Annotated in this window: 26 protein-coding genes and 1 pseudogene (2 of these 27 running past the window's edge); 20 read left to right on the top strand and 7 right to left on the bottom strand. The window is 50.1% G+C overall.

The genetic code is table 11. From position 1 onward, the window contains the following. The 9 genes from NYE36_RS12585 to NYE36_RS12545 form a co-directional block, all read left to right on the top strand. Window positions 1-334, top strand: the final stretch of a protein-coding gene (locus NYE36_RS12585) for a beta-ketoacyl synthase N-terminal-like domain-containing protein (protein ID WP_265451344.1). It extends 5963 nt beyond the left edge of the window; 334 of the gene's 6297 nt are visible here — the last part of the coding sequence; its start codon lies off the left edge, out of view; it ends in the stop codon at window positions 332-334. A 39-nt stretch (window positions 335-373) separates the two neighbouring features. Next, entirely contained in the window at window positions 374-6100 is a 5727-nt protein-coding gene (locus NYE36_RS12580; RefSeq protein WP_265451345.1) for a type I polyketide synthase, read from the top strand. Between the two features lie 51 nt (window positions 6101-6151). Then, window positions 6152-21766 carry an SDR family NAD(P)-dependent oxidoreductase gene (locus NYE36_RS12575; RefSeq protein ID WP_342496858.1) on the top strand — a complete coding sequence of 5205 codons (15615 nt, stop codon included), beginning with the start codon at window positions 6152-6154 and terminating at the stop codon, window positions 21764-21766. Window positions 21767-21770: 4 nt separating this feature from the next. Then, window positions 21771-29489 carry an SDR family NAD(P)-dependent oxidoreductase gene (locus tag NYE36_RS12570; RefSeq protein WP_265451354.1) on the top strand — a complete coding sequence of 2573 codons (7719 nt, stop codon included), beginning with the start codon at window positions 21771-21773 and terminating at the stop codon, window positions 29487-29489. Between the two features lie 22 nt (window positions 29490-29511). After that, window positions 29512-35664, top strand: coding sequence for a type I polyketide synthase (locus NYE36_RS12565; protein ID WP_265451355.1), 6153 nt, complete (start codon window positions 29512-29514; stop codon window positions 35662-35664). Then, window positions 35661-41876: a beta-ketoacyl synthase N-terminal-like domain-containing protein gene (locus NYE36_RS12560; protein ID WP_144664564.1), complete on the top strand. Its 6216-nt coding sequence runs from the start codon at window positions 35661-35663 to the stop codon at window positions 41874-41876. The genes NYE36_RS12565 and NYE36_RS12560 overlap by 4 nt, the downstream gene beginning before the upstream one ends. Window positions 41877-41957: 81 nt before the next feature. After that, window positions 41958-43112, top strand: coding sequence for a cytochrome P450 (locus tag NYE36_RS12555; protein ID WP_144664565.1), 1155 nt, complete (start codon window positions 41958-41960; stop codon window positions 43110-43112). A gap of 57 nt (window positions 43113-43169) precedes the next feature. Further along, on the top strand, window positions 43170-44417 hold the full coding sequence (locus tag NYE36_RS12550) for a hydroxymethylglutaryl-CoA synthase family protein (protein ID WP_007409381.1): 1248 nt from the start codon (window positions 43170-43172) through the stop codon (window positions 44415-44417). A 59-nt stretch (window positions 44418-44476) separates the two neighbouring features. After that, window positions 44477-45223: a polyketide synthase gene (locus tag NYE36_RS12545; RefSeq protein WP_144664566.1), complete on the top strand. Its 747-nt coding sequence runs from the start codon at window positions 44477-44479 to the stop codon at window positions 45221-45223. A gap of 36 nt (window positions 45224-45259) precedes the next feature. Here NYE36_RS12545 and proC read toward each other — a convergent pair whose 3' ends face one another. Continuing rightward, the gene (gene proC, locus NYE36_RS12540; protein ID WP_144464508.1) at window positions 45260-46099 is read right to left on the bottom strand and encodes a pyrroline-5-carboxylate reductase; all 840 of its coding nucleotides are present in this window, start codon (window positions 46097-46099) and stop codon (window positions 45260-45262) included. Between the two features lie 396 nt (window positions 46100-46495). Here proC and NYE36_RS12535 point away from each other — a divergent pair, with 396 nt between their 5' ends. The 5 genes from NYE36_RS12535 (at window position 46496) to NYE36_RS12515 (ending at window position 51049) form a co-directional block, all read left to right on the top strand. Next, window positions 46496-47455, top strand: coding sequence for an MBL fold metallo-hydrolase (locus tag NYE36_RS12535; protein WP_076851371.1), 960 nt, complete (start codon window positions 46496-46498; stop codon window positions 47453-47455). A gap of 5 nt (window positions 47456-47460) precedes the next feature. Further along, complete coding sequence (locus NYE36_RS12530; RefSeq protein WP_039063282.1) at window positions 47461-48237, top strand: SDR family oxidoreductase; 777 nt, start codon at window positions 47461-47463, stop codon at window positions 48235-48237. A gap of 16 nt (window positions 48238-48253) precedes the next feature. After that, window positions 48254-49600 (top strand): D-serine ammonia-lyase, encoded by a 1347-nt coding sequence (dsdA, locus tag NYE36_RS12525; protein ID WP_265451359.1) that lies wholly within the window; start codon window positions 48254-48256, stop codon window positions 49598-49600. A 75-nt stretch (window positions 49601-49675) separates the two neighbouring features. Next, window positions 49676-50635: a type I pantothenate kinase gene (gene coaA, locus NYE36_RS12520; protein ID WP_003153290.1), complete on the top strand. Its 960-nt coding sequence runs from the start codon at window positions 49676-49678 to the stop codon at window positions 50633-50635. 24 nt (window positions 50636-50659) lie between these two features. After that, the gene (locus NYE36_RS12515; protein WP_029973629.1) at window positions 50660-51049 is read left to right on the top strand and encodes a VOC family protein; all 390 of its coding nucleotides are present in this window, start codon (window positions 50660-50662) and stop codon (window positions 51047-51049) included. Window position 51050: 1 nt separating this feature from the next. Here NYE36_RS12515 and NYE36_RS12510 read toward each other — a convergent pair whose 3' ends face one another. From NYE36_RS12510 to NYE36_RS12490, 5 genes are all read right to left on the bottom strand, one after another. Continuing rightward, the gene (locus tag NYE36_RS12510; RefSeq protein WP_265451360.1) at window positions 51051-51221 is read right to left on the bottom strand and encodes a DUF4083 family protein; all 171 of its coding nucleotides are present in this window, start codon (window positions 51219-51221) and stop codon (window positions 51051-51053) included. 91 nt (window positions 51222-51312) lie between these two features. After that, entirely contained in the window at window positions 51313-52383 is a 1071-nt protein-coding gene (locus NYE36_RS12505; RefSeq protein WP_053573277.1) for an AI-2E family transporter, read from the bottom strand. Between the two features lie 73 nt (window positions 52384-52456). Then, window positions 52457-52663: a YqzH family protein gene (locus NYE36_RS12500; RefSeq protein WP_003153294.1), complete on the bottom strand. Its 207-nt coding sequence runs from the start codon at window positions 52661-52663 to the stop codon at window positions 52457-52459. A gap of 99 nt (window positions 52664-52762) precedes the next feature. Further along, window positions 52763-53107 (bottom strand): YolD-like family protein, encoded by a 345-nt coding sequence (locus NYE36_RS12495; protein ID WP_017418082.1) that lies wholly within the window; start codon window positions 53105-53107, stop codon window positions 52763-52765. A 15-nt stretch (window positions 53108-53122) separates the two neighbouring features. Beyond that, window positions 53123-54349: a DNA polymerase IV gene (locus NYE36_RS12490; RefSeq protein WP_015417758.1), complete on the bottom strand. Its 1227-nt coding sequence runs from the start codon at window positions 54347-54349 to the stop codon at window positions 53123-53125. Between the two features lie 215 nt (window positions 54350-54564). Here NYE36_RS12490 and NYE36_RS12485 point away from each other — a divergent pair, with 215 nt between their 5' ends. The 6 genes and pseudogenes from NYE36_RS12485 to NYE36_RS12460 all read left to right on the top strand — a co-directional run bounded on the left by NYE36_RS12485 (window position 54565) and on the right by NYE36_RS12460 (window position 57409). Then, window positions 54565-55035 (top strand): GNAT family N-acetyltransferase, encoded by a 471-nt coding sequence (locus NYE36_RS12485; protein WP_012117908.1) that lies wholly within the window; start codon window positions 54565-54567, stop codon window positions 55033-55035. 12 nt (window positions 55036-55047) lie between these two features. After that, on the top strand, window positions 55048-55392 hold the full coding sequence (locus NYE36_RS12480; protein ID WP_199022022.1) for an antibiotic biosynthesis monooxygenase: 345 nt from the start codon (window positions 55048-55050) through the stop codon (window positions 55390-55392). Next, window positions 55389-56354, top strand: a pseudogene (locus tag NYE36_RS12475) (GNAT family N-acetyltransferase); the annotation flags it as partial. The gene NYE36_RS12480 and the pseudogene NYE36_RS12475, both read left to right, overlap by 4 nt. Window positions 56355-56428: 74 nt before the next feature. Then, window positions 56429-56791, top strand: a complete 363-nt coding sequence (locus tag NYE36_RS12470; RefSeq protein WP_014305346.1) for an iron-sulfur cluster biosynthesis family protein — start codon at window positions 56429-56431, stop codon at window positions 56789-56791. After that, complete coding sequence (locus NYE36_RS12465) at window positions 56766-57005, top strand: DUF2552 family protein (RefSeq protein WP_020956032.1); 240 nt, start codon at window positions 56766-56768, stop codon at window positions 57003-57005. The genes NYE36_RS12470 and NYE36_RS12465 overlap by 26 nt, the downstream gene beginning before the upstream one ends. 179 nt (window positions 57006-57184) lie before the next feature. Next, entirely contained in the window at window positions 57185-57409 is a 225-nt protein-coding gene (locus NYE36_RS12460; RefSeq protein ID WP_265451388.1) for a YqkE family protein, read from the top strand. A 32-nt stretch (window positions 57410-57441) separates the two neighbouring features. On the opposite strand, the gene NYE36_RS12455 is transcribed toward NYE36_RS12460, so the two are convergent. After that, on the bottom strand, window positions 57442-57671 hold the final stretch of the coding sequence (locus tag NYE36_RS12455; protein WP_265451363.1) for an aldo/keto reductase. The gene runs 691 nt beyond the window's last position; 230 of the gene's 921 nt are visible here — the last part of the coding sequence; its start codon lies beyond the right edge, outside the window; the stop codon is at window positions 57442-57444.

Below are 57671 nucleotides of genomic sequence, written 5' to 3'. Positions count from 1 at the left end.
GCTCTCGCGCCGAATGCGTGTGCCTTTCCTTTCGGGCAAAGAGCCGATGACGCATTACGATCTGTCCGCCTCGCCGTTTTATTTTTCGCACGCTCTGCGTGAATGGACGAATTCACCGCGGATTGCCGCCGTCAGCAGTTTCGCTGACGGAGGGACAAATGCCCATGTCATAGTGGAAGCCTGGGAGCAAGAGGCGTATACCCCGGTCAGAAAGCCTTTGCCGAGACAGGAATTAAAACGCCGGCCTATTCGTCCGGGCAAAGCCGAAAGCCTGCATGAAAACACACATAAGTCCCGTCCGAATACGTTTTGGAAACAAATGAAGACTTACTGATTGCGCTGAAAATTGAACGTCGATATGGAGGAAGTTCATATGCAAGAGCAGCTTCTTATTAACAATCAGCATCCCGTTCTGAAACATCATAAAGCCTATGGAAAGGAACTGCTGCCGGGTCTGGCTTATATTGACCTGATCTATCAGACTTTCAGAGAAAACGGTTTTTTTCATGCCGGCCTTGAACTCAGGCACTTATCGATTTTTCACCCTTTAGCTCCTGAACAGGGAGAAACAATCCTGCTTTCCGTTGACTGTACAGAGAACGGCGAAGAGCAGTGGAAGGTAGAGGTGAAAGGGCAAAAACAAGGTGACGAAGCAGCAGAGACAAAGGTATATGCCGCGGCGCAAATGCATTCCGTCAAGCCCGCCGGCTTCCAAGAGAGCGTCCGGATGGATGCCGTAAAACAAACGGCGGCAGAAATACCGCTTGAGGACATTTACGCGGAATGCAGGGATCAAGAACTGGTTCATTCAGGAATGATGAAAGGCTGCGGAAGCGTCTACCAAACTGAAAAAGAGATTTATATTGATCTGTCGGTGCAAAAGGATCAGCTGGAACATGCAGAAGAGGCGATGTTTCATCCCGCATTGATAGATGCGAGCAGCATCGGCTCCAATGTATATCTTGCTCCTTTGACGAGGGAGGAGGGGCAATTATTTCTGCCGCTGTTTTATGAATCGTTTTATTGCACCGAATTGCTGCAGACAACATGTATCACCAAGATAAAAAAAGAATCCGTCACCCGTAAAAAAGATCTCGTTTACGTGACAATGGAGTTTTTCAATGAGGAAGGCAGAAAAGTCGGCGAACTGAAAAACTTCGCCAATAAACTGGTGAGGGACCCGGAACTGATCAATCAGAAACGGCAAAAGAAAGAACCTGACGGGCGGAATGCCGTCCCGGCTCAAAGAGCGGAACCGGCGCCTTCTGAGCCCCGCCGTACGGAGGCTTCCGCCGGCCTTACTGAACAGTGCATCCTTTATTTAAAAGAATTGCTTGCCGCCCGATTGAACAAACCTGTGAAAGAGATTGACCCGGATATCGGCTACTATGAAATGGGGCTGGATTCTCCGGGGCTGTTGGACATGGTAAAGGAAATTGAACAAAAAATCGGAACGCAGCTTCTGCCGACACTGTTATTTGAATACACGACCATCGCGGAATTGGCGGGATATTTGTGCGAACATTACGGAGCCGGTTTCGGCCATGCTCAAAGCGGGCATTCAAGTGCTGAGCCTTTGCCCCGGGAAAAAAAGAGGACAACCCAAATCCGCGTGAAAAAATCGGCGTCAGCCGGAACGCAGAATGGAGATATTGCGATCGTCGGGATGGCGGGACGGTACCCCGGCGCCAAAAATCTTCGTGAATTTTGGACAAATTTAAAAAATGGAGAAAACAGCGTAACGGAAGTGCCTCGTTCCCGCTGGGATACGAGGACATATGAGCATTTGCGATCGCCGTCCGGCAAGCCGATTTCCAAATGGGGCGGTTTTATAGACGATCCGGATTGTTTTGATGCGAAATTTTTTCGGATTTCTCCGCGGGAGGCAGAAGCTAAAGATCCGCAAGAACGATTGTTTTTAGAAACATGCTGGGAAACGATTGAGGATGCGGGCTACACCCCGGAAACAATCGTTCAGCCGAAAGGGCCGAATAAGAGAATGAACGTCGGTGTGTTTGCCGGGGTGATGCATATGGATTATTCTCTCGCCGGCGCTGAAGCTGCTGCTAAAGGGCTGGTCTTTCCTTATCCCTTGAACTATGCGCCGATCGCAAACCGGGTTTCATATTTTTGCAATTTTCACGGGCCGAGCATGGCGGTTGACACGGTGTGTTCGTCATCTTTGACGGCCGTTCATATGGCGGCGGAAAGTCTGAGACGCGGTGAATGTGAAGCAGCTCTTGCCGGAGGCGTCAATTTATCATTGCACCCGACAAAATATATCACATACGGCTTGATGGATATGCATTCGAGTGACGGGCTGTGCCGCACGTTCGGCGAAGGAGGCACAGGCTATGTCTCAGCTGACGGCATCGGAGCCGTGCTGCTGAAGCCGCTCCACAAAGCCGAAGAAGATAAGGATCATATTTATGCGGTGATAAAAGGCAGCGCCGTCAATCACGTGGGGACCGTCAGCGGGATTACCGTGCCGAGCCCCGTGGCGCAGGGGGATATGATAGCTGAATGTCTTGAAAAGACGGGGATCGATCCCCGGACGATTTCTTATGTGGAAGCGCACGGAACCGGAACTTCTTTAGGAGATCCGATTGAAATACAAGGTCTTGTTAAAGCTTACCGCACGTTTACGGAGGATCGGCAATTTTGTGCGATCGGTTCCGTTAAATCGAATATCGGACATGCGGAATCAGCTGCCGGGATCAGCGGGCTTCATAAAACGGTTTTGCAGCTGTTTCACAAAACGCTTGTCCCTTCTTTGCACTCAGAGACGATTAATCCGTATCTCCGTTTAGAGGACTCGCCATTTTACGTGCAGCAAAAAACCGAGTCATGGAAAAAGCCGGCGTATACAGAGAACGGCCGTAAACATTCCTGTCCGAGACGCGCAGGCATCAGTTCATTCGGGGCGACGGGTTCAAACGTTCATCTCATTTTAGAAGAGTACAGGCCTAAAAACCCCGGTATTACGGAGGATCAAGAGAGACCGTATATCGTGCCTCTGTCAGCGAAAAATCCGGAGCGGCTGAAGGAATACGCTGCCCGCCTGCTGATGTTTCTCAAAGATAAAGCGCTTGAAGGAAGCGGTCCGCTTCATGACAAAAGAGATACAATGCAAAATCAGCTGGAAAATGCGTTGCGAGGTGTTCTGGCCGAAGTTCTGCATGTTGCGGCCGGTTCGGTAGATGATGAACAGGATTGGAAGGAATTCGGCTTGGATGTCATGCAGCTGACACAGTTTTCTGAGCTGATGACGGATCAATACGGGCTGGCAATAGACATGACTGATCTCATACAGCATACTTCCGTCCGGACTTTAGCAGAATGTCTGACAAACGATGAGAAACATAAGAATATTCTTTCCGGTCTTTTCGGCCAGCCGGGCTTAGATAAGCAGCCTGGTGAATCTTTTTCCCTGCGGTCACTGGCGTATACGCTGCAAACGGGACGGCTGGCAATGGAAGAGCGGCTTGTTTTTTTAGTGAACGATCAAGCAGACCTGATCAAGAAATTAACTGAATTTACAGAACAAAAACGGCAGATTGACGGCTGCTTTCAAGGGCGGTCTGACAGCGGAACGGAAATCAGGGGTTTCCTGAATGATGATCAGGATACGGAGGAGCTGATCCGAAAATGGATGGACAGCGGCACTTACAAAAAACTTGCGGAGCTGTGGTCAAAAGGATTTGAGATAGACTGGACGCGGCTGTATCAGGAGGAGAAACCGCGCAGGATGAGTCTGCCGACGTATCCGTTTGCAAAGGAACGATATTGGATACCGGAGCCCGATCATCCCGTCACTTCAGTAAATACAGAAAGCAGGCTTCACCCGCTGCTTCACCGCAATACATCAGATTTGCTAGAACAAAAATTCAGTACGATACTGAACGGAGATGAATTCTTCTTAGCCGATCATATCGTCCGAAACAAGCGTGTTCTCCCCGGGGCGGCTTATCTTGAAATGGCGAGAGCCGCGGCTGAACTGGCTGCCGCGCCGTTAGCCGCTGAATACACGGCTAAAACCGGCATTTCGCTGCGGTATATCAGCTGGATACGCCAGGCCGTTCATAAAAAAGAGCCTCTGCGTATGACGACAGGGCTTTCTTTGGAGGATAACGGCAATGTTTCATTTCAAGTGTACAGCAGTGAAAATGATTCAGACATTTATTGTGAAGGCAGTGCTGTGATTGAGCCGCTGTCTGAGGCGCCGGTTTTGCATATTGAACAGCTGAAAGCGCGATGCCACAAAAAAGTGCTGTCAAAAGAAGACTGCTACGTGGCGTTTGCAAAGGCGGAAATTGTATACGGACCTTCACATCAAGGAATTGATCACATTTATTGCGGGGAAAAAGAAGCCTTGGCTAAATTGGTGCTCCCCGCTTCCGTTTCTGATGAGGCCGAACAGTTTATGCTCCATCCGAGCCTGATTGATTCCGCTTTTCAGGCGGCCATCGGCGTTATGAATGAAGATCAAGCGGGTTATCCGGAGCAGCCGTTAATGCCTTTTGAATTGCATGAACTGACCGTTTTTCATCCGTGCAGGCCAAACATGTGGGCTGCCGTGTTTGTGACGCATGAAACACCGGCCGTGCGAAGAATGGACATTGATATATGTGATGAACGCGGCAATGTGTGTGTAAGGATAAAAGGATTTTCTGCCCGGATGGCCGAAAGTGAACCGGCCGTTACCGATAATAAGCAATACGATCTCCCGGGTAACCTTACCGGAGCCGTCAAACTGATGCAGGTATGGGACGCGGAACCGATAGACAACCAAACCGGCTTCCCCATTTCTGAAGCAAAAGCTGTCATCATAGGCGGTACAGACGGGCAGGCGGACGCGGTTTTACGATTGTTTCCTAAAGCTGTGCGATTTGATATCGGCCAAAGTGCTTCCGTTGAAGTGATATCTGATCGGCTCCGCCGTCTCGGTGAGATTCAGCATATGATCTGGTTTGCCCCTCAGCCGGCTGATTCTGACAGCCATGATCAAAAAAGCGGGGTGCTGCAAATTTTCAGAGCGGCCAAAGCTCTTATCGGTCTCGGGTATGGAAAAGAGCAGCTCGGGATGACGGTGATTACGCACCAAGCACAGCCTATTACCCAATATGATGAGGTGCGTCCCGCTCATTCCAGTGTGCACGGTTTCGTCGGGTCTCTCGCTAAAGAACATCCGAGCTGGCACATCCGTCTCGCCGATCTTGAAGACGGGGGGGATTTCCCCGCAGAAGACATATTCAGCCTGCCCCGCGACCGTACGGGTAAAGCATGGGTGCGCAGACATCAGGAATGGTACCGGCCTCAATTGCTTCCGGTCCAAAGCGGGCCGTCTGAAAGTGTTCCTTACCGATATGGAGGCGTATATGTCATCATCGGCGGTGCGGGAGGCATCGGCGAGGTTTGGACAGATTATATGGTGACGACGTATAAAGCCCGAGTCGTCTGGATCGGGAGGCGGCCGCTGGACAGCCGGATACGCCAAAAAATAGACCGGTACCGGCCATCAGGCCCGGCTCCCGAATATATAGCGGCAGATGCTTCTGATCTTCCATCGCTTCAGCGCGCCTATGAACAGATTAAAAACACATACGGCACCATCAGCGGCGTCGTTCATTCAGCGATGGTATTTGCGAATGAAAGCGTAAAAGATATGGAAGAATCACAGTTTCACGCCGGTCTTGCGGCGAAAGTGGATATTTCCGTCAACATTGCCGAAGTATTTGCGAAAGAGTCTTTGGACTTTATTCTCTTTTTCTCTTCGGTTATTTCATATATTAAGAATCCGAATCAAAGTCATTATGCGGCGGGGTGCGCATTTAAAGACGCATTTGCCCATGAGCTTTCCGGACGGCTGTCATGCCGGGTCAAAGTGATGAACTGGGGTTATTGGGAGCGGGCTGACAATCACATTTCTGAAGAGTTTGACAGACTGAGTGCAATCGGTCTCGGGCTGATCAGCCGGGCGGAAGGGATGCAGGCGCTGGAAACTCTGCTGACGCAGCCGATCTCCCGCATGGGGCTGATGAAGCTGACCAAGCCGATTCCGATCGAGGGAATGAACCCTCATGAATTTGTGACTATCTGATTGCCTGTCAAATTGACGGAGCAAATTTAATTTTCTTAGGAGGATAAGGTTTTGGGTAAGGGAGACAAACAAAAAGACCGTACACAGTTATCCTTAAGAACAGAAATAAGCAATCAAATGAAAGAATTGAATCGGCTTTTGCTGCAAGTGCTGCGGATGACGCTGCGTTCAATGGGTCTGACCGGCGAAGCGCCGGCGGCTTCCTGTCTGCCTTTATATGAGCGCTGGCTGGAAGAAAGCATCCGTCTTTTAGACAGCGATTTTAAAAGCGGTAAAACGGCCGCGGTTTGGGAAGAGTGGCATAAGAAGAAAAACGAATGGCTGAAAGATCCGGATATGAAAGCGCAGGCTCTGCTGGCGGATACCGTCATTCAAGCTTTGCCTGACATTTTAACAGGCAAAATAAAAGCCACTGACGTGATGTTTCCCGATTCCTCAATGGAGCTTGTTGAAGGAATCTATAAGCATAATATTCTCGCTGATTATTACAACGATGTGCTGGCAAATGAAGCGTGTATGTATGTGGAAAATGTAATGAAAAACAATCCTGAGGCAAACATCCGTCTGCTGGAGATCGGAGCGGGCACCGGCGGAACGAGCAGCACACTGTTTAAAAAGCTCCGCCCCTATCAAAACCATATTCAGGAATACTGTTATACCGACTTGTCAAAAGCTTTTTTAATGCATGCCGAAAAGGAATACGGCGCGGACAATCCGTATTTGACGTATCAGCTGTTTAATGTGGAGCAGCCTGCGGCGGGCCAGGGATTACATCTGAGAACCTACGATATCGCTATTGCCGCAAACGTGCTGCATGCCACCAAAAATATCCGGAAAACCTTACGGACGGCAAAAGCCGTATTGAAAAAGGACGGTTTGCTGCTTGTTAATGAACTGGGCGGGCATACGCCGTTTACACATGTTACATTCGGCTTATTAGAGGGCTGGTGGCTGTACGAAGACGAGGCGCTGCGGATTCCGGGGTGCCCCGGTCTTTATCCGGAAACATGGAAATCCGTTTTAATGGCTGAAGGTTTTCATTCCATTCAATTTCCGGCTGAAAACGAACGTCTGCACACCCAGCAGATTATCACGGCGAAAAGCAACGGAGTCATCAGGCAGAGCAGGGAAGCTTACACCGCGCAAAAGCGCCAATCAAACGTACCGCAAACATCCTCTGATCGTCAGCTCCCCATCAAACAAGCGGGAGAGGGGCTTTCGGAAAAGACAGCGGCTTTTCTGATAAGGGCTGCGGCAAAAGTATTAAAAATGCCGGCAGAAGAGATAAATCCGCTGGCTCCTCTGGATGAATACGGCATTGACTCTATTCTGATCGTTCAGCTGACGAATGAGCTGCGGGATCTCGTCCCTGATATCAGCAGCACGCTGTTTTTTGAATACCGGACGATAGGAGAGCTTGCCGCATTCTTGGCTGAAACGAAGGAGCGCGAACTGCATGCGCAATTTTCTGAAGAAGTCCCTCATACTGAAGCGGCATCATCCGGCTCTTTGCTTGAAAAAAGCACAGAGTACCTGAAACAGATCGTCAGCGCCATCTTAAAGATGCCGATTGAGGACGTTCAAGCCCATACGCCCCTTGAAGAATACGGAATCGATTCCATCTTAATCGTACAGCTGACCAACCGCGTGCGGGAAGACGTCCCTGATATCAGCAGCACTTTGTTCTTCGAGTATCCGACAATCGGCGGATTAGCGGAATATCTCGTCAGCTCAAGACAGGAAGATATGGCTGGGATTTTCAAGACAAATAAAGAAGCCGAAAAGGCGACGCACACTTTACAGAAAAAGCAAAGCCGTAAAAAAAGCGCCGGATTGACGAAGCGCCAAGCGGCATCTTTTTCTGAAAAGGCGCCGCCTGCTTCCGAACCGCCGTCAAAACACTTTGAAGTGGCAATTGTCGGTCTTGCCGGACGGTATCCCGGAGCTGAAAATGTTAATGAGTTCTGGGAACGGTTAAAGACCGGTGAACACGGAATCACCGAAATTCCGAAAGACCGCTGGGATTGGCGGGACTACTATGATGAGACAAAAGGTAAGGAAGGCCGGATGTATACAAAGTGGGGCGGATTTTTAACAGATATTGATAAATTTGATCCGCTGTTTTTTAAAATCTCCCCGAAAGAAGCGGAGCGCATGGACCCGCAGGAGAGACTGTTTCTGGAAACCGCTTATGCGGCCCTGGAGGATGCCGGATATACCCCTGATTCACTATGCGCCGGTAAAAAGGTTGGTGTCTTTGCGGGTGTCATGAACGGCAACTATCCGACAGGGGCCCACTACCACTTTATCCCGAACCGCGTATCCTATGTGTTTGATTTTCACGGTCCGAGCATCGCGGTCGATACTGCATGCTCCTCATCCTTAACCGCCATTCATCTCGCCGCAGAAAGCATCAGAACAGGTGCATCTGAATGCGCGATTGCCGGCGGCGTAAACCTGATTACAGATCCGGTTCATTATATCGGACTTTCTTCTATGAGAATGCTGTCACCGTCAAACGCGTGCAAAGCGTTCGGTGATAAGGCTGACGGGTTTGTTGACGGAGAGGGCGTCGGCTGTATCGTGTTAAAGCCGTTGAAAAAGGCTGTTGAAGATCATGATCATATATACGGTGTCATTAAAGGAAGCGCTCTGAACGCCGGCGGCAAAACGAACGGGTTCACCGTTCCGAATCCGAATGCACAAGGAGAAGTGATCGCAGATGCGATGGAGCGGGCAGGGATTGACCCGAGAGCAATCAGCTATCTGGAAGCCCACGGCACCGGCACTTCCTTGGGAGATCCGATTGAAATCTCAGGGTTAACCAAGGCTTTCCGCCGCTATACGGATGCAAACCAATTTTGTTCCATCGGTTCTGTTAAATCCAATATCGGACACCTGGAAAGTGCGGCGGGCATTGCTGCGGTCACCAAAATTCTTCTTCAGATGAAACACGGATATCTGGTGCCGTCGCTGCATTCAAAGCAGCTGAACCCGGAAATTGATTTTGAAACTTCTCCTTTTATCGTGCAGCAGGAAACAGCGGAATGGAGACGGCCGGTCATAGAATCAGAAGGAGTAACACGGGAATATCCAAGAATCGCGGGTACATCTTCTTTCGGAGCGGGCGGTGCAAATGCCCACCTGCTGATAGAAGAGTATGAACCGGCTGAAATGACTTCAGCAGACTCCGGCCGTCCGGCGCTTTTTGTTTTATCGGCAAAAGATAGAGACCGCTTGCGCGAGCGGGCTCTGTTGCTGTCGGATGCCGCCGGAAACGGAACAATTACAGATGCGAATCTGCTTGACGCGGCATTTACCCATCAAGTCGGCAGGGTCCCGATGGAAGAACGGCTGGCGATAACAGCGGACTCTGTTTCTGAATTGGAACAGAAGCTGACTGCTTTTCTGAATAATTCCGGTTCTGTAAGCGGGGTGTTTACGGGCCGGAGTGATAGTGCTGTCACGGAGACGGGAGGCACAGTCAGTGAATGGATGGAAAAACGTCAATTTGACAGTCTTTTGAATGCCTGGGTTCACGGGGCGCCCGTCGATTGGGCATCTTTATATAAAGGCGCGCTGCCGCATCGTATCAGTCTGCCGTCTTATCCATTTGCAAAAGAAAGCTACTGGATGAAGCGGGAAGAACCAAAAACAGGAACAACTGAATATGTGCATCCTTTCCTGCATGAAAATACGTCAACCTTGGCGGAGCAAAGCTATCATACATCTTTTACAGGCCGGGAACACGTTTTCCAGGATGTGAGCGGGGAGCGGGTTTTGTCGGCAGCCGTTTATTTAGAAATGGCGCTTGCGGCTTTTCATCATGCGGCAGACAGCTCTGAAGAAAAAGAGATATGGATCCGAACGGCGGCATGGACTGACCCGATTACCGGCGGACATCACGGTGCGGGCATCAATCTCTCCCTTCTGTCTGAAGACGAGGAAGGCATCCATTATGAAATATACAGTGACGAAGAGAAGCTGCATCATTATGGAATCATCGGACAAGGGAACATACAGCCATCCCGCGTGCTTGATATTGCCTCCTTACAAAAAGACTGCCGCCCGCTGTCATTCGATTATGAAACACCAGGCACATCAGGTGTAACGATCAGTAAGGAGTTCCGCACCGTTGAAAAGCTTTATGCGGGAGAAAGTGCGGTTTGGGCGAAGCTTGCTCTCACAGATGAAAGCGGCTGTAATCCGGGATATCATCTGCCGCCGGAATTTCTGGACGCAGCTTTTCATGTCCTGGCAAAAACGGAGCCGTCAGTCCATATCGTGCCTGAAGCGGTTGAAGAACTGCGCGTCATGCGTCCGTGCTCATCCGGCATGTGGATGTATATGAATAAAAAGAATCAAACCGGCTGTGACATTCAATTTTGTGACGAAACCGGCACTGTCTGCGCAGAAATCAAAGGGATAAGAATGAGACAGCCGTCTCAGCAGGATCACGGGCAAGAGGAACAATCCGAGATGATGATATTTGAAGAAATGTGGACTCAGCAGCCTCTGAAGAAATCTATTCATGAAGAGCTGAAAACGGTCATCTGTTTTCTTACGGGAGAAGCTGCCAGAAAGCATGCTTATCAGTCTTTACAAACCCTTTATCCGGGAGCCGGCGTGTTTTTTATTTCACAGGGTGAGGAAACTCAAAAGCTTTCAAACACGCATTATCAAATTAAAATCACTGACGGACAAGCATATCAAGAAACGTTTCGGCATATTGAAACGGCTGCAGGCAAAGCGGATGCCGTTTTATATGGATGGCCGCTTGAAGATGAAAAGGCCGTGAAAGACTATTCCGTTCTGTATCATGTGATCCGCGCAGCTGCTTCTTTGCGTTCTAAACCGAGGCGGATCCTTCTTTCCGCTCAGTGCGGGAGCGATACCGATATCAGTTACGCCGAGTCATGGATCGGGCTGGAACGATCGCTGAAACTGATCTTGCCGGAGACGGATACGGCCGCGGTTTATTTTGGACAAAAAGGACCGTTTGAAAAGCTGATCCATAACGTATGTGAAGAACTTCACAGCGAGTCGTTCGGCAGTGTCATGTACAGTGGGGAAATCCGCCACGTCATGGAAATGAAGCAGACGGATATCGCCCCTGTTGAGAAGCGTGTGATAAAGAGCGGAAAAACGTACTTGATTACCGGCGGATGCGGGGGTTTAGGCTTGTTATTTGCCGGATATTTCGCTGAAAAAGGACCGGTTACGCTCATTTTGACGGGGAGATCAGCGGCAGCCGGCCCGGTGCTGAACAAGATAAAGAGATTGGAAGAATCAGGCGCCAAGGTGTTTTACGTGCAGGCGGATGCCGCAGATCAGGCCCAGATGGAGAAAGGTTTGCAAGAAGTGAAAGAGAAAGGATGCGGGCCGATTCACGGTGTCATTCACGCTGCAGGTCTTCAAGGCACTGAAAGCATTCTGGAGAAAGATCTGCAAACCTTTCAGCAAGTCTTATCGCCAAAAGCGGACGGCACCGCGGTGTTGGATCAGGTTCTGTCACGGGAGCCGCTTGACTTCTTCTGTTGTTTCTCTTCTTCTTCAGCGATTTTAGGAGACTTCGGTTCTTGTGACTACGCGATGGGGAACCGCTTCCAAATGGCTTTTGTCCGTCACCGGGATAAACTTGTGAGCCTCGGACTCAGAAGCGGCAAGTCACTTGCAATCAATTGGCCGCTTTGGAAAGAAGGGGGGATGCATGTCGGCACGGCGGAAAGCACCGATATGTATTTAAAATCAAGCGGACAGCGTTATTTATACACTGAGGAAGGACTCGAAGCTTTTGAAACATTGTTAGTCCAGCCGTCCAGCCAGTATCTCGTCCTGGCCGGTTTTCCGTCGAGGGCCAAACGCTTCCTGCAGATAGATCAAGGCGAACGGCCGATTTCGGGTTCTGTAAACAGGAACGTCCCGTTTTCAGGAAGGCGGAGTGAAATGAAAGGCTTTACACTGGAAGAATGCGTAAGCTGGGATGTGAAAGAACTGGCGGCGGGGCTTTTGAAAATAGACAAGAACAGACTGACGGACGCTGACAATCTGGCTGATTTCGGCTTTGATTCTATCAGTTTGGCGGAATTCGCCTCTTCTTTGTCCGCCCATTACGGAATTGAAGTGACACCGGCCCTGTTTTTCGGACATTCCACACTGGAGAAGGTCGTCCGCTATTTTCTGACGGAACACAAGTCCGTCATGGAGCATGTCTATGAAGAAAAGAAACCTGAATCCGCAGATCAATCTGTCTTTGAAAAGGCAGGAACGGAAAAGCGAAAGAAGCAGAGGGGAAGAAATAAGCTGAACGCCGGAACCGAGGGCAGTCAGGCAGCTGATTCCATTGCCATTATCGGCATGAGCGGCCGATTTCCTCAGGCGCGCACGGCGGACGAGCTGTGGGACATTCTGTTTCAGGAAAAGGATGTTGTCGCACCGGTCGCAAAAAAAGGCTTCACAAGTTCAAAATGGAAACTCGGCGCTGTACCGGGGGCGGACGAATTCGACCCTTTATTTTTTGAAATATCGCCGAGGGAAGCTGAAACGATGGATCCGAAACAGCGGCTGCTTCTTCAGGAAGCGTGGAGGGCCCTTGAGGACGCCGGCTACGGCGCCAGTCACATCAGGCAGCAGACGATCGGTATGTTTGTGGGGGCGGAAGAAGGAGATTATCACCTTTTAACACGGGACAAAGGCAATGTCACGTCTCATCATAACGGTATTTTGGCGGCACGGCTGGCTTATCACTTGAATTTATCAGGTCCTGTGATGGCGATAAATACAGCATGTTCTTCGGGGCTCGTTTCTGTCCATCAGGCGGTATTAAGCCTGCAGAATAAAGAGTGCACAACAGCTGTTGCGGCCGGGGTGAATATCATGAATACCCCGGACTTTTTTGAAACGATAGATAAAGCCGGAATGCTGTCGGAAAACGGGAAATGCTTCGCGTTTGATAAAAGGGCTGACGGCATGGTTCCGGGGGAAGCGGCCGCGGCGGTTGTTCTGAAGCCGCTGAGAGAGGCGGAAAAAGATGGTGATCCGATTTACGGGGTGATTCGGGCGAGCGGCATCAATTATGATGGGAAAACAAACGGAATTACCGCTCCGAGCGGCGTCGCGCAGACCCGGCTGCTTACTTCTGTTTATGACCGGGGCCGTATCAACCCTGAAGATATCGAATATATCGTCACACACGGCACAGGTACAAAACTCGGTGATCCGGTGGAAATTAACGCGCTTTATGACGCATTTTCTGCCTATACAAACGAAGAAGCTTTTTGCGCGCTCACATCAATTAAAACCAATATCGGCCACACGTTTGCCGCATCAGGCATTGTCAGTTTAATCGGTCTTTTACAGGCGTTCTCCCGTGAGATGATTCCCGCCAGTCTGCATTGCAGCGGGGAAAACCGCTATATCAACTGGGAGAAGAGTCCTTTTTATGTGAATAAAACGGGTAGACCGTGGCCTTCTCTGCCGGGTAAAAACCGAATGGGGGCAGTCAGCGCATTCGGGATGAGCGGAACAAACGCCCATGTCGTTATGGAAAGCTATAAGCGCAGCGCTTCACCTCATCGTGATGCCCCTGCATATTTACTTACTTTGTCTGCAAAAACAGAGGAGGCCCTTCAGGAAAAAATCGAAGATATGATCACTTGGGCGGAAAATGGCGGACTGAAAGAAAATGATCTGGCCCAGCTCAGCTATACGTTGTTAAAAGGACGGCATCACTTTAACCATCGCGCCGCCATCGTGGTGCAAGATGCTGATGACGCGGTGTATGTATGGAAGCAGGCAAAGCTTAATGAACATCATCCTTATGTGTTTTCGAGAAAAGTACCGCAGCATTTTGCAGGGCGTCAGCATATTCAGGAGCACATAATAGAAGTGCTCGGCAAGTGCAGCGCCTCATATTCTGACCATAGAAAATATCAGGAGCTGTTATGCGTGCTGGCAGATTTTTATTGTCAAGGTTATGAAATCGAAGGGGACTTGCTTTATGGCGGACCTTTGCCGCGAATCGGCAATCTGCCGGGCTACCCGTTTGCCAGGCAGACGTATTGGGCGTCCGATCGTCTTCAGGGAGAGCTTGAAAGCCGGAATTCAGACGAACGTGAAAAGCTTCACCCGCTGCTCCATGCGAATACATCGACCTTGACCGCCCAGCGCTTTACTTCTGTTTTTTCAGGGCATGAACCGTTTTTTACCGATCACATCGTCAATGGAAAACCGGTGCTTCCGGGCGCGGCTGCTTTAGAAATGGCCCGGGCCGCCGTTACGCTGGCTGCTGAAGACTTGCCCGGCGGGAAAACGGGTGTAAGGCTCAAACAGATCGTTTGGCTCCGTCCGGTGACGGCGCTTTCTGAAGGAGTGACGCTTCATGTAAAGCTTCAGCCGGGAGAAAACGGAGACATCGCTTTTGAAGCGTATGCCGAAGGAGAAGAGCCGCTTGTCTTTTTCCAGGGAAAGGCCGTGCTCGAAGAGACGGAGTGTGCTCCTGTTCTCGATGTGGAAGCGGTTCAGGCGCGCTGCAGCGGCCGTCACTTGTCAAAGGCTGAGTGCTATGAAGCGTTCGACAGCCTCGGCATCACCTACGGACCGTCGCATCAGGCGCTTGACGCCGTCTATGCCGGAAGCGGAGAAGTTCTCGCGAAGCTCACTCTTCCGCCGTCCGCCCGCGAGGAAAAGGATCCGTTCATCCTGCATCCGAGCATGCTGGACGCCGCCCTTCAGGCTTCTATCGGTCTCGTGCTCTCAGACGGTTCCGCGTCCGGACGGCCGTTTCTGCCGTTTGCCCTGCAGGATATGCAGGTGTTTTCTGCGTGCCGGGAGACGATGTGGGCGGTGCTTTCCTCAGCGGACGGCGCCTATCATATTGAGCTGTGTGATGAAAACGGCGCGGTATGTGTCCGATTGACGGGGCTCACCGCCCGTTTTCTGGAAGAGGAAACGGAGGAAAAACCGCTCTTGCTTCAGCCAAAGTGGCAGGAATCACCGCCGGATGAAGGCGGCGGACAAGAAGAGTCTTTCAGATACGTGACGCTGTATGGCGGAATGAACGCTGAGGACATAAGCGGCGCCGTATGTGCGGCTGACGGCGAAGGTCCGATTGAAGACCGTTATGACGCCTGCGCGGCGGAGCTGTCAGCGATCGTCACGCGTCTTATCAAAGAAAAACAGAAGAAAAAAACGCTGATCCAGCTTCTTGTCCCCGACAGGGGGGAAGACAATGTATTGGCGGGGCTGGCCGCTTTTCTGAAAACGGCTCACCTTGAACATCCGAAGCTGTACGGCCAAGTCATCCAAGCCGATCCGGACGAGTCAGCCTCGGCGCTTCTTGCCAAGCTGAAAGAAAACCGGGCGCATCCTGAACAAGCGGAAATCCGTTATGAAGCCGGCAAACGTCTCGTCAGAAACTGGCGTCACCTGCCTGCCCCTCAAAGCGGCGCCGTTCCGTGGAAAGACGAAGGGGTCTACCTCCTCACCGGGGGAGCGGGCGGCATCGGCCTGATTTTCGCTGAAGAAATAGCCTCCCGCGTCAAAAATGCCGTTCTCATATTAACGGGGAGGGCGGAAGCGCTTGATGAAGACCGCTCCGCCCGCTTACGGCGCTTGGAAGCGTCGGGTGCCCGTGTATTGTATCAACCGGTTGACGTGACAGACAGGGCGGCGGTCATCGCCCTCGTCCGCGGCATACAGGAGGAGCACGGAACACTCGACGGGATCATTCACGGCGCCGGCGTAATCGCTGACAATTACATTCTGAACCAGACAGAAAACGAACGGAAGACCGTCATGGCGCCGAAGGTGAAAGGGCTTATCAATCTTGATGAAGCAGCGAAAGATGTGCGGCTGGACTTTTTCATCCTGTTTTCTTCCTTGGCGGGAGGTATGGGAAATCCGGGGCAGGCCGGTTATGCGGCAGCCAACGCATTTATGGACGTTTATGCAGCCCGCCGGAACCGTCTCGTGCGGGACAACAGGCGGAGCGGGCAGACCCTGTCCGTCAACTGGCCGCTTTGGGAAGAAGGCGGTATGCGTGTGGACAAAGAGACCGAACAGCTGATGTACGAACAGACCGGAATGAAAGCCATGCGATCGGCCTCAGGCATCCAAGCGCTTTACGCCGCTTTTGCCTCCGGAGAACACCAGGTCATGGTGGCAGAAGGCGACGAAAAACGGATTCGCAGCCATATTTTCGATCTGGGCGAAGAACAAAGCGCCGCCGGAAAAGCTCCGGCAGTGGCAGATGCAAGAGATCTGAAAGATCAGGTTCAAGAGAAACTAAAGCGGCATGTATCAGATCTTTTAAAGGTAAGCATGAAAGATATCGAGGCTGACAGCGAACTGACGGAATACGGATTTGATTCGATCATTTTCACTGAATTTACAAATCTATTAAATCGGTCTTATCAGCTTGAGCTCAGCCCGACTATCTTCTTTGAATTTCCGACATTGCGCAAACTGAGCGGCCATTTGATATCTGAATGGAAAGAAGCATTCAGCGGCTTAGAAAGAGAGCGTTTAAAAACCGCTCCAAAAGCCGGAATAAGAAAAGCTGAAGCTCCGGCGGCCGTTCATGTCAAGCGGGAAACGCCCGTATCCGTAAAAGGAAAATCAGAAGAAAAAACCGAACCGATAGCCATTATCGGAATCAGCGGTATTTTTCCGCAAGCGAAAGACATAGATGAATTCTGGACACGTTTACAAAAAGGAGAGCATTGCATCACAGAAATTCCACGAGATCGCTGGGATTGGCGCGAATATTACGGCGATCCGGCAGCGGATGCAAATAAAACGTCAATTAAATGGGGCGGTTTCATAGATGGAATCGCCGGGTTTGACCCGCTGTTTTTCGGGATATCTCCGAAAGAAGCTGAAATGATGGATCCTCAGCAGCGTCTATTAATGATGTATGTGTGGAAAGCCATTGAAGACGCGGGGTACTCAGCAAAACGGATTGCCGGAACAAAAACCGGCATTTTCACCGGCACACTGGGAAGCGGATATCAAACTTTAATCAATAAGGCGGGTCTTCCTGTCGAGGGGTATACGATGACCGGAATCGTGCCGTCCGTCGGGCCGAACCGGATGAGTTATTTTCTTGATATCCACGGGCCGAGCGAGCCGGTAGAAACCGCTTGTTCAAGCTCTTTAGTCGCCATTCACCGCGCGGTAAAAGCCATTGAAACGGGAGATTGTGATATGGCGGTCGCAGGGGGCGTCAACACGATCGTCACGCCTGAAGGGCATATCGGTTTTCAAAAAGCAGGCATGCTCAGTGAAGACGGGCGCTGCAAAACATTTTCCGATCAGGCTGACGGTTATGTCAGAGGAGAGGGTGCCGGCATGATTGTCTTGAAAAAGCTTTCAGAGGCAGAGCATGACAGGGATCACATCTACGGCCTCATCCGCGGTACAGCGGAAAATCACGGCGGACGCTCAGCGTCACTTACCGCGCCGAATCCGCAGGCTCAGACGGATGTGCTGAAAAGCGCTTATCAAAAAGCCGGTATTCACCCTTCAACGATCACTTATATAGAAGCGCACGGAACCGGAACGGCACTCGGAGATCCGATTGAGATCAATGCATTGAAAAAAGCTTTCCAAACAGACGGGGCGCCGGGCGGATATTGCGGGATAGGCTCAGTGAAGACAAATATCGGACATTTGGAGCTCGCAGCAGGTATTGCGGGCGTTATCAAAGTATTGATGCAGCTGAAACATCGGACGCTCGCCAAAAGTCTGCATTGCGAGAACATCAATCCCCATATCAAATTGAAGGACAGCCCGTTTTACATTGTGACAGAAACAAAGGAGTGGGAAGCGCTGCGTGATGAAAACGGCCGGGTCCTGCCCCGCCGGGCGGGTGTAAGCTCATTCGGTTTCGGAGGTGTCAATGCGCATATCGTTATTGAAGAATACATGGGCAGAAGTGAGACGGAACAGCAGGAAGCCCGTGAGAAAGCGTCATCTCTTTTTGTTTTGTCGGCTAAAAATGAAGAGCGGCTGAAAGAAAGAGCGCGTCTCCTTCGCGACTTTATCAAAAACGGATCATCCCGCCATATCGATCTTGCAGATGCCGCATACACACTGCAGACCGGACGGGATGCGATGGAAGCGAGGCTGGGAATCATTGCAGGCTCCGCAGAGGAACTGACTGAAAAACTGAACGCGTTTCTGATGGGAAAAAACAGCGAAGATATCATCAGCGGCCGTAAAAAACGCGAGAATAACACGATCTCCATGTTCTCAGACGATAAAGACGCTGCTGACCTCGTCAGCGCCTGGCTTGAGAAAAAGAAATACAGGAAAGTGCTGCGGCTCTGGGCAAACGGATTTGACACGGATTGGGAGCAGCTGTATACGGACAGTAAGCCGCGCCGCATCAGCCTGCCCTCCTATCCGTTCAGAGCCGACCGCTATTGGGTGCCGAAACGGGAGCAGCTGCCGCTTTCGAATCAAAAAACAGTATTATTGCAGAAAACATGGGAGCCTTGCGAGGCAGTGTCTTCATCCGAGCCGTTCAACAACAAAATAGCGCTCATCGTCTCTGAAGATACAAAAGACCTTGCCGCCGAGGTGAAAAAACAGCTGAATGATGCTGACATTGTGCAGGAAAATCAGCTCATCTCTTTCTTACAGGGTCCGAACGCGGCCATCTATTCCGGGTTTATTGACTTCACCGGCTGCGGCTCCCGACAAAAGCGGCAGGACATCAGCTGGGTGGCATCGCTGCAGCAGCTGATTGAATACGGCCGCGGACAAGAAAACATGAAAATGCTTTATCTTACAAAAGGGCTTGAAGCCTTCAAAAATAAGGCTGCCGTTATGCATGGTATTGAAAAAGCGGGGCTTTATCGCATGCTGCGGCATGAATACAGCCATATTCTCACCTGTCACGCCGATATTGATCCTGAAGGGCCGCTGGAGCAGACAGCCGCTTTTATTAAACAAGAAATTGAATCAGACTTAACGGAGTCTGCTGTTTGCTATAGGGACGGCAAGCGCTTCAGCTATGTTCTTCGGCAGACTGATCAGATTGAACCAGAAGCCGTGCAAACAGACCGGACTGCGTTTCCAAAAGACGCCGTCCTGGTGATAACCGGAGGAACGCGCGGACTCGGCGCTTTATGCGCCAAGCATTTCGTTTCCGCATACGGTGTGAAGAAACTGCTTCTGACAGGCAGAAAGGAGCTGCCGCCGAAAACCGAGTGGGATCTTGAGCAAACAGACCCTGTCGTTTCGGAAAAAATACAGCTTATCCGGCAGCTGGAATCACAAGGCGTAAAAGTGTGCGTCTCAGCAGTTGATCTGACGGATAAGCAGGCCGTCGGACGGCTTATAAAAGAGGTAACCTCAACGCTCGGACCTGTCGGAGGCATTCTGCATTGCGCGGGAATTGCGGACCGTGAAAACCCTGCTTTTCTCCGCAAATCCAAAGACAGTATTGCGCGGGTGCTCGCCCCGAAAGCAGACGGCCTTCACAGTCTGTATGAGAGTGTAAAGGATGGTGCGCCGGCATTTTTCGTCCTGTTTTCATCTGTCTCGGCAGCCGTCCCGATTCTTGCGACGGGTCAGAGCGATTATGCGATGGCTAATTCTTACATGGACTATTTTGCAGAAAACAATGAGAGCGGCATCATTAGCATACAATGGCCGGCATGGGATGAGACGGGCATGAGCAGGGATATAAAAAGCGGGATTTATGAGCAAACGGGATTGCTGCGGCACTCTGACGCTGAAGGTCTCAAGATGCTTGATTACATTTTAAGAGAAAGACCCGGAGCTGTCGTGCTGCCGGCACAAGTGAAACATGATTGGGACGCCAAAGCGCTGGAAAATGCCAAGCCAGCCGCCCATAAAGGAATGAAAGCAGCTTCCAAACCTCCTGAAACAAAAAAACGGGAACATAACCGGATTGATATTCAATTTTGGCTGAGGTCGCTTTTGGCAAAAGAGCTGAGTATCGATGAAACGCATATGGATATCGATGTGCCTTTTCAGGAATACGGAATGGATTCTATCTTTCTGGCGCAAGTGCTGACAAAGATCGATCAAAAACTGCCGTCCGTTTCAATTGATCCGACTGTCCTTCTGGAACACCCTACCATAGAACAGCTCGCGGATTATTTAGCCGCACATTGTCCGGAAGCTTTTTCGGCAGATGCAGCGGTTCCCGCGGAGAAGGTCCCTTTGCAGAAGACGCTGAAACGGAGCAAAAAAACGGCAGATAACCCCGGGAAACGGGGAAAGGTTGCGATCATCGGCATGGCCTGCCATTTTCCGAAAGCGGGGGATATAAGAGAATTTTGGAAGAATCTCCGCAGCGGAACGGATGCCGTCACTGAAGTTCCGCCGGACAGATGGAACGCCGGGGAACACTATCAGCCGGGTGAATATCAAGAAGGAAAAAGCATCAGTAAATGGGGCGGTTTTATTCACGATATTGATCAATTTGATCCGGAGTATTTCAATATTTCAGAAACGCTGGCACCGATGATAGACCCGCTGCAAAGGCAGTGGCTCGAAGTGAGCGCGGAAGCTTTGGCCGATGCCGGTTATCAAAAAGAGGATCTCTGGGGCCGCCGTATCGGCGTTTTTGCCGGTGCAAGGGCAGGTGCGTTTCATCAGAAATTTCAATATTTGCAAAAAGACGCGATTATTGGCGCGGGGCAAAATTTTATTACCGCACACATGGCGCACATTTATAACTTTACAGGGCCCAACCTGGTCGTGGATACGGCCTGTTCCAGTTCGCTTACGGCAATTCATTTGGCCGTGCAGGCTATTCAAAATGGAGAAGCGGAAGCGGCCTTTGCGGGCGGGGTTGACATTTTGCTTGATGAAAAACCTTTTCTCACAATGAGCGCGGCGAGAATCTTATCGCCAAATGGCCGTTCAAAATCTTTCGATGCCGGTGCGGACGGAACAGGAATCGGAGAGGGCTGCGGTGTGCTGATGCTGAAGCCGCTCGAAAAAGCGATAGAAGACGAAGATAAAATATACGGCGTTATTGACGGCTCTGCGATTAATAACGACGGCAGCACAATGGGCGTGACGACGCCGAATCCCCGGGCGCAGCAGGACTTGATTGAGCAGGCGGTTCAATCAGCGGAAATCGATCCGGACACCATGACATACGTAGAGACGCACGGAACCGGTACATTGATCGGCGACCCGATTGAATTAAAGGGATTAACCAATGTCTTGTCTGCTTATTCCGATGAAAAACAATTTTGCGGTGTAGGAAGCGTCAAAAGCAATATCGGCCACTTGCTGAGTGCGGCGGGCGCGGCGGGAATCATCAAAGTTTTGCTGGCGATTGCCAATGAAGAACTGCCGCCGACTTTGCATTGCCATAAACCGAACCCCCGCTTCCAATTTAAAGATTCTCCGCTTTATCCTGTGCTTGAGCTGAAGCGGTGGAACGGAAAAAAAGAGATACTCAGGGCCGGGGTCAGCGCGTTCGGTTTGGGCGGGAATAACGCCCATATCATTGTCAGCAACGAAGGAATTCCGAAAGAGCGAAAAGCGGCCATGGAACCGAAAGGCGGCCAGACAGTATACCGAAAACAACGGTATTGGCCTGAAAAAGCACAGTTGTCCGAAGCGGAAGAAAATGAGGCGGGCACAGAAGCAATGTTTGAAATAAGCGAGGTGTGATAGATTGGCAGTTGCCACCGATCAAGTCAAAACGTTCCTGCAGAAAATCAGCCATACGAATTATATCGTCCGGGATCATCGCGTTCATCAAATCCGCGTCCTCCCGGGCGTGACTTTAATAGATATGCTGTATCGGCTCGCCGCCGGGTATCTCGGTGAACGGCCTATAGAATTAAGACAGATTATTTTTAAGCAGCCTGTTGTAACATCTGAAGAGTTTGATAAACACCTGTATGTGACCTTTACGTCGGCGTGTGACAGCTGGAAAGTTGAGATTACTAGCGAAAAAGCAAAAAACGGCACACCGCTTGGCGGAAACCGGGATGAGAATATGGAATGCCAGCTTTATTTGCAAGAAGACACGCCGCGGGCAAAAGAACTGAATATTGAAGCGTTCATGAAAAACGCAAGCCGAAAATGGGACATGCATGACATTTATGGAATTGCAAGAAGAAGCCATATTGAGCATGGCGAGTTTATGAAAAATGAAGGGGCCGTTTATCAGCTTCAGGATAAAGAAGAATTAATGGAGCTTACTCTGAGTGATTTGGCTGAAGGATTCCGGGAGAAATTTAAGGCGCATCCGGCTTTTTTGGATGCGTCCACCCTTGCCGGCTCTTCCTTTGCATTGTCGGCCCAAAAGCAGAATGACACACCTTATATTCCTTTTATGATCAATCGTTTTTGCATGTATCAGCCGTTTCCGAAAACGATTTACACTTATTCTGCGAAAAACAGCCGCACTGAAAGCGGCGTATCAGATAGCGAACCTGATGTTTATTCGGCCGACTTCACGATTTACGACAGGGCAGGGAACGTATTGGCCGAATGTGAGAAACTGACAGTAAAAAGGGTCAGACAAGAGAATATGATTACCCATCTGATAGACAAAGAGAAGCCGCCTCAGCAGAACAGAAGCGGCCGTGGTGAGTCGGAAAATTCTGTGGCCGCAGAAGACGTGTCTGAACAGCAAACGCCGGAACAAAACATGGTGACTTACATAAAGTCGGAAATCGCCAGGCTGGTCAATCGTCCGGCACAGGATATTGATGTGAGGAAAGGCTTTTATGATATGGGGCTTGACTCGGCGCATTTGCTGAAGCTTGTAAAGATATTAGAGCAGACTTTTCAGCAGCAGTTTTATCCGACACTGCTTTTTGAATATTCATCTGTCCGCCGCCTTGCGGATTACCTTATCAATGAAGCGGGCTGTGTGCTGAAAGGTTCGGCAAAAGAACGGCATACATCAGACGCTGACATTGCTGATGAAGTTCTGTTTTTTGAACCCGCCTGGAAAGATCATCCGCTGGGAACGGCGGTGCAGAACGGGCAAAAACACACCCGTCATCTCATTATCGCTGCCGATGCAGAACCCCGTCTCACAGGTGAACTCGTCATACATTGCCCGGAAGCGGAAGTGATAGAACTGAAAAGGGAGCATGAGGCTGCAGATGAGCAGTTTGGAGCAGATGCCGAGCGCATATTTCGTATGCTCAAACGGGAACTGACAGACCATCCGAAAGAACATACATTGATTCAGCTTGTATGCGCCGTTGAGAATGGAGCGGCATTGTCTTCCGCTCTCGGGGCTATGCTGAAAACGGCACATCTGGAAAATCCGGCTCTTCGCATTCAGGTCATCACCTTCTATGAAAAGAATGAGAAATTGCCAAGTGAGACGGCCGCAATCATTAGAACAGAAGCAGACTGCTCTCATGCAGGATGTACAGACATTCGGTATAAAGACAATATGCGGCAGATCAGATTGTTCGAACGTATTGAGAAACTGGACGGGCAGACACAGTCTCCTTGGAAACAAAACGGCGTATATGTCATTACAGGAGGCCTCGGCGGTCTTGGATTTCTGCTTGCCCGTCACCTTGCAGAAAAAGAAAAAGTGAAGCTCGCACTCATCGGCCGTTCGCCGGAACAGTCTGAGAAGATCAGCAGACTGAAAGCATTGGGCGCAGAAGTTCTTTACGTTCAAGCGGACATCGGCAGCAAAGCCGAAACAGAGCGGGCATTTGCTCAGATTACAGAAACCTTCGGCCGGCTGACGGGCATTTTTCATTGCGCCGGTGTTTTAAAAGATCAATTTATCATCCAAAAAGACAGTTCTGACTTGAAGGGGGTGTTCCTGCCGAAAATCAGCGGCCTGATTCATGCGGACGAAGCTTCACGGAATGAACCGCTTGAGTTTTTCGCCGTATTTTCCTCATTCTCGGCGTTGGCCGGAAATGCGGGCCAAATAGATTATGCCGCAGCGAACGCTTTTATGGATGAATATATGAAATATCGCGATTGCAGAGCGGAAAAAGGCGAACGGACCGGGGCTTCTATGACGATCAACTGGCCGCTTTGGGAAGATGGTGGCATGCAGGTTGACAGCTTGATGAAAGAGATCATGAATGATGCAACTGGCACCAGCCCGCTTCCGGCCGGGGAAGGGATGGCTGCACTTGAATATATGCTGCGTCTCGGCAAGCTGCAATCCGTTATTTTATACGGGAAGGAGCCCGCTGTAACTGAGAGCATGGCCCGATTGGTTCCGATGGCAGACAAGAACCGCTCTTCATTATCCCATGCAGCTGTAAAGAGAAGGAGCCGAAAACAAGAGAGACATACAGAAGAGCGCGATATTGCGGTAATCGGATTGGCGGGAAAATACCCGCAGGCGGGAAGCATTGATGAATTTTACCAAAATCTGCGCTCGGGGAAAGACTGCATCACAACAATGCCGAAAGACAGATGGAAAGGTTATCCTTTCTCATATGAAGCAGATCAGTTCTACCGTTACGGAGGATTTTTAGATCGCATAGACAGCTTTGATCCGCTGTTTTTCAATCTGACTCCTCGCCAGGCTGAAATGATGGACCCGCAGGCGCGGCTGTTTTTAGAGACGGCTTGGGAAGCTTGTGAAGATGCCGGTTTTTATCAGGACAGAACGGCGCGCGGGCCATCTTCGCAAAAGAGAAAACGCGTCGGGGTATTCGCAGGTGTGTTTTGGAGCCATTATGAGCTGTTCGGGGCTGAAATCACACAGCGGGGCACACCGCTGTCTATGGGCGTGACGCCTGCCTCTGTTCCGAATATCGTGTCTCACTGCCTGAACTTTACGGGACCGTCAATGGCTGTGGATACGATGTGCTCTTCTTCGCTCACATCCATACATTTGGCATGTGAAAGCATTAAAAGGGGGGAGTGCGAATTCGCCCTTGCCGGCGGTGTGAATGCGGTCACACACCCGCATAAATATGCGTTTTTGGCGAATGCCGGATTTCTGTCTTCAGAAGGCGTCTGCAAAAGCTTCGCCGACGGCGGTGACGGTTATGTGCCGGGAGAAGGCGTCGGCGCGGTGTTACTGACAACCGTTCAAGAAGCGGAAAGAATGGGCTGTCCGATATATGGCGTCATAAAAGGCTCCGCTTTAAACCATGTCGGAAAAACATCCGGTTTGACCGTGCCTGATCCGGCATCACAGGCGGAAGTCATTACAGATTCTTTTCGGGGTGCCGGCATTGATCCGGAGACACTGAGCTATATTGAAGCCCACGGAACAGGCACGTCTCTGGGTGATCCGATTGAAATTGAAGGGCTGAGCCGCGCTTTCCGCAAATGGACAAACAAGAAGCGGTTTTGCGCCATCGGCTCTGCCAAATCAAATATCGGCCATTTAGAAGGAGCAGCCGGAATCGCCGGATTAACAAAGGTGCTTTTGCAGCTGAAGCATGCAGAAATCTTTCCGTCATTGCACGCGGACACGCTGAATCCCCATATTCCGTTTCCGGACACGCCGTTTTATGTGGCGGACCGGCTGGAAGAATGGCAACGGCCGTCACATTCTGACCAGCCGAGAAGAGCGGGTTTAAGTTCTTTTGGCGCCAGCGGGAGCAATGCCCATTTTGTCATAGAAGAATATCTGCCGCCGCAGGCTGAAAAGAAATCGGTAAATATACGGGAAGACGAGCCGGTTCTGTTTCTGCTTTCGGCAAAAAATGAAGAACGCCTATTAGAATATGTCAAACGGTATGACCGCTTTTTACGGGAAAAAGAAGTCAACCTTAAAGACCTGGCCTACACGCTTCAAGCTGGCAGAGAAGCGATGCCTGAACGGCTGGCATTTATCGTTACATCCGTTTGCGGCCTGCAAGCGAAGCTGAAGGATGTGCTTGAACGGAAAACAGAAATTGAAGGATGTTTCCGCGGACGTGCTCAAGATGATATTTCATCAAGTGGAATGGCCGAGCTGCTGAAAAACAAGCAATATTCCAGATTGCTCACTGAGTGGGCAAAAGGAGCCGCCGTTGACTGGAGCCTGTTATACGAAGGAGAGAAGCCGAAACGGGTCAGCCTTCCTGTATATCCGTTCGCGAAGGAGCGGTATTGGGTGCCTGTGCCTGCGGATATCCGGAAACAGACAGACGAACCGGCGGAAAACCAAAAGATCATTCTTCAAAAAGACTGGAAGCAGCAAGATCCGGCGGAATCTGAAGCATTATCAGGAACAGTAATGATACTTGCAACTGATAAGACGAGCCGATTGGCCGATGCTCTTTTTAAAGGAAACGGCCATATTGAAACGATCTGCTTCATCCATCAGGCAAAAGACGGCGCCGATTATTATGCCGCCGCATCGGGGCGAAACCTTTACGGCAGAGTGCGGGAGTCTCTTCAAAACAAACAGATACTCGGGGTCGTCGACATAACCGCATATGACGCGGAATATGAACGGCAGGAAGAGATAGAACACGGAAAGCTTGCCTTTTTACAGCAGGCTCTGGAATCACTCCGTCATAGCGGCGCTGTGTTCAGCCAAGTGACACACCGCCTCCAGCCTTTCAAGGAAAGTAAACCTCTGATGCAAGGGGCGAAAACGGCGGGGCTGTACCGGATGCTGGGCGCTGAGTATGCCAACATTCATTCTTTTACGATAGATAGCGATTGTGCGATTGAGCATACAGAAGAATTAAGCAGACAGATTGAGACTGAATTTTTACAGCCGCGGGCCAAAAGCGGCAGTGAATGCTGCTACAGGCTGAATCGCCGTTATGTGCCGTTTCTGAAGCAGGGTATGAATGTTTCGGCGGCGCCTGAGCTTTCCTATTCGTCTGATGATGTGCTGTTAATAACGGGCGGATCGCGCGGAATCGGCGCAATTGCGGCGGAGCATGCCGTTTCACGCGGCTGCAGGAAACTGGTCATCATGGGGCGGGAGCCGCTTCCTGATTCCTCAGAGTGGGCAGACATGAAAAAGGACGGCATTCTCCCGGAAAAAGCCGAGCGGATGCAGAGGTTAGCCGAGCGGGGCGCGGAGATCCGTTATTACAGCGTTTCTCTTACGGATCAAAAGGGGCTCCGGAACATGACGGACGGCATCCGCGGCACGATGGGGCCGATTACCGGCGTTTTTCATTGCGCGGGTGCAATGGGAGAACACCCCGCTTTTTATAACAAAACCGAAACTGAAATCGAAAGCGTTTGCACGCCGAAAGTAACAGGGCTTCGCGGTCTCTTTGAAGCCGTTCAGAATGAGCCGCTGTCGTTTTTTATTTTGTTCTCATCCGTTTCGAGCCTGATCCCTTCGCTTGCTGCGGGGCAAAGTGACTACGCGATGGCTAATTCATTTATGGACTCTTTTGCAAATCATCAAGCAGGTAAAGGAAACGTGTTTGTTAAAGCCGTTCAATGGCCCGTCTGGAAAGAAACCGGCATGGCTGAAGGCCTGCCGGAAACACCTGCTTATCAAAAATCAGGACTTTCCAGGCTGTCTGCCGAAGACGGACTGAAGTTTTTAGATTACATCATTTTAAACGGACAAAGCTGCGGAATTCCTTGTGTTCCCGAAGACAGTGAGGCTGATTTTGGTGATCTTCTGAAGGTGAAGAAAGCTGAAGCTCCCATGAAAAAAAGCACTGCCGGTGACCAAAAGGTGAAGGATATGATTCGTCAATGGGTGCGCACCGTTTTCAGCGAAGAACTGAAAATGACGGATGAGCAGATAAAAGATGATATGCCGTTTGATGAATACGGGATTGACTCAATACTCTTTGCGGAATTGGTTCAATCATTGCAAAAACGGATCAGCATAAAGTTAACACCGTCCTTAATGCTTCAATATCAAACGATTACAGAAATGGTTGACTATTTCGCAGCGCATCATGAAGCCGATTTTGTGACAAAAGAAAATGGTTTCGTTCAAGACAGGGACGTAGAGCCTGATTTAGCCGCCGCCGCTGAAGAGAGAACATCCATGAAGCCGAAAGCGGATACCGAAGACGATATTGCCGTCGTCGGCATGTCCTGCCGTTTTCCGGGGGCGGGCGGAACGGATGCTTTTTGGGAGCTGCTGATGAAAGGAAACACCGCCATCCGGCCTGTCCCCGCAACGCGCTGGCATGCAACAGCACATGCAAAGGATTATGCGGGGTGGATTGATGATATCGACATGTTTGATGCGGGCTTTTTCGGCATCTCTGAAAAAGACGCGGCAATTATGGACCCGCAGGCGCGGATCATATTAGAAGAAGCGGTTCATTCTGTTTATGATGCCGGGTACGGCCAAAAGGATTTGTCGGGCCGGAAAGTCGGCGTGTACATCGGCGGCAGGGCGCAGCCTTCAGCCGGTATGGAACATATCCTGCAGGCGCCTAACCCGATTTTGGGGGCGGGGCAAAACTATTTGGCGGCCAACATTTCACGATTTTTGAATGTCACAGGGCCGAGCCTTGTCGTGGATACAGCATGTTCCTCAGGGCTGATCGGGCTGTCCTTTGCAAAAGACGCCCTTTTGGCCGGAAGGATTGACGCGGCCTTAGTCGGTTCGGTGAGTTTGCTCTTATCTCCGTCCGCGCACCGGTTATTCGGAGCACGCCATATTTTAAATGAGAACGGCGTGTTTCATATATTCGACCGTGAATCAGCGGGAGAAGTGCTCGGAGAAGGAGCGGGGGCGGTTTTTATCAAACGATTGAGCGATGCGGTGCGGGACGGAGACCGTATTTACGGCGTCATAAAAGCCGTCTCGGTAAACAATGACGGCCGGACGCTCGGTCCCGGTTCACCGAATATAAGAGCGCAGAGAGACGCCATTCAAACTGCGCTTGACATGGCGGAAAAGTCGCCCGAAGACATTGGATATATAGAAGTGAACGGAGGCGGTTCCCCAATCGTTGATTCGGTGGAAATCAAGGCGCTCTCAGATGTCTATCAGCTGAACCGGAAAACGCTTCTGCCCTGCCGGATCGGATCGGTGAAACCGAATGTGGGGCATTTGCTTCTGTCTTCAGGTCTTGCGGGCTTCATCCGATGTGTGCTGAGCGTCTATCATAAGCGGATTCCGCCTTTCTTATCAGCGCGTGAGCCATTTGAACATTATGACTTTGAAGCGTCGCGTATTCATTTTAATCGTGAACCCGTTGATTGGCATTCAGAGAAGAAACCCCGCGTCGCAGCTCAGAGTTCATTTCCTGACGGCGGGACAAATGCTCATATCCTCGTTGAAGAATACAGAGGTGAAAGGCAGCGGGAACATCACCGGGCGCCTCAGCCGCCGGAATTCAGAAAAAAACACTACCCGCTTTTGGGCGGCTGGAACAGCACGGAGAATGAAGCGGAAAAAACAAGTAATGAAAAAACAGACATTGCGGATCTTTTAAAGAAATATGAGAAAAAAGCAGAGACAAGCACTGCACCTGCAGACTCGTTTTGGCAGGTGACAACGTGACGTTTTTAAAAGGGGACGAACCATGAAAAAAACAGTGAATCTGCGCCTGACGGCAGAACATCCCATTATGAAACACCATCTTGTTCACGGAGAATCTGTCATGCCCGGTCTGGCCTATATTGATATGCTGTATCAGCTGGCAAAGCAAAGCCTTGATCTTTCATTCCGTTCCATCTGTCTGAAACGGGTGACCATTTATCATCCTTTATCAGTGAAACGGTCAGAGCGGCTTGATGTGAGTGTCATATTCAGTAAAGAAAAGGAGTTCTGGACTGCCTCGATTTGCGGGGCGGATTCCGGGACGGTTTTCTTATCAGCGGAGGTGCATGAAGGGGTTTTCTCATCAGATAAGCGCCTTGACGCGGAAGAGAAAAAACAAGTTGCGCTTCCATCAGTCTCCTTGCATACGGTTTACGAAGACGCGAGAAGCCGCGGACTGTCGCATGACGGGCTGATGAAGCCGGAGGGAGAGATCTATGCAAATGAAGAGGAATGTTTCCTTGATATTCGGCAGTCTGATTCATGCCAGGAAAATCTCCCCGGCGCTCTCTTTCATCCCGCGCTGATGGACGGTGCCGCCATGGCCTCCGGCGTATTGCAGACAGCTGCAGGCGCCGGTTTGTTTTTACCGATTTATTATGATTCGTTTATTGCCGCTGAAACCGTTACGGAGCGCTGTTACGCGGTGATTTCGAAAAAATCCGGCACGCCTTCTGAAATGGTGAAAATGGATATTGACTTTTACAACCCCAGCGGTGCGCATATTGCTTCACTGCTCGGCCTGACAGCCAAAAAGGTGCGGACAGACCGGCAGCTGATACCAGGCGTTCAGCAGATGGAGGAAACCTTATACCGCATTTTTTCAACATACGTAGGCCGTCCTGTCACAAGAAATGATGCGCACACCGTATTTTTTGAATTAGGCCTTGAATCGTCACAGCTTCTGGCCATTATTAAAGACATCGAAGGGGCGTTTGATCTGCGGCTGAATCCGACTCTTTTATTTGAGTGCAGCAGCATATCCGAACTGCTTGAAGACATAAAAACAAAAGGAACAGAAGAATCTTCCGGCCTTGTCGCGGATGCAGCACCGGTCTCTGAAACGCAATCAGTCAGTCAGACATTTACTTTCTATGAACATGAAGCATTCCTTCAGGATCATCTGGTTTTCGGCAAACCGGCACTGATGGGTGTAGTGTATCCGTGTCTGGTGCTTGAAGCGTCCGGAGCGTCTCATTCCGGCACGTATCCCGCCGAGCTGAAAGATATCCGCTTTACGGGCGGGCCCGTCACGCTGGAGCCGGGAGAGGCCGCACAGATTGACATTTCATTTGCGGCAGAAAAGAATGCCGAACGCTTTACCGCAAGCTGCACTGTCTCCGGTAAAGAAAGCCGGAAGACGTGTGCCGAAGGAGAAATAAGCAGATATACAGAGGCACCCGTAAAAAAATCGTATGACGTTGAACAAATGAAGGCGCACGCACAAAAGGTAGCGCCGGATGTTATTTCCCGTCTGTACGATTCGGTTGCCGACTTCACGATAGGCCCGATGCTGAAAACGGTAACGGCGGGATACAAAATGAGTGAGAGCTCCTTTTTATTGCAGCTGGACTTATCAGGAAAAAAAGAAAAAGGCGATCTGCGTCACTTTGCATTTGACCCGCTTATATTGAATTCTTGTTATATGTCGCTCGGTGAAGAAGAATTGCAGCTGAAAAAGCGGATTCACGTCCCGCTCATGATTGAGAGGCTGACGCTTTACGGACCAGTCATGTCTGATACCGCCTATGTGGTGAATACAATCAAACATAAAAAAGACGGGTTTCTCTCATTTGATGCCGCAGTCCTCAGTCATACCGGGGAACAGCTGGCGGAATTGAAAAACGCGTCTGTGAAAGAAGTGCTTCAGCCAAATCGGCTTGAAAATGCGTCTTTTGCCCCGTCCGGGAATCAAAGCCGTCAGAAAACGAAAGGAAAACCGCTGGATATTGCCATTGTCGGGATTTCCGGCAAGTATCCGCAGGCCGATGATATCAATGCGTTTTGGGAAAATCTCAAACAAGGAAAGGATTGTATTACCGAAATTCCGAAAGACCGCTGGAAATGGGAACATTACTTTTCCGAGGACCGGACGGCGCCGGGAGCGATTTACAGCAAATGGGGCGGATTCATTGACGGGATCGCCGATTTTGATCCTGAGTTCTTTAAGATTTCCCCCCGTGAAGCGGAACACCTTGATCCTCAGGAACGGCTGTTTTTAATGCATGCGTGGATGGCCATGGAGGATGCGGGATATACGAGGACATCACCCGAACTTGGCCGTCAGGTAGGTGTGTATGCCGGTGTCATGTATCAGGAATACCCGCTATTCGCGGCTGAAGCGGGAGTGAAAGGACGGCATATCGGGCTCCCCGGCGGGATTTCATCCATTGCTAACCGTGTCTCCTATTTTTGTGATTTTCAAGGGCCGAGCATTTCGGTCGATACGATGTGTTCGGGTTCGCTGACTTCATTGTACATGGCGTGCCGGGATCTGCGGGATCATCGGATTCGCGCGGCGCTTGCCGGCGGAGTGAATCTCACCGTTCATCCTAACAAGTACTTCATGCTGAGCCAGGGGCAGTTCATCTCATCTAAAGGACACTGCGGGAGTTTCGGCGCCGGGGGTGACGGCTATATTCCGGCAGAAGGGGTCGGGGTGCTGCTTCTTAAACGTTTAGAAGACGCCGTACAAGACGGAGATCGGATTTACGGCGTCATTAAGGGAGCTGCCATTAATCACGGCGGAAGAGCGAGCGGTTACACCGTACCGAACCCCAAGGCGCAAAGCGAAGTCATTTCTCAAGCTTTACAGGAGGCGGGGGTATCTCCGGGCCAGATCAGCTATGTGGAAGCGCACGGAACAGGGACGAAATTAGGCGATCCGATTGAAATCCGGGCTTTAACCGATGCATTCGGTGATGTTTCTGAAACATGTCTCATCGGGTCTGTCAAATCAAATATCGGACATGGGGAATCTGCAGCAGGCATCGCCGCTGTCACAAAAGTGCTGCTGCAGATGAAGCACAAACAAATCGCCCCATCTTTGCATGCGGATGTTTTAAATCCGAATATCCAATTTGATGAAGGGCCGTTTTCCGTCTGCCGGGAATTAACAGATTGGAAACGGATTGCCGCAGACGGAGCAGAACAGCCGCTCAGGGCGGGGATCAGCAGCTTTGGTGCGGGCGGTTCTAACGCGCATATCATTATTGAAGAATATGAGGCTCCTGTCAAACAAGCAATCAGCAGCCAAGAGCCGGCTGTCATTCTGCTGTCTGCGAAAAATGGGGAGCGTCTGACAGAATACGCGGAGCGCCTTCTTGCTTTTCTTCAAAAGAAGCATACGGATAAGCCGGACTTATTTGATGTCGCATACACTTTACAAGCGGGGCGGGAAGCGATGGATGACCGGCTGGCTTTCATTGCGGACTCTCTTAAGGAGCTGGAGGACAAGCTCAGATCGTACTTGGAAAATGAAAACGCACCGCATCTTTACAGGGGGCGGGCGAAGCGAAATCATGAGACAGTGGCTGTGTTTGAATCTGATGAAGATTTGCAGGAAGCCATGGTCAAATGGCTGAAAAAGAGAAAGTACGGTCATTTGCTGAACATGTGGGTGCAGGGAGTCGATGTGGACTGGAACTTGTTATATTCGGGACAAAAACCCCGGAGAATCAGCCTTCCCGCCTATCCGTTTGCAAAGGTCAGATGCTGGATTCAAGATGAAGCCGAGGCGGTTTCAAAACGGAATGACGGCAAAACGGTGATCCATCCGCTGCTTCATGAAAACACATCCGATCTGTGGGAGCTGAAATTCACATCCGTTTTTACCGGACGGGAATTCTTTTTCACTGACCACACAGTCAATGGGGAGAAGGTGCTCCCGGGAGCCGCCGTGATCGAAATGGCCAGGGCGGCCGTTGAGCGTGCCGCATACGCTGTGCCGGACGGACGTAAAGGAATGTATTTGAAAGATCTCATATGGATGAGGCCTGTCGTTCATAAGGGGACGGATGTAGAAGTCCATATCAGCCTTATCCTTAAGGGAAATGAAGACATTGAATTTACGATTTACAGCCTATCGGAAGAACCCGGGGGAGAACGGATTATATACAGTAAAGGCACCGCGGTATCAGGAGAGATAGCAGCGGTTCCGTCAGTTCACTTAGAGGGCTGGCTGTCCGGCTGCAGCCAATCGGTTATGACGTCTGATGAGGTTTATCAGGCTTTCCGGCATGCGGGTATGATATACGGGCCGAGCCATCAAGGAATTGATCAGCTGATGATCGGAGAGAGGGGAGCTGCAGCCCGGCTGTCGCTGCCGGAATCGGCAGACAGTACCGCCGATCAGTTTGTCATCCATCCGAGTCTTTTAGATGCCGCGTTTCAGGCGTCACTGGGTGCCGGTTCAGATACTGCCGGAGACACTCCGATGCTGCCGTTTTCCCTGCGGCAGGCAGAAATATTTCAGCCGACTCAGAAAACGATGTGGGCGCTTGTCCGCAAACAGAGCGATCGGTCAGATAACGGAGCGCTGACGCTGGATATTGATTTATGTGATGAAAACGGCGCTGTTTGTATGAGGTTAACAGGATTCTCCTGCCGGGCTGTCCGGCAGACAAACCAAACCGAAAGCAAACGGCAGGAAGTTCAGACGGCGATGCTTGCCCCTGTTTGGGACAAAACTTTCTTTTCCCTGGAAGAAAATCGAGCGGTTGATCAGGAACAATTGCTGATCATCGGAAAGCCGGGAAATACCATAAAGGCTGCGACAAAAATGTGGCCCCGCGCCCATCTGGCGGAGACGCCGGATCATTCAAGCGAGCAAACATTCCGTGAATTGACAGCCGGATATCAGGATATCCGCCATTTCTTATGGATTGCGCCGGATCGTTTCGCACCCGCATCCGTCAGTCAGGAAATGCTTGATGAGCAGGAGAATGGGGTGATTCAATGTTTCCGTTTCATCAAAGCGCTGCTGTCACTCGGGTATGGAAACCGAAACATCAGCTTTACGGCGGTGACCCGGCAGACACAGTCCGTGTATCCGGGTGATCTGCCGCAGCCTGAGCATGCAGGCGTACACGGTTTGATCGGTTCATTGGCAAAAGAATATCCGAACTGGGACATCAGGCTGATTGATGCAGAAGAAGGCAGTGATTCGTCTGAGATGAAAAACATCTGGCGCCTTCCTCCAGATCCGGACGGAAATGCTGCCGCGTACCGTAACGGAGCTTGGCACAAGCAAAAAACAGTCCGGGTGCTGACAAGTTCCGCTCCGCGTATGTCGTACAGAGAAGGCGGCGTTTATGCTGTCATCGGCGGAGCGGGCGGCATCGGAGAAGCATGGAGCAAATACATGATCACCCGTTACAAGGCACGGATGATATGGATCGGCAGGCGGCCGAAGGATCAGGAGATTCAGAGCAAAATAGACAGGCTGGCGCTATCAGGCCCCGCGCCGCATTATATACAGGCTGATGCTCAAGATGCCGCAGCGCTTAAAGCGGCCGTCCGTTCCGTAAGAGAGCAATACGGCAATATAACGGGAGTCATCCATTCCGCGATAACGCTTGCCGACAAAAGTATGGCGAATATGGATGAAGCTTCTTTCAGAAACGCTTATTCAGCTAAGGTGAATACGAGCGTCCGAATGATCGAAGCTTTTAAGGAAGAACCGCTTGATTTTGTGCTGTTTTTCTCATCCGTTAATTCTTTCACAAAAAATGCCGGGCAAAGCAACTATGCGGCAGGGTGTACATTTCAAGACGCCTTTGCCCGCCATATCGCTTCCTTGCTTGATTGTGAAGTGAAAGTCATGAATTGGGGATATTGGGGCAGTCTGGGTGTTGTATCAGACCCGTCTTACAGAAAACGGATGGAGGCGTCAGGGATCGGTTCTATTGAACCCGATGAAGCAATGGAGGCGCTGGAAGTCTTACTATCAGAACCGTTCAGCCAAGCGGCATTCATCAAAGCTGCTCCGCACGGCTTAGCCGCGCTGACGGATCAAGATGCAATATCGGTTGTATCCGGCCCGAAGCCTTCATTTATGGAAAGCGTCAAGCGGCAAAATCCGGATCGGAATGAACGGCTTGAGACTTTAAAACGAGAAATGGAGTTGCGCATATGAACAGCCTTCTTTGCAAACTGCTCTTTTACCAATTACAGTCAATCGGTTTTTTCAGCGAGCCTGTCACTACACCTGCAGCATCCATGCGGAGCGCCGGCGTGATCGGCACATACGGCAGATGGCTGGAAGAAAGCCTGAATCTATTAAAAGAAAACGGATATATCGCGTATGACGGATACACGGTCACTCTTCTCACGGATCAGCGCCCGGACGGCCGCACAGTCTGGAATGAGTGGAATGCCCATAAACGCCTGCTTCCCAATGGGGAGCTTGCGCAAGCTGAATTGGCCGAGGCGACGATAAAAGCGATGCCTTCCATTTTAAAAGGAGAACGTCCGGCTACGGATATCGTATTTCCCGATTCATCAATGCGGCTCGTTGAAGGTGTTTATAAGCATAATCCTGTCGCGGATTATTTTAATGAAGTGTTAGCAGATTCCGCGGCCGCTTACCTGAAAGCCTATCTTACAGAACACCCCGATGCCCGTATCAGGCTGATAGAAGTAGGGGCCGGGACGGGCGGAACGAGCGCCATGCTGTTTACAAAACTGAAACCATTTGCAAAACAGATTGCGGAATATTGTTATACGGACGTTTCTAAAGCTTTTTTAATGCATGCCGAACAGGAATACGGACCTGATGTGCCGTATTTGACAACAGCCTTGTTTAATGCAGAGGAGCCTTGCGAATCACAAAATATCAAAACGGGTGTTTACGATATTGTCATCGCCGCCAATGTGCTTCACGCCACAAAAAATATCGGTTTGACACTGCGCCGTCTGAAAGCGCTCCTGAAATACAACGGGATGATTTTGATAAACGAAATCAGCGATCGTTCTGTTTTTACCCATTTAACCTTCGGGCTGCTTGACGGCTGGTGGTCCTATGAGGATGCTGAGCTTCGGATTCCGGGAAGTCCCGGCCTATATCCAAAATCGTGGGAGCGTGTGCTGCATTCGGAAGGATACAGAGCGGTTTGTTTCCCTGCTGAAACGGCTCATGATTTAGGCCAGCAGATTATCGCAGCTGAGAGTGACGGACTCGTTCGGATGCAAGGGATCAGAGACGGCAGAAAGCCATACGCCGCCCCGGCCGAAGTTTTCCGAAAGCCCGCGCAGCCTGTTTCCCGCAGCCGCGCGCCAGAGGTGCATCAAGCTGTTAAGGCTGATGGGGAATCGGTCGCTTCCCATGTCCGCTCTGTCATCAAAACAAGTATTGCCGATGTATTAAAAATGAAAGAAGAGGATATTCAGGAAGAACTGAACTTCTCTGAATACGGCATTGATTCCATTCTGGCCGTCAATGTGATTAACGAGATTAATAAGCGATTGAATCTTACACTGCAGACAACGATTTTATTTGATTACTATCATGTGAAACTGCTGACCGGTTATATCTCGGAAGAATACGAAACCATCATAGCCTCGTCTCTGAAGACCGATAGAGCGAAAATCCGCCCGGCGCTTCAGGAAGAACGGCCTGCTGAAAAACCTCTGCAGACGGAAAGAAAGGAAAACGGTTATCAGAAACCGAAACAAGAACGTATGCCGCCTTCTTTCGCAAAGTCCGATGACTCGGGAATGTTCCGGGTTGTGATTGACCGTCCGGGCGGCATTGAAGATCTGACGATTGCCCGCAGTGAGGTGCCCGAGACAAAAGATGACGAAGTTCAAATAGCCGTCCGCGCCTTTTCTTTAAACTTCGGAGACTTGCTTTGTGTCAGAGGGCTGTACCCGACGATGCCGCCTTATCCGTTCACTCCGGGATTTGAAGCAAGCGGCGTCGTGATCAAGGCAGGGAGGCATGTAACATCCGTCATTCCAGGTGATGAAGTGATTGTCGGCATGGGAGAGGAATTTGGATCTCAGGCGAATCTCATCACATGTAAAGAACATCAAGTCTATCATAAACCGGCCCGGCTGACCTTTGAAGAAGCATGCGCTCTTCCCACCGTGGCGGTGACCATGATAGACGCCTTCCGGAAAGCCGGACTTAAAAAAGGCGAAAAAATATTAATTCAGACCGCGACGGGAGGAACGGGGCTGATCGCGGTGCAAATGGCCCGGCATATCGGCGCGGAAATATATGCCACGGCCGGATCACAGAAAAAAATTGAGTATTTGCATTCGCTCGGGGTCCGCAATACCATCTGCTATTTAGAAGAAGATTTTGAAACGGAAATCATGCGAATGACCGGCGGCCGTGGGGTGGATGTTGTCATTAATACCCTGGCCGGTGATGCCTTGCAAAAAGGAATGAATTGCCTGGCGCCGGGCGGAAGATATATCGAAATTGCCATGACTGCGCTGAAATCCGCTAAATCAGTCGACTTGTCCGTCCTTCATAACAATCAATCGTTTCACAGCGTGGATTTGCGGAAGCTGTCCCTTCAAAATCCGGACCAGGTCAAGGACTATCAATTGGAACTGCAGCGGCTGGCGGAAGAGGGAGTCATTCAGCCTGTCATCTCAAAAATCTTTTCCTTTGAAGACATAAAAGAAGCGTATCACTGTCTGGATGACCGCGGAAATATCGGGAAAATCGTCATCAGCGTTTCTGAGCCGTATCAAATGACGTACCGCCCCGAACAAAAGGATCCGGCCGATACAGTAAAATCAGCAGCTGTGTTACCTGAAAAAGAACCGATCGCGATTATCGGGATGAGCGGGCGGTTTGCTGAATCGGAGAATCTCCATGAGTTTTGGGAACACTTAGCCGCCGGACGGGATCTGATTAAAAAAGCAGACAGATGGGATATCTCTGACAGCCAATGCCAGTATGGCAGTTTTATAGAGGACATTGAATGTTTTGACCCCGTTTTCTTTCATATATCGGGACGTGAAGCGACCTATATGGACCCTCAGCAGCGGCTGTTTTTGGAAGAATCATGGAAAGCGCTTGAAGATGCGGGATATGCGGGAGACTCGGTAAGAGGCCGGGAATGCGGCGTGTATGCCGGCTCCTGCGGCGGAGATTACCAGGCCATTTTTAAACAGCAGGGGCCCGCGCAGGCGTTTTGGGGCAATCACAATTCCGTCACTCCGGCAAGGATCGCCTATCATCTTAATTTACAAGGGCCGGCGATCACTGTTGATACAGCATGTTCCAGTTCGCTGACAGCCATTCATTTGGCATGTCAGGGGCTCTGGACGAAAGAAACGGAAATGGCGGTGGCGGGCGGGGTTTTCATTCAATCCACTCCCGCTTTTTATCAATCGTCAAATAAGGCGAATATGCTGTCACCGACCGGACGCTGCCATACGTTTGATCAAAGCGCGGACGGGTTCGTGCCGGGTGAAGGCGTGGGAGCGGTGGTGCTGAAACGTCTTAGCGACGCCGTTAGTGACGGAGATCATGTGTACGGCGTCATAAAAGGATCTGCAATGAATCAGGACGGCGCTACAAACGGAATCACCGCTCCAAGCGCGCTTTCTCAAGAACGATTGGAACGTCATGTCTATGATACTTTTCACATTGATCCGGAAACCATTCAAATGGTGGAAGCTCACGGAACGGGCACTGCACTGGGCGACCCGATCGAATTCGGCGCCTTAACGCGCGCTTTCCGCCGCTATACGGATAAAAAAGGATATTGCGCCATCGGCTCTGTGAAAACCAATCTCGGACATGCCGCTGCGGCCGCGGGGATGGCCGGACTGTTTAAAATCCTGCTGTCGCTGAAGCATCGGCAGATTCCGGCTTCCCTGCATTTTCATCAAGCCAATCAGCATATTCAATTTGCGGACAGCCCGTTTTTTGTGAATGAAAAGCTGATACCGTGGGAACGGAATCCGGATGCACCGCGCAGAGCCGCCATCAGTTCATTCGGATTCAGCGGAACAAATGCCCATCTTGTGATTGAAGAGGCGCCGCAAACCGTGCGCCGGTCGCCGGCAAAACCGGTCTGCTTCATTCCTTTATCTGCGCGGACGGAGCGTCAGCTGGAAATTCAGGCAGAACGCCTGCTGGATTCACTCAGCAAGAACAAAGACAGCGATCTGGGAAATATAAGTTATACGCTCCTGCTCGGCAGAAAGCATTTACATCACCGGTTTGCCTGTATCGTAAGCAGTGCGGACGAACTGAAGCGGGTATTATCGGAGTGGCTTGTAAAAAGAGAGCTTCCGGGTGTGTTTATGTCCAATTTGAAGGATCAGAAGCCGGCAGAAGAAGCCGGAATGAAAACATTCGGAATGGAATGCATTGAACAGTGCCGCTCGGCAGCTTCGCCCGCACAGTACAGAGAAAACCTGGCACATATCGCTGACCTTTTTTGCAGAGGGTATGATCTTCCTTTTACACGGCTTTTTGACGGAGGACAATATTATAAAACGCCGCTGCCGGCCTACCCGTTTTTAAAAGAAAGGTATTGGGCGGCTGATGTAAACAGTTCTTTACCAGGCCAAGCCATGAAAAAGTCTGAAACGCAAACCGTTCTCCCGTCTTCGCCGCAGCCTGAACATGAAGGGCTGATTTCTCTGAGTCCTTTAACTGAGATCGAAATGACAGCGTTTGAACCGGAGACATTGCAAAAGCCAATCGTGTTACAGCCTTTGGATTGTACTGTTTCTGTCCAGCAGCCGGAAAAAGCCGTTTCCGAAGACAATAGAACATTGCTTGAAGAATTGAGGACAAGCCTGGCAGATATTTTATTTTTGTCACCGGAAGATATTGATGCTGATGAGCCTTTCATCGATATGGGTCTTGACTCCATTATCGGGGTTGAATGGATACAAACAGTAAATAAAACGTACCACACTGAGATTACTGCCAATAAGGTGTATGAACACCCGACGCTTGAAGAGCTTGCGGAATATATAGCGGGACAAATAAAGAAACCCGAGTATGCTGAAGCGGAGGAAACCGCGGTACGTCCGGAAATCCCGGAAGCAGAAACTCCCCTTGCCGGCATCTCTGACGGCACTTTGCGCAAAGAGCTCAAAGAAAGCCTTGCGGACATCCTGTTTCTGAAGCCGGAAGATATTGATGAGCATGAGGCATTCATTGAGATGGGGCTGGATTCTATTATCGGTGTGGAATGGGTTCAGTCCATTAATAAAACCTATCAAGCGTCTATTACGGCAAATCTGGTCTATGAATACCCGACAATCGCAACATTAGCCGGGTATCTGACCGGTTCTGTCCAAAAAGACACCGAGGAAGTACATGGGGAACATACGAAACAAAACGATATATCAGAAGAGACAGATGATCAAGAACCGCCCGAGCTGATCTGTCTTAACCCGGGGGGAAAGGGAAGACCGATTTTCTGGTTTCATTCCGCGCTGGGGGCAGTGGAGCTGTACCAGCCTGTTGCCGAACGGACCGGGCGTCCTTTTTACGGAATTCAGGCAAGAGGGTGGATGACAGACCGGGAACCGATCCGCGGCATTAAAAACATGGCGGAATATTACGTTAAGCTCATACGTACCGTGCAGCCCCGGGGTCCTTACGATGTAGGCGGCTATTCATTAGGGGGCATGCTCGCTTATGAAGTCACCCGGCAATTGCAGCTGGCTGGAGAAACCGTTGAGTCAATCGTCATGCTCGACTCCTTTGACGCGGCGGGTGCGCGGGAAATAAACATTCCTGATGAATTATTTGATAAAAATATGATGCTGCAGACGGTGAACATGGCTTTATTTGCACCGATCTATCAACATCCGGAACGCATATCTGAAACGTTAATTCATCGTGATGAACTGAATGCCGATCTTCATGAAGACATATTTTTAGAGCAATTAATCGCAAAAGCCAAACAGCGGGGGTTAACGAAGACGGACACATTGGTGAAAAATCTGATCAGGCAGAATATAAATGTTCAGGACGCTTACGAAATCACTGATTACGAACTCCTGCCGCTTCCGGATCCGAACGGGGTGACATGCTATTATTTCCGAAATAAAAACGGTATTTTCTTGGGTGAGCTTGATCCGTATTTTACGATCAGGGCCGATATTTTATCCGCTGATTTCGTCAACTATTGGAGCCAGTGGGAAGAGCATATGACAAACATCGCCATCATGGATGTGGCGGTATCCAACCATATGACGTTATTGGCAGAAGACAGCACAGCCGAAACGATTTCTGAATTTTGCGGCGTTTTATATTCGGCAGACGGAATGACAGAACACAGCTTCCTGCAGCTGCAGGAAAAGATACTGAACGTGCATGGTGAGATGCTGAAGCAGCCCGCCAAAACAAGACCGTAAATTCACATATCCGCCCGCCGGGTTTACTCGTAAGCTTTGGCGGGTCATTTCAAATCTTGGACACATCTTGGAGGAATGAAAATGACCAGTTTAACAAAAATCAGACAGCAGCAGCCGTACAAGTGGTACCAAACGATGAGAGAAACCTCTCCCGTTCATTACAATGAAAAGGAAGATTGCTGGGAAATCTTCACCTATGATGAAGTGAAGCGGGTGATTTCTGACTACAGTCATTTTTCTTCCGATCATAAATACTTAAGTGCGGACAAACAGGAAAAAATGATCCGGCATATTAACAAAGACAGCCTTTTGAAAATGGACCCGCCTGAACACACCGTCTTCAGAAAATTGGTCAATCAGCCGTTCATGCCGAAATCGGTTGAGACTCTTGCACCGCGTATAGCCGCTATCGCTGATGACCTGCTTCAGGCCGTCCGTTCAAAAGGCAGGATGGACATTATTGAAGATTACGCATTTCCGCTTCCGATTATCGTGATCGCAGAGCTTTTAGGATTCCCTCCGAAAGACAGAGATATCTTTAAAAGCTGGGTCGACCAAAGCCAGAATGTAAAAGATGAAAAGAAAATGAATGAAGTGCAAAAGCAGATGATCGGATACTTCATGCAGTTTATTTTACAGCGGAGAAAACAGCCGCAAAATGATTTAATCAGCCATTTAATTTCAGCTGATTTAGACGGAGAGCCGCTGTCAGACAAGCAATTAATCGGTTTTTGCGGCTTGTTGATCGTCGCGGGGCACGTAACGACGGAAAATGTGATCGGAAATTCATTTCTCAGTCTCAAGGAGTTCCCGCACATTCTGCCCCGGCTGCTTGAAAACAAGGCGCTCCTTCCTGACTTTATTGAGGAAGTCATCCGCCTCAGACCTTCCATTCAGCGGGTAACCCGCTACACCGCGGTTGAAAGCGAGATTGGCGGAAAAACGATTCCGGCCGGAGAAAAAGTGTATGCGTGGATTGGATCGGCGAACAGAGATGAAAAGAAGTTTGAAAATGCCGATCAGATTGACTTGGGACGAAAGCCGAATCAGCATCTGTCATTCGGTCAGGGCAGCCATTATTGTTTAGGAGCGCCGCTGGCCCGGCTTGAAGCGAAAATCGCGCTTTCCCACTTTTTTGAACAGATGTCCGCATGGCGTTTTACTGAGGATCAAGAGCCGAATCTGGTTCCGAGCCCTGTATTTCACGGCGTTGACAGGCTGCTTGTTGAGTTTTGAACGAAAAAATAAAAGAGGCTTCCACAGGAAGCCTCTTTACTCTGGGGGCTTGGAGAAATGAATGTAGGAATCGAAGCAATGAACGTGTTTGGCGGAACCGCGTATGTAGACGTCATGGAGCTTGCGGAACATCGGAACCTGGATAAAAAAAGGTTTGAGAACCTGCTGATGAAAGAAAAAGTGGTGGCGCTTCCGTTTGAAGATCCGATTACGTTCGCCGTAAATGCCGCAAAACCGATTATCGATTCTCTGTCAGAAGAGGAACGGAATCAGATTGAAATGGTCATCACCTGTACGGAATCCGGGATTGATTTTGGCAAATCCATCAGTACATACGTCCATGATTATTTGCAGCTGAAGCGGAATTGCCGGTTATTTGAGGTGAAACAGGCTTGCTATTCTTTAACGGCCGGGTTTCAAATGGGCGTGAATTTCATCTTATCGCAAACATCGCCGGGAGCGAAAGCGCTCATCATCGGAACGGATATTTCCCGCTTTTTAGTGGCTGAAGGCGGTGACGCGTTGACGGAGGAATGGTCCTATGCCGAACCGAGTGCGGGGGCGGGAGCTGTGGCGCTTTTAGTCAGCAGCACCCCTCATGTCTTTTTGCTTGATCAAGGCGCAAGCGGGTATTACGGGTATGAAGTCATGGATACCTGCCGCCCGATTCCGGATAGTGAAGCGGGGGATGCTGATCTGTCGCTCATGTCTTATTTGGACTGCTGTGAAAAATCATTTCAGGAATACCGAAAGCGTGTGAGCGGGGCGGATTATAAGAATACATTTCAATACCTTTCTTTTCATACTCCGTTTGGCGGAATGGTAAAAGGAGCGCATCGGACGATGATGAGAAAATTAGCAAAGGCTAAGCCGCAAGACATTGAAGCGGATTTTCAGCAACGCGTGCTGCCTGGGATTCAATACTGCCAGCGCGTCGGCAACATCATGGGGGCTACCGTATTTTTATCTCTTGCCAGCACGATTGATAACGGCTCTTTTGAAACGCCGAAACGCGTCGGCTGTTTTTCATACGGTTCGGGCTGCTGCTCTGAATTTTACAGCGGTGTCGTTATGCCGCAAAGCCGTACGCGGCAGAACCAATTTCAAATCAGCCGGCATTTGGATGAACGCGTCCGTTTATCGATGGCTGATTACGACCGGCTGCTCCAAGACAGCGGCATTGTAAAATTCGGCACAAGAAATGCCGCGCCCGCAGCAGACATCCCGAATGCGCATCAAGGAAAAACGCGATTGGTGCTGACTGAAATAAAAGAGTTTCACAGAAAGTATGAATGGACGACTTAATATCAGAAACACTCAGAGCCGGAAAGGCTTGAGTATTTTTAAAGAAACGGAGAATAAACATGAATCCAATGATTGATGTACAGGAAACAGAACCGGGCATTGTGCAGGTCACAATGCAGGATACGGCCGGGAAAAACGGGCTGTCAGAAGAGTTTGTCAGAGAGCTGCACCGGGTATTCCAAGACATCAATGCCCATCCGTCCTATAAAACCGTCCTTCTGACGGGTTACGGAAATTATTTCTGCACGGGAGGAACGCAGGAGGGGCTTTTGACCATTCAGAGCGGAAAGCTCCAATTTACAGATTTAAAGCTTCACAGTCTTTTATTGGATTGCAGGATTCCCGTGATTTCCGTCATGCAGGGGCATGCGATCGGAGCCGGCTTTACGATCGGTCTGAGCTCGGATTTTGTGATTTTAAGCAGAGAGAGTTTTTATTCTTGTAATTATATGAAGTACGGATTTACACCGGGAATGGGCGCGACGTATATTGTGCCTGAAAAACTGGGAATTGTCCTCGGGGAAGAAATGCTGTTTACTGCCGCGAATTTCAGCGGCGCCGCTCTGGAAAAACGGGGAGTTCCGTTTGAAGTGCTGTCGAAAAAAGACGTCCTTCAAAGAGGCCGCGAATTGGCCCGGCTGCTGGCGGATAAACCGAGAGCCTCACTGGTTGCGCTGAAAACCAATGTGACGGCACGGATCAAAAGAGAGCTGACAAAAGCGGTTGAGGAAGAGGTGAACATGCACGAAGCCACATTCCATCTTCCTGAAGTAAAAGAGAGAATCAGCCGCTTATACGGCAGTTAAACAGAATGAAAAAAGCATGGGAAGCCCCATGCTTTATCACTGGTCCGTCTTTTGCAGAACGGAGCCTGCGAATTGTTCTTTAATTTCGGCGCTCCGGGCTGCGGTTTCTGCGATGCAGTGCATGATGGCTTCTTCAAAGCGGCGCTCTTCTAATGCGCGAAGGCCTGCTTCAGTCGTGCCGCCCGGGCTTGTGATTTCCTTGCGCAGGCGTTCAGGCCGTTTGCTGCTTGTTCTGAGCATTTCCGTCGCCCCGGCCATGGTTTGTAAAATCAGCTCTTTTGCCGTTTCTTCCGGCAGGCCGGCTTGAAGGGCGGCCTTTTCCATTGCTTCGACATACCGGTACACATAGGCGGGACCGCTTCCGGCAATGGCTGTGACGGCGTCAAGGTGTTTTTCTTCAAAGCGCGTCGCTTCTCCGATTGTTTCCAGAAGCTCTTTTGCCGTCCGGATTTCAGCTTCACTCGCCTCGGAGCTTGCGGAAAAACCGGTCGCCGATTGCTGAATGGCCGCGGATGTATTCGGCATCGCCCGGATGATGGTGAGCTTTCTGCCGAAATATTGCTGAATCGTGTGAATCGTCAGCCCTGCGATGACAGAAATCACAAGCTGATCTTTCACGTATTCGCGAATGTTCTCAATGCTTTCTGCCGCATCTTTCGGTTTAAAGGCGAGAACGAGAATGTCGGTATTGCTGAAAAACTCTTCTTTATCCCGGCACGGTTTTACTCCGTACGTTTTTTGGAGCTCTTCAAGCCGGCTGTCATTTGACCGGTTTGTCATATATATATGTCCGGGGGCTGTCATTCCGCTTTGCAGCAGTCCGTTCACCATTGCTTCCGCCATTGCTCCGGCCCCGATAAAACCGATTTTCTTCATATAAATCCTCCTTCTTCTCAAAACACAAAAAAACCTTCCCGTCAAAAAGGACGAAAAGGTTTCGCGGTACCACCTTACATTAGCACGAATCAGCCGTGCTCAGCTCAAATCCCGTAACGAGGGGATACGTTTAGGTTTTCCTAACCGCTCTGAGGGCAGGTTCTGTAAACAAGAGGGCCGCAATGTCTTTCAGCCGGGGACATTGCTCTCTGCTGCCGTTGTTTATATACTAGTTCCTCGTCATCGCGTTCCGTGTTTTCTAGTTTGTTGTTCATTATGCTATGCGCAAGAGCGGGATGTCAATCTTTTTTTCCGATATGCGGCAATAATGACACAGTGAAAAGAAAACGCTAAAATATGATTATTCAGGAATGAAAAGAACGAAGGAGCGTAAACATGGCAGCGAGAAAGATCATTCCGATACGTGTGCCGACTCCGTTTGCAGTCGGCGACGTTATCGTTTATTTAGTAAAAGATGAAGCCTTAACCCTTATTGATTGCGGCCCGAATACAAAGGAAGCGGCTGAATCGCTCTCATTGCAGCTTAAGGAACACGGCGTTTCTGCGGCAGATATAGAACAGGTGGTGCTCACTCATCATCACGCAGATCATTCAGGTCTGCTGCACCTTTTTTCCGATGATGCGGAAGTAATAGGGCATCCGCTGAATGACAGGTACATTACTCAGGATCAGTCGTATATCGCCCGGCAGGAGGACTTTTTTCTGTCGCTTATGACTGAAATGGACGTTCCCCTGACGCCTGAAGACATACATAAAACAGTTAAGCTGTCATACTTATTTTCTGCAAACCGTCCGTTAACGAAAACAGTGAGGGAAGGCGGAAAAATTGACGGGCTTAACGGCTGGACGGTGCTCGAAATCCCGGGTCATGCCGCTTCTCACATTGCGCTCTACCATGAAAAAAGCGGTGAAATGTTCAGCGGCGATCTGCTTTTATCCAACAGCTCCACCAATCCGATTCTGGAAGCTCCGGAAAAGGGGGGCGTGCGCGCGGCCCCGATGCTCGACTACTTGAACTCAATGAAGCGGCTGTATGACGTAAACCCGTCCTTTTTATATCCGGGACACGGCGATCTGCTGACAGACGTAAAGCCTGCTTTTGACAGGCGGCTTGAAAAACAGAGAAGTCGGTCGGAATATGTGCTGCGCCTGTTGTCAGAGGAAACGCTGACGGCTTTCCAGGTATGCCGGCGGCTGTTTCCGGCTGTGTATGAAAATGAATTGTTTTTAACGATGTCAGAAACGATCGGCCATCTTGACGTGCTGGCCGCCGAAGGGAAGGCTGTATCCTTTCAGTCGGGGAACACTCTGAAGTTTAAAGCTGTGAAGGGGTGAAGGAAATGGGCAGATTAACGGATAAGCGGATTTGGATCACCGGAGCATCCGGCGGACTCGGAGAACGGCTTGCATATTCCTGCGCGGCAGAAGGGGCTCATGTTTTTTTATCCGCCAGGCGGGAGGACCGCTTGCAGGAAGTGAAAAAGACGATTACCGCGCGCGGCGGACAGTGTGATGTCGTTCCGTTTGACGTCCGGCATGCAGAAGAGGCTGAAAACGTAAGGCGTTTGATCGGTCATGTTGACGTATTAATCAACAACGCCGGCTTCGGCATTTTTGAAACGGCCGCTGATTCATCTTTGGATGATATGAAGGCAATGTTTGAAGTCAACGTCTTCGGATTAATCGCCTGTACGAAGGCCTGTCTTCCTGTGATGCTTCATGCGAAAAGCGGCCATATTATCAATATCGCCTCACAGGCCGGCAAATTGGCGACGCCGAAATCAAGCCTTTATTCCGCAACGAAGCACGCCGTGTTAGGGTATTCCAATGCGCTGCGGCTTGAGCTGGCCGGTACGGGTGTAGCCGTGACAACGGTTAATCCCGGTCCGATCAAAACAGACTTCTTTACAATTGCAGATAAAGAGGGCGGTTATGTGAAAAGCGTCGGCAGATGGATGCTTGATGCCGACCATGTGGCAGAGCGCATTACATCCGTGATTCTGACGGATAAACGGGAAATGAATCTTCCGCGATGGATGAGCCTCGGGACGAAGCTGTATCAGCTTTTCCCATCGTTTACAGAAAAACTGGCCGGCCGCGCATTAAAGAAAAAGTAACAAGGGGGAAAAAGGAATGTCCGACCGGGATATACAGGCATTGATGGCAGAGCCTTTAGTCAGGCAAATGGCGGAGGCGCGTGAAGTATTTTGGATCAATCCGCATAAAACCGATGATCCAGTAAAGCATGGCGCTGAATGGAAAAAGGAGATTGCCGAAGCGGAAGAAAGGCTGCGCCGATTTGCGCCTTATATCGCGTCGGCTTTTCCGGAGACGGAAGCGGAGGGAGGCCTCATTGAATCTCCGCTTGTCTTGATTAATGAAATGAAGAAGCATCTGGAACACAGCGCCGCTCAGGCTTTCCCCGGGCGTCTGCTTTTGAAATGCGACGACGAACTTCCGATTTCCGGTTCCATTAAAGCGCGCGGCGGGATTTACGAAGTGCTGAAGCATGCCGAAGATCTCGCGGTAAAAGCGGGAATGCTCTCAGCAGACGACGATTACAGCATATTGACTGAAGAACGGTTTACCGCTTTTTTCTCAAAATACTCTATAGCCGTCGGCTCTACGGGCAATTTAGGTCTGAGTATCGGCATAATCGGCGCGAAGCTCGGCTTTTGTGTGACCGTTCATATGTCCAGTGACGCAAAGCAGTGGAAAAAGGAGCTGCTCCGGGAAAAGGGGGTTCGCGTCATCGAATATGAAGCAGACTACAGTCTGGCTGTCAAAGAGGGGCGCATTCAGGCGAAGCAGGACCCTTATTGTTATTTTATTGATGATGAGCATTCCCGGGATCTGTTTTTGGGGTATGCCGTTGCGGGAAGCCGTGTGAAAAAGCAGCTCGATCAAATGAACATAAAGCCTGATGCAGATGAACCGCTTTTCGTTTATTTGCCGTGCGGGGTCGGAGGAGGTCCGGGCGGCGTCGCGCTTGCGCTAAAGCTGATCTATGGCGGGCATGTCCATATTTTTTTCGGTGAGCCGACGCATTCACCGTGTATGCTGTTAGGACTGTTTTCCGGCTTGCATGACGGAATCAGCGTGCAGGATATCGGTCTTGATAATCAAACGGCCGCCGACGGACTCGCGGTGGGAAGGCCGTCCGGGCTGGCCGGCCCTCTGATGGAGCCTATAATCAGCGGCTGTTATACCGCCGATGACGGCACGCTTTTTTCGCTGCTTTATCAATTAAGGGCGGCCGAGAATAAGAGCCTTGAACCCTCTGCACTCGCCGGACTGGCCGGAGCCGTCAAGATCGTTCAGACCGAAGCCGGAAACCGTTATATAAAAGAGCGGGGGCTTGAGATGGAAAATGCCGTGCACCTTGTGTGGAGCACCGGCGGAAGCATGGTTCCGGAGGAGGAAATGGAAGAGTACAGCCGGATCGGTTCCTCATTTTTGAAAAAAATGGGCAGACAGTGAAGCGGTTTTCCGTTACAATCTTTGTAAGCGTTTGTTTTTTTATCGGAAAGCCATACAGAGAGATTGGTGTGAATTGTGAAAAGTAAAGAATTGAACTTACATACATTGTATACGCAGCACAGCCGCGAGTCGTGGGCCGGATTCGGCGGCCATCTTTCCATTGCCGTTTCAGAGGAAGAAGCCAAGGCCGTAGAGGGGCTGAATGACTACCTGTCGGTGGAAGAAGTAGAAACGATTTACATTCCGCTTGTGCGCCTGCTCCATCTTCATGTTACGTCTGCCGCAAGACGGAATCAGCATGTCAATGTGTTTCTGAAGCATCCGCATTCAGCGAAAATCCCGTTTATCATCGGAATCGCGGGCAGTGTCGCCGTCGGCAAAAGCACGACGGCGAGAATTTTGCAAAAGCTTCTTTCCCGTCTGCCGGACAGGCCGAAGGTGAGCCTGGTGACAACCGACGGTTTCTTGTATCCGACGGCGGAATTAAAAAGGAAAAACCTTCTGTCCAGAAAGGGATTCCCGGAAAGCTACGACGTGAAAGCGCTGCTTGAGTTTCTGAACGATATAAAGTCGGGGAAAGAGAGAGTGGAGGCGCCCGTATATTCCCATCTTACGTATGACAGGGAAGAGGGCGCCGTCGAGGTTGTCGAAGGTGCGGATATCGTTATTATCGAAGGAATCAATGTCCTGCAGTCGCCGACCTTAGAGGACGACAGGGAAGATCCGCGGATTTTTGTATCGGATTTCTTTGATTTTTCGATCTATGTGGATGCCGAAGAAAGCCGGATTTTCACGTGGTATTTGGAGCGTTTCCGCCTCTTAAGAGAAACCGCTTTTCAGGATCCGGCTTCTTATTTTCATAAATTTAAGGATTTGTCTGATGCAGAAGCGGATACCATGGCCGCCTCCATTTGGGAGAGCGTCAACCGTCCGAATCTGTATGAAAATATTCTGCCGACAAAATTCAGATCGGATTTGATTTTGAGAAAAGGTGACGGCCATAAAGTTGAAGAGGTGCTGGTAAGGCGGGTGTGATGTGAGGAGGAAGCGAATATTATGATACACCATATTGAGTTGTATGTATCTGACTTGAAAGCCTCCGCCCGGTTTTGGGGATGGTTTTTAGGTGAGCTCGGTTATAGGGAATTTCAAAATTGGGACTCCGGCATCAGCTGGAAAAACGCAGGATTTTATGTTGTGCTTGTACAGACAGAGGAGCGTTTTTTAACACCGGAGTACCACAGATGCCGGGTCGGGCTGAACCATCTGGCTTTTCATGCTGCATCAAGAGAGCAGGTTGACGAGATGACAGAAAAGCTGCTTGCCAGAGGATGCCCCGTGCTTTACAGGGACCGCCATCCATATGCAGGCGGAAGCACGCATTATGCCGTATACACGGAGGACCCGGATCGGATAAAAGTGGAGCTCGTTGCTCCTGCTTCTGAATGAACTATAACTTTTCGTTTTTTTCTTCGCGCAGCGCCGCGTCGAGTTTCTTTTCGATTCTGTCCAATTGTATGCGGCGCTTGTTCAAGCTTCTGAATACGTATATCACGGCAAACAGGAAAACCGCGGCTGCAATAAATGAAATCAATTGAAAAATGACATCACCGATGTTCATCTTTTTTACCTCCGTGTGCGGCGGGCTTCTTCAGCCCGCCGTTTTTTCATTTTGACCGATGTGAAGACATGGGGGATGAATCATTTCTCTCCTAGCTTTGTTTTTTTCTGAGAATGAATAGTTTCTGCATGTGGCTTATGACCACTTTTGCGGCCGCATATCCCGGAATGGCCAGAAGCATCCCGGCAATTCCTGAGAATTTGCCGGCGGCAAGCAGAAGAAAAATAATGGTCAGCGGGTGAATGTCCAGCTTCCGTCCCATAATTTGCGGGGAAATCAGCTGGCTTTCAAGCTGCTGGACAATGACGACGACCGTAATCACCAGCACCGCCTCGGTCGGTGAATCGAACAATCCGACAATGACTCCGGGAAATGTGCCGATCCAAGGCCCGATAAACGGAATCAGGTTTGTCACCATGGCGAACGCGCCCAGAACGAGCGGATAATCGAGCCCGATTATAAAATAGCCGATCGTGACGAGAACGCCGACACAGAAACTGACGAGCAGCTGTCCTTGTATGTATGAACTGAGAGCTTCATCCATATCCCGAAGGATTTGTTTTCCTTCTTTTTGATGTTTTTCCGGAAGAAGCCGCAGCAGTCGCCGAGGGGCTTTGTTTCCTTCTTTTAACATGTAATACAGCGCAAACGGAATAATGGCGGCGGTGATGGCGGCATTGGCAGCCGTACCGGCCAGGCTGCTGAGAGAATCAGCGATTGAACCGGAATAATTTGCGGCTTTGTCTGCTAATTTTTTAAAGGAATCCCCATGCTGAAGCCGGGAAAACCATTTGCTGTCCTGGAGATGCCCGATCCAATTTTCAGCTTTTGCGGAAAGCTCCGGAATATGATCTGTGAAGGCTGTAAACTGTTTTTGAACGGCAGGGCCCGCCGTATAAAGGAAGAGGACAAAAAGGCCGGCTGTTCCCGCATAAATCGCTAAAATCGCGATTCCTTCGGGCAGCTTTAATTTCGTATGCAGCACTCTGACGAGCGGGCGGCACAAATAGTAAAGGACGCCCGATAATACAATGGGCGGAAACAAGGTTTTAACCGTAATCACAACAGGCTGGAACAAAAAGTCTATTAATGTTCCGAGATAAATGATGAGAAATAACAGAAGAACGGCATAGCCGATCCTGAAATAAGGCCCGACAGGCATATCCTGCACCACGCAATCTTTAAGGGTTTACTCTCGGACATTTCCCTTATCGCCCGGTGCATAAACGTCCGTGTCAGGAAAACTGCCCTTGATTGGTGACGTAATCGTAGATAATATCTTCTACATGGGCATGGAGATCCTCATCGGGTTCTTCATTCCTTCTTTCTTCTAAAGCTTTTTTTAAACTCTGTTTTTCATAGGGGCTCAGCGGATCTGTCGACACATTCCGTCCATACTGGCGGAGGGCTTGTCCCAGCATTTTTTCTATAAATTGATCCATCATATATTCTCCTATTCTTGTCATTCATCTTTATTCTACTAAATATCATGTGATCCTCCCACTCTTCTATCATATTTTCTGTCAGGACGATTTAGGCTTTTATTCCAGTTCAGCCGAGAGAATACGATGAAACGGCAGCGTTAACGCATCTTCATCGTTTATGATTTTTAAACGCTTTTCGTCATGCATCACTTGTTTTACCCAGCCCCAAAAGCGGCGGGGGCCGTGTGCGGAAGCGTAGGTGACCGAAATGGCCCTGTCTTCTTCAATCGACGCCGCAATGATGCGGTTCATGTCGTTCAGTTGCTCTTCGCTCAGTTCCGGAGGCCGGAATTCCCGTTCTTTTCGTTTTTTCGCAAGCAGCTGCTCCCGATGTTCGGGCAGCATCATCCGGCTTGATTCCCACATGACATTATACCCGGGTGTTAATTTGTTCGGATTCATGTATATCACCTCAAATTATTTGTAATGCCCGCCGATTTTTTCAGCCCGGTGAAAGGCTTGGCCGGCCTCTGTCAGTGAAGCGGCATGGAGGAGCGACGCAGGGCCGTACCGCTCATGAATATCATCCAATACTTTGCCGAGACTGATCTTTTTTTCCTGGGCATCGAACAGGCTCAGCTGAACATAATCACAAGGCTCCAGCTGGGAAAGGGAGACGCCGGCGCTGCGGACGGGCTCACCGTTCCAATGCTCTTTGAAGAGCTTGACCGCCGTTTTAAAAATATCCATTCCGAAATTAGTCGGAGACACCAGCTTTCTCTGTCTGTGAAAACCTGAAGGGAATTCAAAATCAGCGCCTCTGATGCTGACCGAAACCGTATGGCCGATGTATTGTTTGAAACGGGCGCGGCGGGCCACTTCTTCGCTTAACTCCAGCAGCACGACTTTGATATCCTCAAAGCGGCTGTAGTCTCTCGGGAGGGTCATGTTATGGCCGATCGCTTTTTGCCGGCTGTGCGTGTTGACGGTGACCGGAGAGGGATCGATGCCGCGGGCTGTCCGCTGAAGCAATTCGCCGTTAATGCCCCAGCGTTTTTTCAGCAATTCGGCGGGGTGTCCGGCAAGCCCGCCGATTGTGCTGATGCCCATCCGTCTTAAATGATGCTCCATCCGTTTTCCGATGCCGAATAATTTTCCGACCGGCAGCGGCCACAGATCCTGCCTGATATTTGACATATCCAATCTGTGGATGCCGGATGCGTTTTTTTTGGCAAAATGGTCGCAAGCCATTTTCGCGAGCGCCTTATTCGGCCCGATGCCGACACGGGCATAAATTCCGAATTCACGCATAATCGCTTGCTGAATGCTTTTGGCAATTGTAAAAGGATCACCGAACAGCCGCCTGCTCCCGGTCACGTCGAGAAACTGCTCATCGATGGAGTAGGGTTCTACAAGATCGGTATACCGTTCAAACAGTTCGGTAATCATGACGGATACATCAATATACCGCTGCATCCGCGGACGGACAATAACGGCATCGGGACATTTGGCCTGCGCTTCCCACAGCCGTTCGGCATTTTTTACGCCGTATCGTTTGGCGAGCGGACAAGCCGCAAGCACGACGCCGCTGCGTCTTTCGGGATCTCCCGAGACAATCACGGGCCGGCTTTTGAGATGAGGCGCTTCCGCTTTTTCCACAGACGCATAAAACGATTGCATATCTACAAGAAGAATATCAGCCATAAAAAAACCTCCGGGAACATTTGTTCTGTTTTTCATTGTACCCGAACAATGATCACGTTTATACTGGTAAATCATTCCCTGGCTGGAAGACGTGCTGATTCGTTTGCTTGAAAAGAAATCATTTACAATTGCAAACAACCCACATATAATTTTTTATATTCCAATGAGAAGAGCTGACATTCATTTTGCCGGACGAAAAGGAGAGTCAATCGATAATGGATATTCGAACAATTACCTCTGAAGACTATGAAATGGTTACGTCTGTTTTGAATGAATGGTGGGGCGGCAGGCAGATGAAAGACAAACTGCCGCGCTTGTTTTTTGAACATTTTCAGGACACAAGCTTTATCACGTACGGGCCGGAGGGAATGACCGGTTTTTTAATCGGTTTTCAGTCACAATCAGACCCTGAGACAGCCTACATTCATTTTTCCGGTGTGCATCCGGATTTCAGAAAAATGCAAATTGGAAAACAGCTCTACGATCGATTTATGGAGACGGTGAAAAAAAGGGGCTGCACAAAAGTCAATTGCGTGACGGCGCCTGTCAATAAAGTATCAATCGCTTATCATACAAAATTAGGCTTTGAAGCTGAAAAAGGAACCAAAACCGTAAACGGAATCCCTGTTTTTGCGAATTATGACGGTCCGGGAGAAGACCGGATTCTGTTTGTGAAATATATGTAGAGGGGGATGAATATGGGTTTTTTAGCTGACACGCCCAAACCGCCTTATTATGCGGTCATTTTTTCATCAATAAAGGGAAAATATGATGAGGAATATGAACATACGGCAGAGCGCATGATGAATTTGGCAGGCGGACAGCCGGGCTTTTTAGGCACGGAAAGCGTTCGGGAGGAAAACGGCTGCGGCATCACGGTTTCCTACTGGGACAGCCTGGAGGCGATTAAAAGGTGGAAAGATCATACTGACCACCAGGCGGCAAAACAAAAAGGAAAAACCGCCTGGTATGAAGCGTACGCGGTCCGCATTACGAAGACGGAGTCACAGCGGATGTTTGCGTCAAAAGGGGCGGAAGATTGATTACATTTTTACAGCATACACAAGAACAGACCGCGCGGGAAATTGCGGCGGTTCAGCGCTGCTCTTATCAAAAAGAAGCAGAGCTGATCGGCTTTTTCGGCATCCCCGCCTTGCATGAAACACCCGATGATATACAGCGGTCACGGGAGACGTTTGCCGGTTTCAAGGAAAAAGATCAGCTTGCAGGCGTCATTTCGTATGAAAAAAAGGGATATGACCTTGTCATATGCAGGCTGACGGTGCACCCGTCCGGCTTTCGAAAAGGAATCGGACGGGCGCTTATTCAATTTGTGATAGACGAGAACCGGGACGCCCAAAAAATAGAGGCGGCTACCGCCAGCCAAAACGTTCCGGCAGTCTCTCTCTATTTAAAAACCGGGTTCACAGAAGCCGGACAGATAGAGACGCCGGAAGGGCTGACCCTCTCGTTTTTTCATCTTTATCCGAAGAGGAAAGCGGAAGTTGTTCCGTACAAGCCGGAATGGAAAGGAATGTTTGAAAGAGAGAAGGCGGACTTGATCCGAATCTTCGGCCCAGCACTTCATTCTGTCAGCCACATCGGCAGCACCTCCATCCCGGGGATGACCGCCAAACCCGTCATCGATATACTGGCGGAGGTTAAAGATATTTCGGACGCTGACCGATTCAGTCCGCAGCTGGAAGCACTCGGCTATGAGGCGAAAGGGGAAAACGGGATAGAGGGCCGGCGTTTCTTTCAAAAAGGCGGCAACAGGCGCACACACCACGTTCACATATACGAAACAGGGCATCCGGACGTGAAGCGTCATCTGCTGTTCCGGGATTACCTCACCGCAAAGCCTGAAAAAGCGGCTCAATACATGGAACTGAAACGGCACCTCGCTAAGACGTACCCATACGATATGGCAAAGTATAGTGAAGGGAAAAATGACTGGATCAAGGCGGCTGAACAAGAGGCAAAGGTCTGGGAGAGCGGGCTGCTGTAAAGAAAGCAGAAACAATGCATACAGCGGCTCGGTATGCTACAATGGCGAAAATGAAAAACGGAGGATCATCTATGCAAATACATGTGACGGATGCGGCGAAACACACACTTCAGCAGGCAATGGACGCCAACCCGGGGAAAAAAGCGCAGCTCCGCTATGACGCAGAAGGCTGCGGGTGCGCGGTGAGCGGCGTGCCGACCATCTGGCTGGCGGACGAATTAACGGGACAATGCGAAGCCATTGAAACCAACGGACTTCCGCTTTACATCCAGACCTCACAAAAAGTGTTTTTTGACGAGGAAATGACAATCGATTACAATGAAAAGGCAAAAACGCTCGTCTTAAAAAGCCCGGCAGAGATGCTGAGCCCGAGAATGAGCATATTAGTAAAGCAGGGAGAAACGGAAAGTGAATCAAAAGCTGAAAGCCATTAAACAGACGGCACAGCATAAAACGTGGGTATCCTTTCTGAACAACAACCACCCGTACAGTCTGCTGCACTGGTCCATCGGAGGCGCTGAATCCGTTCAGAAGGATGTCTGGCTGCTTCAAGATGAGATGACCTTCAAAGCGCAGGAGTTTATGACAATCGACCTCGCCATTGACTGGATCGGAGAAAATATGGACGGGATTACCGACGTTTTATGACGTGAAAGCGAAAGAACCAGCATACGTTCTTTCGCTTTTTTACGTTTGCGTCATGGTATCTAAAAAGGTTTGAACGGCTTTACGGTAGCTCTCCGGCTTTTCAGGACCGTGAACGTTGCCGGCCTCCGGCGCTCCGTGGTACACTTGCTTCACCATATTCAGATACGGGGGGCGTAATGATGAAAAAGCAGCTGCCTAAAGAAAAACACAGCTTAAAAGACGATCTGGAGGAAGATCTGAAGGCCAGGCTTTTGCAAATGAAAAGTGAGCTGAAGGAAGAAGACGAGAGAAAACAGGCGCAGCAAAAGGCGGAACAAATCAGAAAACGAAAAGAAAAAGAAAAACATAAAAGCTTTGAAGAGCTGCTGAATGAAAGCAGTCTCGATTGGCACAAATATAAATAAACCGGCATCTGAAAAGGTGCCGGTTTTATTATTTAAGAACGATGGGCTTCGTATACGTCCCGTTTTGTATGGTATTGCAGGGCTTTGATTTCCTGGCTGCTTAAACGCCGGGCCTCTGCAGCCGAACAGTTTTCTCTCAGCTGCTCAAGTGAGCTGGCTCCGGTGATGACAGAAGCGACGGCCTGCTGTGACAGCAAGTATTGAAGAGAAAGCTCCGTCATGCTCAAGTCAGGTGCGGCAGCGCTGATCGCTTTTTTGGTTT

This window comes from Bacillus sp. FSL R5-0593 (assembly GCF_038603755.1).
Taxonomy (GTDB): domain Bacteria; phylum Bacillota; class Bacilli; order Bacillales; family Bacillaceae; genus Bacillus; species Bacillus velezensis.
This window is presented reverse-complemented; position numbering and strand designations above follow the sequence as displayed.

Bases quoted from the DNA above. Each gene is read 5' to 3' on its own strand.
- NYE36_RS12580 (WP_265451345.1), top strand. From the start codon at position 374: ATGCAAGAGCAGCTTCTTATTAACAATCAGCATCCCGTTCTGAAACAT.
- NYE36_RS12565 (WP_265451355.1), top strand. From the start codon at position 29,512: ATGAAAAAAACAGTGAATCTGCGCCTGACGGCAGAACATCCCATTATG.
- NYE36_RS12560 (WP_144664564.1), top strand. From the start codon at position 35,661: ATGAACAGCCTTCTTTGCAAACTGCTCTTTTACCAATTACAGTCAATC.
- NYE36_RS12555 (WP_144664565.1), top strand. From the start codon at position 41,958: ATGACCAGTTTAACAAAAATCAGACAGCAGCAGCCGTACAAGTGGTAC.
- NYE36_RS12550 (WP_007409381.1), top strand. From the start codon at position 43,170: ATGAATGTAGGAATCGAAGCAATGAACGTGTTTGGCGGAACCGCGTAT.
- NYE36_RS12545 (WP_144664566.1), top strand. From the start codon at position 44,477: ATGAATCCAATGATTGATGTACAGGAAACAGAACCGGGCATTGTGCAG.
- proC (WP_144464508.1), bottom strand. From the start codon at position 46,099: ATGAAGAAAATCGGTTTTATCGGGGCCGGAGCAATGGCGGAAGCAATG.
- NYE36_RS12535 (WP_076851371.1), top strand. From the start codon at position 46,496: ATGGCAGCGAGAAAGATCATTCCGATACGTGTGCCGACTCCGTTTGCA.
- NYE36_RS12530 (WP_039063282.1), top strand. From the start codon at position 47,461: ATGGGCAGATTAACGGATAAGCGGATTTGGATCACCGGAGCATCCGGC.
- dsdA (WP_265451359.1), top strand. From the start codon at position 48,254: ATGTCCGACCGGGATATACAGGCATTGATGGCAGAGCCTTTAGTCAGG.
- NYE36_RS12510 (WP_265451360.1), bottom strand. From the start codon at position 51,221: ATGAACATCGGTGATGTCATTTTTCAATTGATTTCATTTATTGCAGCC.
- NYE36_RS12505 (WP_053573277.1), bottom strand. From the start codon at position 52,383: ATGCCTGTCGGGCCTTATTTCAGGATCGGCTATGCCGTTCTTCTGTTA.
- NYE36_RS12500 (WP_003153294.1), bottom strand. From the start codon at position 52,663: ATGGATCAATTTATAGAAAAAATGCTGGGACAAGCCCTCCGCCAGTAT.
- NYE36_RS12495 (WP_017418082.1), bottom strand. From the start codon at position 53,107: ATGAATCCGAACAAATTAACACCCGGGTATAATGTCATGTGGGAATCA.
- NYE36_RS12490 (WP_015417758.1), bottom strand. From the start codon at position 54,349: ATGGCTGATATTCTTCTTGTAGATATGCAATCGTTTTATGCGTCTGTG.
- NYE36_RS12485 (WP_012117908.1), top strand. From the start codon at position 54,565: ATGGATATTCGAACAATTACCTCTGAAGACTATGAAATGGTTACGTCT.
- NYE36_RS12480 (WP_199022022.1), top strand. From the start codon at position 55,048: ATGGGTTTTTTAGCTGACACGCCCAAACCGCCTTATTATGCGGTCATT.
- NYE36_RS12470 (WP_014305346.1), top strand. From the start codon at position 56,429: ATGCAAATACATGTGACGGATGCGGCGAAACACACACTTCAGCAGGCA.
- NYE36_RS12460 (WP_265451388.1), top strand. From the start codon at position 57,185: ATGAAAAAGCAGCTGCCTAAAGAAAAACACAGCTTAAAAGACGATCTG.